Below are 54,639 nucleotides of genomic sequence, written 5' to 3'. Positions count from 1 at the left end.
TTCTATAACCCCAAGCGTCGACACAGCAGTGCTATGCAGCTGTCGCCAGTAGAGTATGAGAAACGCTATTTTCTGAGCTTGGAGAGTGTCTAGTAAACCAGGGGCGATTCAAAGCAACCGTTGGGACGCTTCCAGATAATGGTGACGTGCTTATGTTTTCTGGCCGTTGCAATTGATGGCATCGATCTTGGCCTGGCAGCATATATTGCACCATCAATTAGGGAAGAGTGGGGCCTCTCAGCGAGTGAACTCGCTCCCATTTTTGTTGCCGGCTTACTCGGAATGATGCTTGGATCGTTTCTGTTTGGGCAGCTGGCTGATCGCTATGGCCGACGCCCGATATTGATGGTGACGGTGGCGCTGTTTGGCGGGGCCACATTGCTGGCATTATTTGCCGACAACGTTCCTGAGCTATCGGTGTTGCGTTTCATTGCAGGTCTTGGAATTGGCGGTGCCACGCCAGCAGCGGCAACCCTTACCGCTGAATATGCACCCGCTCGCAGCCGCATTACCATGATCACCATCATGCTGTGCGGTAATTCGATGGGTTATGCACTGGGGGGCGTAATCGCGTCGCAGGTTATTGAACGCTTCGGGTGGCATGCCATGCTGATCGTTGCCGGCGTAGCGCCTCTGCTGTTGTTGCCTGCGCTTTGGTTGTGGCTGCCTGAGTCCATGCGCTATCTGGCGTTACGGCGTCCTAACGATCAGCAAGCTCTGCTCAAACTCGCGCGTCAATTCAACACAGACCACGCGATCGATACGATCAACTTCCATACGATCGAAAAGCCGAAATCTACCTCGCCAGTTAGGGAAATTCTGATTAAGCCGTATCTCCGAGGCACAGCGCTGATCTGGACAACCTCGTTCATGGCCCTATCGGTGATTTACCTGATGTCCAGCTGGCTTCCCGTCATCGTTACCAGCTCCGGCGGCTCAGTAAAGTCTGGGACGTTGTTGGCCGCTTTGTCCGCAATAGGTGCAACCACCGGGGGCGTGGTGCTAGGGCGTCTGATGCAATGGCGCCGGCCTAGCAGAGTCCTTGGGTTGGCATTCATGGCGGCGAGCGTGGCAATTTTCACAATCGGCCACACCATTGGCAGCATTGCTCTCGTCGCCCCCTTTATTTTCATAGCCGGGTTTTGCGTGAGCGGTACGATGGTGGGGGTTAATGGCTTGGCCGCGACCTATTATCCAACGCCAAGTCGAGCAACGGGCGTTTCCTGGGCCTCAGCCATCGGTCGAATTGGATCTATGTTGGGCTCCGCCGCGGGTGGGTATTTGCTTTCCTCCGGACTGGGTTATGCGACCTTGTTTATGTGTGTAGCACTTCCCGCTCTGATTGCCGGGTTTTGTATGCTAAGCATGCCATCGTCATCGACTTCGGCGGACTGTGCGCGTTCCACGCCTATGAAAACGGAGCGCTCAACAGCATAAAAGCCCTTAAGGATAAAAGCGGGTGTCGCTAGACGCCCGCTGATAAAGGTCGCAAATGCCTGCTAACGACTCGTAGCTGCCGTAGGACTCACCAGCATCTTTTGTGGGAGCGGGCTTGCCCGCGAAGCCGGCACCGCGATGGATGGCACCAGCTGTGCCGGTGTTCGCGGGCAAGCCCGCTCCCACAGAGTCAGCATCTCGCTTGCTGGTGACAGCTTGTGGCGAATGCCAGCTCAGTGTCTGCTTCGGGTCGTCAGTTGCCTTCATGAATGGCTGCTATCGACCCAAAGCGGCCATTCGTCAGGGCCGTTAATGGCTCAAAGGAGTGCCATTCCAATGCCTGTGACCTCGGGGTCATGATGTGGCTATGACCCCGACGCAGCTATGTACGCAATACCTGCTCACCAGCATTACCAGTCAGGCGGACAGCATCGACCAAAGCGACGCAAGCAATCAGGGCGATTCCAACAAGCGCCCAGTGAAAGTCACCTACCGTCAGCTCGCTTTCGCCCCCCCGCATTAACATCGACACTCTCAGCAGCAGAGCCGCAATCGCAACCCCGAGTGCCATTGCCAGTTGGAAGAACATGCTGAACAGCGTCGACGCCTCGCCCATCTGTGCCTTTGGAACCTCCGCAAAACCGACAGCGTTGTAGGTGGTGAACTGCATCGAACGAGACAGGCCGCCGATGAACAGCACCAGCACCATCCAGTACCACGGCATACCCTGCTGCAGGAGCAAACACGCGAGGATGCAACCGACGCCGATCAAGCCATTGACCAGCAGCACACGACGAAAGCCGTGGCGGCGCAGAAGCCCGGTGGTGAACGGTTTCATCGCTAGGTTGCCGGCGAAAATTGCCAGCACCAGCAGACCGGCATCCACCGGAGACAGGCCAAAGCCAATCTGAAGCAACAGCGGGATCAGGAACGGTAAAGCGCTGATCGACAGGCGGAACAGCGTGCCGCCAACGATGCTAGCCCGGAACGTGGCAATGTTCAGGGTCGCCAACGGTAGCAGCGGCGAGGCGTGACGCTGACAATGACGGATCGACAGCCAGGTCAGCAGTGCTCCCACGGCAACCAACACCGCACCCGCGTTGAGGCTGCCACCCGAGAGCGAGCCAAGCATCTCCAGCCCCAACAGCCACGCCGCGCAGGCTGAGGCGAGGAAAACAAAACCGAGCAGGTCGAAGCGCCGTGCCTCGCTTGCGCGTGTGTTGGGTATCAACCTCCATGCTGCCGCGATGGTCAGCACGCCAAGCGGAATGTTCAGGTAGAAGATCCATGGCCAGGAAAGATGAGTAACGATCAGCCCGCCAATCGGTGGGCCAAGCACTGGCGCTACTAGTCCTGGCCAGGTGATCACCGCGAGCATCTTCACTAAGTCCTGCTTTTCAGTTGTGCGCAGTACCACCAGTCGTCCGACCGGCACCATCAGCGCACCACCGATGCCCTGCAACACCCGTGCGACAACGAAGGTTTCCAGATTTGGGGCCAGGCCACAGAGCCACGAGGCAAAGGTAAACAGGCCGATGGCCCCGGCGAACACCTGCCGGGCACCAAAGCGGTCTGCCACCCAGCCGCTTAGCGGAATGAATACAGCCACCGCCAGCAGGTAGGCACTGATGCCGATGTTCAAGCTGACCGGGTTCTTGGCGAAGTCACGGGCCATCTGCGGTAGCGCGGTTGCGATGACGGTGGCGTCGAGGTTTTCCATGAAGAAGGTGACGGCGACTAGCAAGGCAATCCAGATGGCTTGGCGGGTGGTATGGGTGACTGCAGGATTGGCCAAGGTTACAAGTCCTTCTGACAGTGGAGGGTCTTCAATGAGCGCGCGGGCAGCCCCGCGAATCCAGGCAAAGTAATATCACGCTTTGAGGCGCCTGATTCGCGGAGGTCAGCTAACCCCGAAAGGGCAGAGACGAGCCTTTAGATCATCTTCATCGCCGCACGCAGCGCCAGCAGGTAAGTCTCGACACCAAACCCGCAGATCTGCCCGCGCACGACTTCGGCAAACACCGAGTGATGACGAAACGGCTCCCTGGCATGGATATTCGACATATGCACTTCAACCACCGGCACTTCGACGATGGCCAATGCGTCACGAATACCGTAGCTGTAGTGCGTCCATGCGCCAGCATTGATCAGCACGGCATCCACCCTATCTTCATAGGCTTGGTGAATGCGCTCGCACATGGAGCCTTCGAAGTTGGTTTGGAAGCTCTCGACCCGAGCTCCCAGTTCTTCGCCCAGCGATTGCAAGGCCTGGTCGATATCGCTGAGCGTTGCCGTGCCGTATTGGCGAGGGTCTCGCTTGCCGAACATGTTGTGGTTAATACCGTGCAGCATCAGGACATTGGCGACCATTGCTTACTCCAGAGGAATGGTCAGTCGATCAATTACGGTACGGGTTTCAGGCCGCACCCCTCGCCACCAGGCAAAAGCTTCAGCCGCCTGCTCGACTAACATGCCGACACCGTCGGCCAGGCGCGCCACACCTTGCGCTTGCGCCATACGAAGAAATGGCGTCAGGCCTTTGCCATAGGCCAGCTCATACGCCAGGCGCGTCTCGGCCAGAACGCCCATGGGCAGCGGCGGCAGTTCACCCGTCAGGCTGGCGGAGGTAGCGTTGACAACGATGTCGTAACTGAGCCCTTCCAGTTCTTCGTAACGACTGATGCGCAGCCTTGGGTGATTCAGTTCGTTGCGTAACGTTAATGCCTTGGCCATATCGCGGTTGGCAATCACCAACTCGCGAGGTCCGGCCTGCAGAAACGGCAGCAACGCTCCACGTACCGCGCCGCCAGCACCGAGCATGAGCACACGCGTGTTGCGCAGAGGTTCGCCGAGATTTTCTTCAATGTCCCGCAACAAACCGATGCCATCGAAGTTTTCCGCAAAGATACGACCATCCTCAAACTTCAGTGCATTGGCCGCCCGTGCCAATTGAGCCCGCTCGCTGCACCGATCAGCCAGTTCGAAGGCGCGCAACTTGAACGGGGCGGTGATGTTCATACCCAGTCCGCCGTCACGACGGAAACGCAGTACCTGGGTCTCGAAGTCATCAAGCGTGCCTTCGATGGCGCCATACTCCAGCGCCTGGCCGCTGGCCTCGGCGAACAGACCGTGAATCAAAGGGGACTTGGTGTGGTTGATCGGCCGGCCGATCACTGCGTAGCGGTCGCTCATCGTGCATCTCCGTGGGTGAACAGTACACCGTCTGCCTGCATGGCGGTTATTTCCTCAGGGCTGAAGCCAAGTGCTGCGGCCACTTCGGCGTTGTGCTGGCCAAGGTCCGGGGCCACCTGGTGAATCGTCGTGTCGCAGTCGGAAAAACGGAACGGCAGGTTGGGCAGGCGCAAGGTGCCGTAACGCGGGTGCTGCTGTTCGATGACCATGTTGCGCGCCTGGATCTGCGGGTCGGCCAGCACCTCGTCGATGCGCTGCACCTTAGCACTAGGGATGTCGATGCCGTCCAGCAGTTGCAGGATATCGGCCACCTGACGGGCGCCGACCCAGTCGCGGACCACAGCCAGAATCGCCTGACGGTGGGCATTGCGACCGTTGAGGCTGTGGTAGCGCTTGTCGCTGCCAAACCCGGGCGGGCCGCCATTGGCTTCGAGCATGGCAGCAAAGCGTTGCCAGGCATCGTCGACCTGGGCCGCGATCACCAGGTCGCCATCGGCAGCGCGGAACACGCCGTACAAGGTCGAGGTGGGCATGTCATGGCCAGTCTGCTCCGGCAGCACGGTGCCATCGGACAACGTGTAGCACTGCACCGCGTACTCATGCATCGACACCAGCGTGTCGTAGAGGGCCATGTCGATATGCTGCCCCCGGCCGCTGCTGACCCGGCCCAGCAGCGCCGCATTGATCGCGGCCACGGCATGGATGCCGGTGTACATGTCGCCCAGTGAGATCCGCAGCAGCGGCGGCGCTTCGCCCGGCACGCCAACCATCTGCATGATGCCGCTCTTGGCCTCGGCGATCAGCCCGAAGCCGGCGCGGTAGGCGTCCGGCCCGGTATGGCCGTAGGCTGAAATCGAGCAGTACACCAGGCGCGGGTTGCGAGCCGACAGCTCGGCGTAGCCCAATCCCAGCTTGTCCAGCGCACCTGGGCGGTAGTTCTCGATGAACACGTCGGCCGAATCGGTAAGGCGCTGCATGAACGTCTTCCCGCGCGGGTCCTTCATGTTGACGCTAACGCCCTGCTTGCCCATGTTCAGCTGCAGGAAATAGCCGCTCTGCTGGTCGTCCAGGGTGAACGCATGCTGGCGACCAGCATCGCCGCTACCCGGCCGTTCGACCTTGATCACCTCGGCGCCCAGCGCCGCCAGACAGCGCCCCACATAAGGCCCGGCGAGGAAATGGCTGTAGTCGATGACGCGAATACCCGCCAATGGCAATGCCTGGCTCATGCCTCTACCCTCCGCGGTACCATCAGCCGGTGCTCGCCACGCTGCACGACGTCGCCGTGCTGGTTGATCAGTTCCGATGGCAGTACCACGATGCCCCAACCCGGACGGCTGTTACTCGGGCGCATCGCACCGACGCGCATGCGCACATGGAGCACGTCGTTGACCTTGATCGGCAGTACGAAGTCCCATGTCCAGCCCAGCGACATGCCCGGCAAGAAGCGGTACTCGCACTGGGTTTTCAGGCCATCAGCAATCGACAAGCCGAACAGCCCGTGGGCAACCAGGCAGCCGAAGTGGCTGGCGTTGGCGTATTCCTCGTCGACATGCACCGGGGTGTGGTCACCGGTGAGGTCCGCGTAGGCCAAGATGCGTTCCCGGGTCACGGTGTAAGTGGGGCTGATGCATTCGTCGCCTTCGCGTGCATCGTCCCAGTATTTCTCCACCACCCTCATGCCTGCACCTCCGCCCGCGGATCGATGGCCAGTGCCTGAGCCACGCATTTGGCCGGCAGCGCCTGGATGAACTCCACTGCCAGGCCATCGGGTAGGCGCAACCAGTTGCGGCCCAGGGGCATTTCGCTGACGCCGAAGCGCTGGGCGGCGGCCAGCGCTGCTTCCAGGTCCTCGCACATTATGCCCAAGTGAGCCATGCGCCCTTCCGGCCCGGCGAAGTCCGGCTGATGAATGAACTGCAGGCCGCCGAGGGTCCAGTACTGTGCCGGTTGCTCGACGTCGCCCTGCACTTCACGCATGGTCATGCCGCACACCTCGCTGAAAAAGCGGATATGCCACTGGATGTCCTGCACCCAGAACGCCACATGTTCGAGGTAGGCTTTTGGCTGGCTCATGAGGTTTCCTTTTTCTGATGATCGGCCATGGCGCGCTCGATGCCCTTGATGCAGGCCACCAGGGTCGCGTTAACCGGCGTGGCCACGCCATAACGCTGGCCCCAGCGCACGACGGAACCGTTGATGAAGTCGATTTCGGTGATGGAGCCCTTTTCCAGGCTCTGCAGCATCGAGGTACGGAAGCTCGCCGGCAGGCCTTCAGCGGCCAACGTCCAGGCGGCGTCAGAACTGCTCAGACTGAGACGGATGCCAGCGCTCTGGGCCACGGTGATGGCTTCAGCCACAGCGGCCTTGGCAGTACCTTCCAGCAGCGGCTCGCTGTACAGCTGGCCATAGCTGAGCATGGTGATGCCGCTCAACGCGCCGGTGGCGACGTTGACCAGCAACTTGTCCCACATGGTGCCGAGAATATTGTCGCTGACAGTGGTGGCCAATCCAGCACTGTTGAAAACATCGGCGATGGCCTGCACGCGCGGTGACAGCTGGCCATCTAGTTCACCGATGAAGGTCTGCTTGCCGGCCACCCCAGCGCGGATCGAACCCGGCGCCAGCAGCACGCCACCGACATAGGTCTTGCCGGCCAGCACCCGCTCACGACCGACGGCGTCGGCCAGTATGTCCTCGTGGCCGAGGCCATTCTGCAGCGACAGCACCAGCGTCTGCGGCCCGATCAGCGCGGCGGCGCCGGCGATGGCCTCGGCGGTGTGGAACGACTTCACCAACACCACCACTAAGTCAGCCACACCGACATCTTCGGCTTCCATGGCAGCTTTGACTGGCACCTGCCGCTCGCCTCGTTCGTCGTGCACCCGCAACCCGTTCAGTTTCATCGCCTCGACGTGCGCACGGCCGCGGTTCAATAGCCAGGTTTCATGCCCCGCCTCGCTTAGGGCCGCACCAATGGCGCAGCCCAGGGCACCGGCGCCCAGAATGCAGATTTTCACGTCGCAGACCTCCTGTGGTTTGCGACTACCTTATGCAGCGAGGGTTATTTGGGCTATACAATGACCTCAATACAACTATTGAGATTCGCAATAATGAATGCCTTGGAGGCTCTGCCCGAACCCAAGCTGCTGCAACTGTTCGACGTGCTGTACCACTGTCGCAGTGTGACCCGAGCGGCCGAGCAGTTGGGGCAGAGCCAGCCGACTATCAGCATCTGGCTGGCGCGCCTGCGCGAGCAGTTGAACGACCCGTTGTTCGTGCGCACGCCTGGGGGCATGGCTCCTACGCCACGGGCCGATCAACTGATCGGCCCGTGCCGCGAGGTGCTGGAGTCATTGCGCAGGCTAACGGCATGGGAGCCGCAGTTCTTGCCAGCCACGGCGCAGCGGCGTTTTCGCCTATGTGTCAGTGATGCCAGCCATATCACCCTGCTGCCGAGCATCCTCAACCACCTGCGCAGCCATGCGCCGGGCATCCGACTGGAGGCGGCGCGGATCGATGGCAATACCGAGAGCGCACTGGAGTCGGGAGAGGCGGACCTGGCCATTGGCTTCGTGCCCTGGCTGGGTGGGGGGATATACCAGCAGATGCTGTTCGAGCAGGACTGGGTGTGCCTGAGCAACCCGCAGCATCCCCGCCTGGGCAAAGGCATGGGCTTAACGCGCTACCGCACCGAGGGGCATGTGCAGATTAGTTTCGGCACTGGGCAGAAGCTGCTGGAGGCAGGATTGGCACGCGCCGGGATCGAACGACGGATCATGCTGGAGCTGCCGGGGTTTCTCGGGTTGGGGATGATAATCGGGACGACGGATCTGCTGGCCACCTTGCCGCGACATATCGGACAGACGCTGGCTGACATGCATGGACTACGGATGCATAACTGCCCAGTTGAAGTGGAGGGGTTCACCGTCAAACAGCATTGGCATGCCCGATATCATCAGGACAGTGGGAATCGGTGGTTAAGGGAAGTCGTTCGCGGATTGTTCCATTCACCAAGCCAATGATGATGTAGTTTCGACTTAGATAGGAAATGTGATTTAAGCCGTCCGCTTTGGCCACAAGCCTATCATCGCGAAGGGCGGCTTTGGGTCGAAAGCGGTCGGGCGCGAGTGACAGCAAACGACCCCATGCAGACATTCAGATGTCCGGGCCGATACCGAGGCTAGAGCCTTTGAGGGATTAGTTTCGATAGTTGATAACAGCCCTACATTTGATAGGGAAGTTGACCGAGTTGGCAATGAAACACTCGTGGTGAGCATCGTCATGCAAGCGCATTGCAAGCGCCCTATCTGATTGACTACTAATGATGATCTGAGGTCTTAGCTCTGCTTCCTTGAAATGGCCCCTGCGCTGGCCATCGCCTTCGATCATACAGCCCACCGGGTGGTCGACGTATTCCAGCACGCACACGTTGTTAACGGCGCACAGATGAAGATACCAGAGCTTGTGGCAGGCCGAGATCGATGCCAGCAACATGTCTTCAGGGTTCCAGCATTCGGGATTACCACGAAAAGCAGGGTCGGCGGAACCATCGATAGGCGCTCGCCCTGGTGACTCGACAGTGAAGTCTCTCTGGTAAGCCGTATAGCTGGCGGTACCCTCACCGGTGTTGCCTATCCAATTGATGGTGACAGCATAATTGTGTTCTCTCATCGCCACTCCTGTGTTGAAAGATGCCCAGAAGATAATCCGCTCTTCTCGCGTTAGCACTGCAATCATGCGCGCTCAGTGTGGCTCCCAACCAGCTTCTCTTGTTTGCATTGACGCATGCGCTGGTTGTGCGAAGGCAATGAGCCGGTCAGCGAGGTAGCCTTGTGGCTGGCCTGACAGTGCTTGCTGGCGTGTTTTGATTTGGAGACGCTAACGAACTCCCGAATCAGCCCTTTGCCTTGAATGTCAGCCATGGGTCGAAAACGGTAGCGAATGCATATCCGCCGTCTTCCTACGCCCCTCATCAGCCAGCCACCGCCGCTCTGCACAGCGCCTTTCATCGATCTCACTGATGAGTACTATCAAGCCGGGCGCCTGTGTGGTTGCCCACCCCCGCCCGTATAATCGCCTCCAATTTTCCCCCCTCCTCTTCGTCTTTCAGGCGACTTCCCCCTTGGAACCCAGCACCATGCCAAGCGACAGCCAGGCCCCTAGCGGCCTTCCCGAACATAATCAACAAAGCGTCAAACAGCAGTGGCTGGCGATTCTATCGGTCGCGGTGGGTGCCTTTGCCCTGGTGACCAGCGAGTTTCTCCCGGTCGGCGTACTCAACGATGTCGCCAGCGACCTGGGCATCAGTGCCGGCCAGGCCGGGCTGATGGTTACCCTGCCCGGCATCATGGCCGCCCTCGCCGCCCCCTTGTTGTCTGTAGGCATTGGCGCCTTGGACCGTCGTTACCTGTTGATCGGCCTGACGCTGATCATGATCATCGCCAACGCGGTGGTGGCCTACGCCAGCGACTTCAACCTGCTGCTGTTCGGCCGTGTGCTGCTGGGCATCAGCATCGGCGGCTTCTGGGCGACGGCCATTGCCCTCAGCGGCCGCCTGGCGCCCAAGGGCGTGGGCGTTGCGCAGGCCACGTCGATCATCATGGTCGGTGTGACGTTGGCCACTGTCCTGGGGGTGCCCGTGGGCACCTGGTTGAGTGGCCTGATGGGCTGGCGCATGACGTTTCTGGTGACCGCGTTGGTGGGCGTGCCTGTGCTGCTGGCGCAGATCCTGCTGCTGCCGCGGCTTAACCCAGACAAGGCCATTCGCATCAGTGACCTGCCGGCGCTGTTTATCAATCCGCAGGCGCGGGTTGGCTTGATCGCGGTATTGCTGATTGGCCTGGCGCACTTTGCCGCCTACACCTATGTCGCGCCCTTCTTCAAGCAAAGCGCTGGCTTCGATGGGCCGACCATTGGTTCGCTGCTGCTGCTCTATGGCGTCGCGGGCGTCATCGGCAATATATTCGCCGGCTTCGCCGCCAACCGAAGCGTGCGTCATACCCTGATGCTGGTCGCCCTGATGATAGGCGTCAGCACCGCGCTGTTCCCCTACTTTGCCACCGGCATGACCGGCGCGGCGATGCTGATTGCACTGTGGGGCTTCGCCTTCGGCGCCTTCCCGGCGTGCGCCAGTATCTGGATGTTTGTCGTAGCGCCCAAGGATGTCGAACGCGGCATGCCACTGTTCGTCGCCATGTTCCAGGTGATCATTGCCTTGGGCTCGTTCTTCGGTGGGCAGATCGTCGACCAGTTGGGCACCGCAGTACTGTTGAGCTTGGCCACGGCACTGGTGGGTTGTGGTTTTGCGACGGTGCTGGTGCTGGGGCGTAACGTGAGTAACCGATTGGCGGTTCAACCCTGCTGATAGGGGCGCACTCGTATACAGGTCCTTTTTGGGCAGGCAGCAGACGCCGCAGCCGCAGGGCGACGGCGGTGCGTCGCTGGCGCCCTTCAATCATGAGGCAAAATAAAGTTCATCTCAAAAATAATGAGTTTGCCTCATATTCCTTCACGCCTGAAAATCCCCCTATCGTTTTTTGCGCCGGCTCGCAGGTTACCTGGCGAAGCCCACACTGCGTAAACGCACCGGAAAGCTCTGGTGCACTGAACAATTAAGGGATTAAGGCACCGCACCAACATGAACACCACGCTTGCTTTTGCTATCAAGAGCGTCTGTTTCGATGAGCACTACCAGCCCTCGAACAACACACGCATCACCACCAACTTTGCCAACCTGGCGAGAGGCACCAGCCGCCAAGCGAATTTACGCAACACCTTGAAGATGATCGACAATCACTTCAATGCACTGGCGCATTGGGACAACCCCACCGGCAATCGTTACACGGTAGCGCTGGAGATCATCTCCGTTGAGATGAACCTCGATGCTGAAAGCGGTGACCCGGCCCTGCCGCTGATCGAACTACTTAAAACGACCGTCATTGATAAAAAAACCAACACGCGTATCGATGGCATTGTCGGCAATAACTTCTCGTCCTACGTGCGCGATTATGATTTCAGCGTGCGCTTGCTGGCCCACAACAAAGGCCGGCCCACCTTCAGCACGCCAGAGGATTTCGGCGACCTGCATGGAAAACTGTTCCAGTGCTTCGTGAACTCGGCTGCCTACAAAGCGCATTTCAACAAGCCACCGGTTATTTGCCTGAGCGTTTCGAGCAGCAAAACCTATCAGCGCACTGAAAACCAGCACCCTGTACTGGGGGTCGAGTACCAGCAAGACGCGTATTCGCTGACGGATGAGTACTTCAAGAAAATGGGCTTGAAGGTTCGCTACTTCATGCCGCCAAACAGCGTTGCGCCGCTGGCTTTTTACTTCAACGGCGACCTGCTGGGTGATTACACCAACCTTGAACTCATCAGCACCATCAGCACGATGGACACCTTCCAGAAGATTTACCGCCCCGAGATTTACAACGCGAACGCGGTCGCTGGAAGGTCCTATCAGCCCAGCTTGCAGCACCAGGACTATTCATTGACGCGCATTGTCTATGATCGCGAAGAGCGCAGCCGACTGGCGATTGAACAAGGTCGGTTCGCCGAAGAGCACTTCATCAAACCCTACCACGCCGTACTTGAGCAGTGGTCCGCCAATTACGCTCATTGACGCTTCCCACGTTCAAGGTCTTTTACTATGAAAAAGCTGTTACCCACTTCAACCGCCGGCAGTTTGCCTAAACCGTCCTGGCTCGCACAACCTGAGACACTTTGGTCGCCTTGGAAGCTGCATGATGAGGCCCTGATCGAGGGCAAACACGATGCCTTGCGTTTGTCATTGCACGAACAGCAAGTTGCAGGCATTGACATTGTCAGTGATGGTGAGCAAACGCGACAGCACTTTGTCACGACGTTTATTGAGCACCTCAGCGGTGTCGATTTCGAGAAGCGTGAAACCGTTAGAATTCGCGATCGCTATGACGCCAGCGTGCCGACGGTTGTAGGGGCTGTGGCTCGCCAGAAACCGGTGTTTGTCGAGGACGCCAAGTTCTTGCGCCAGCAGACCAAGCAACCCATCAAATGGGCACTGCCAGGCCCCATGACCATGATTGATACGCTGTACGACAGCCACTATAAAAGCCGTGAAAAGCTGGCCTGGGAATTTGCCAAAATTCTCAACCAGGAGGCCAAGGAGTTGGAAGCTGCTGGGGTCGACATCATCCAGTTCGATGAGCCCGCATTCAACGTCTTCTTTGATGAGGTGAACGACTGGGGGGTGGCCACCCTGGAGAGGGCCATTGAAGGGCTTAAATGCGAAACGGCTGTGCATATCTGCTACGGGTATGGCATCAAGGCCAACACCGACTGGAAAAAAACCCTCGGGTCAGAGTGGCGGCAGTATGAAGAAGCCTTCCCCAAGCTGCAAAAATCCAGCATCGACATCGTCTCGCTGGAATGCCACAACTCCCGCGTGCCGATGGATCTCATTGAACTGATTCGCGGTAAAAAGGTGATGGTTGGCGCCATTGATGTGGCAACCCATACCATTGAAACCCCCGAGGAAGTCGCCAATACCCTGCGCAAGGCCCTTCAGTTCGTCGACATCGACAAGCTCTACCCGTGCACCAACTGCGGCATGGCGCCGTTACCACGCCACGTTGCCAGAGGGAAATTGAGTGCGTTGACTGCAGGCGCTGAAATCGTCCGCAACGAATACGCCAACGCGTAGATTTAAGTTCCTCCCTCTGTGTTCTTCCCAGCCTTGGCCAATCCCTCTACAATCGAGAGTGTTTCGTATTTGCATCCTCCGCCGGCTGGGAGAGGGAATGTCCACAATGCCCCCCGACGCAGTACCTCATGAGCATCTGCATGTGCTGTACCGTGACCACAACGTGTGGTTGCGTAGCTGGTTGCGCCATCGGCTGAACAACTCAGCGGATGCCGCGGACCTGGCCCAGGATACCTTTGTGCGCGTGCTGCTGGCCCGCACCGCCAGCAGCCTGAAGGAGCCGCGGCATTACCTGACGACCATCGCCCGTGGCCTGGTCATCGATTTGTACCGGCGGCGCAGCCTGGAACAGGCCTACCTCGAAGCCTTGCAACTGCGCCCCGAAGCCTATGCCCCTTCGGCAGAAACCCGTGCACAGATCCTGGATAGCCTGCTGGCCATCGATCGCCTGCTCGATGGCCTGGGCACGCGTACCCGGCAGATTTTCCTGGCGGTGCAACTGGATGGGCTGTCCTACGAGAAAGCCGCTGAACGCTGTGGGGTATCGGTAAGCACCGTGCGCAAGCACCTGGCCCGCGGCCTCATGCATTGCCTGCTGCTGGACGAGGCATGAAGCGCGCCCTGGCCCAGGCGGTGGACTGGTACGTGCGCCTTAACGAAAGCACGGTCAGCCCTGCCACCCACAGCCAGTGGCAAGCCTGGCTGGCGGCAGACCCGCAGCACGCACAAGCCTGGGCCCGGCTTGAGCATTTGCAGCAACGCTTGGCCCAAGCCCCTGCGGCGGTGGGTGCGGCGACCCTTGAACAAGCCCGGCAACAGCGCCGTGCGGCGGTCAAGATGCTGGCGCTGTTGCTCGGGGTCGGCGTGGTCGGTTGGCAGGGTTATCAGCTTTCGCCTTGGCAGGCGGACTACGCCACGCGCGTGGGGCAACGCCGCCACCTGACGCTGGCTGACGGCAGCCGCTTGGTGCTGGACACCGACACCCAAGTGAACCTGTATTTCGATGGCCAGCAGCGGCTGATCGTGCTGAAGCAGGGCGAAATTCTGGTGGAAACGGCCAAGGATACGCGCCCACTGAGCGTGCAGTCGGCCGAGGGCCGAATCCTCGCCCTCGGCACGCGCTTTGCCGTGCGCCAGGGGCACGGCAGCACCCGGGTCACGGTCGAGGCGCACGCCGTGGAGGTCCGGCCAAGGCTAGCGCAGGCTCAGGTGATGCGTGCCGAAGCTGGGCAAACCCTAACCTTTACCGCAGACCGAATCGGGCCACTGCACCCCGCCGCCGCGCAAAGTTCGGCCTGGGCGCGGGGCATGCTGGTGGTGGTCGACTGGCGCCTGGACGACGTGCTCGCCGAGCTTTCACGCTACCGCCCCGGCTACCTCGGTTGCGCGCCCGAGGTCGCCGGTTTGCGGCTGTCCGGCACCTTCCTGCTGGATGACAGCGAGGCGGTGCTGGCCAATCTGCAGGACTCACTGCCCGTGCACATCCGGCGCCTGACCCGTTACTGGGTGCGGATCGAGGCGGGTGCGGCATGAAGCAAAACTTTTTCGCGTGAGGGGTAACAGATTTCGATTTCTGCTTCGGCTCTAGCTGCACATGCGTAAAAAACGCAGCCACTGCCAACCCCAACAGGAAGTTGTTCATGTTCGTACCCCCCTCCCGACTCGCCTGCGGTATCCACCGCGCAGCGCTCACCCTGAGCCTGGCCGGCTCGCTGCTGGTGCTGCCCGCTGCCTGGGCGCAAGCACAGCGCTATGACATCCCAGCTGGCAGCCTGGCCGAGGCCCTCAGCCAATTCGCTGCCGCCAGCGGGGTCATGATCACCTTCAGCGCCGAAGATACCGCGGGCCTCGGCTCACCAGGCCTGCAGGGAGATTTCGAGCTGCACCAGGGGTTTGCCCGCTTGCTCCAGGGCAGCGGCCTGCGGCTCGTACAGGCGGGGAACAAACGGTACGTGCTGGCCAAGGCCGAGCGCGGCGCTGCCTTGGAACTGGGCGCCACCAGCATCAACGCCACAGGCCTGGGGGCCACCACCGAGGGCACTGGCTCGTACACCACAGGCCAGAGCAGCACGGCCACCAAACTGCCGTTGACCCTTCGCGAAACGCCGCAGTCGATCAGCGTGGTTACCCGTCAGCGTATGGATGACCAGGGGCTGAACGACATCACCGAGGTGTTGCAACAGACGCCGGGGTTGTCGGTGCAGAGCCTTGGCAGTGAGCGTTTCAACATTTATTCGCGTGGCTACTCGGTCGATAACTACCAGTTCGACGGCATCCCCACCACGCTGGATATCGCAACCCAGATGTCGGCGCAGAGCCTGGCCGACATGGCCATCTACGACCGTGTCGAAGTGCTGCGCGGTGCCACTGGGCTAATGACTGGCGCGGGCGACCCATCGGCCACGATCAACCTCGTGCGCAAACGCCCTACGGCCGAGTTCAAGGGCCACATCACGGCTGGCGTGGGTTCGTGGGACAAGTACCGTAGCGAAGTCGACCTGTCCGGCCCGTTGACGCCCACCGGCAACGTGCGTGGGCGCATGGTCGCGGCTTACCAGCAGAACAACAGCTTCATGGACCATTATTCCCAGGAAAAGCAGATTTTCTACGGGGTCCTGGAAGCCGACCTGACCGACACCACGTTGCTGACGGTGGGTGCCGACTACCAGAAAAACAACCCGCAAGGCTCGTCTTCGGTGGCGTTCCCGCTGTTCCACAGCAATGGCGAGCAAACGTCGTTCTCGCGCTCCACCAACAGCGCCGCGCGCTGGAGCCATAACCCGCAAGATGCCCTCAACACCTTCGCAAGCCTCGAGCAGAAACTGGCGTATGACTGGACCCTGAAGGCGTCGGTCAACCAGATGTACATCAAGCGTGACGACTACAAACTGGCCACCGCCAGTTGGGGCTTCCCCGACGAGAGCACCGGCGCAGGTGTACGCCTGTATGGTGGCGCAGGCAGCACCTGGCAGAAACAGACCGGCCTGGATGTGCAAGCCCAAGGCCCGTTCCAGCTGTTCGGCCGCCAGCATGAGTTGATCGTCGGCTACAACTATTCACGTTACGAAAACCGCCATACGCCGACCCGGGGTACCCGCATCGAAGGCACTTTCGTCAACGTCTACGACTGGGACAACTACACAGACAAACCGGTAATGGGTGGCGGCAAGCTCTATGATGGCGACACCGTCATTCACCAGACCGGCACCTACATTGCCACCCGCCTGCGCCCGACCGATGACCTGTCGGTTATCCTGGGTGCGCGAGTCAGCAAGTACGACTACGACTACGACCTGACCTACCCGGCGACGCCCCTCAGCAACCGCACGACCGACTACAAGGAAAACGGCGTTGTCACCCCTTACGCCGGTGTGGTCTATGACCTCAACGACATCCACTCGGTGTATGCCAGCTGGACCAGCATCTACAAACCACAGAGCCTGCGTGATGCCGACGGCTCGACCCTCGAGCCGCGTGAGGGCGACAACTACGAGGTGGGCCTGAAGAGTGAATTCTTCGACGGTCGCCTGAATACCAGCATCGCAGCCTATGAGGTCAAGCAGGACAACCTGGCCGTGCTCGACGAAGGCAAGACCGTCAACAATGATGGTATGACTGCCGCGTACAAAGCCGTGAGCGGCGCCACCACCCGTGGCTTTGAAGTCGAGGCCAACGGCGAGTTGATGCCCGGCTGGAACGTCTCGGCCAGCTATAACCACGGCATCACCAAGGACCGCGATGGCGAGCGCTTGAACACCGAAGCCCCGGCCAACATGGTGAAACTGTGGAGCACCTACCGACTACCGGGCGACTTCGACCGCCTGACCGTCGGCGGCGGTGCCAACTGGCAGAGCGGCACCCACATCACCGTCACGCCAAGCACCGCATTGGGCACGGTCAAAGCCAAGCAATCGCAGTTCACCGTGGTCAACCTGATGGCCCGCTATCAACTGACCGACCAACTTTCCACGACGCTCAACATCAACAATCTGTTCGACAAGAAATACATCAGTGCGTTGGATACCACCTTCTACAGCGGCTATTACGGCGAGCCACGCAACGTGATGTTAAATACCCGATACGATTTCTGAGCAGCCCCATGGCCTGAAATAAGGGGCCGCTGCGCGCCGAGTGTGTGATTTTTGCTGCTGAGCCTGCGTCTGAAACGCTACCCCTCGCTGTCGAATGGGGAGTGATAACAGGGCCTTCCATGCAAACGCTGTTGAACGAGATTCTCGACGAAGTGCGCCCCTTGATCGGCAAGGGCAAAGTGGCTGACTACATTCCTGCGCTGGCCGACGTGCCAGCGCAGCAATTGGGTATTGCAGTCTATGGCAACGATGGCAGTTATCACTGCGCGGGTGACGCCCTGGTGCCATTCTCGGTGCAGAGCATTTCCAAGGTATTCAGCCTGGTCCAGGCAATTGGCCATTCCGGTGAAGCCATTTGGGAGCGGCTTGGGCATGAGCCGTCAGGCCAGCCATTCAACTCGCTGGTGCAGCTGGAGTTCGAGCGCGGGCGCCCGCGCAATCCCTTTATCAACGCCGGTGCGTTGGTCATCTGTGATATCAACCAATCGCGCTTCGCAGCCCCCACGTTGTCGATGCGCGATTTCGTGCGACGGCTCTCGGCCAACCCCCATATTGCGATCGATACCCGCGTCGCGGATTCGGAGTATCAATTCCGCGCGCGCAACGCGGCCATGGCTTACCTCATGCAGTCCTTTGGCAACTTCCATAACGACGTCGAGACGGTGTTACGCAGTTACTTCAGTTATTGCGCGCTGCAGATGAGCTGCCTCGATCTGGCCCGCGCCTTCTGCTTTCTGGCCAACGACGGGTTCTGCAAGCACAGCGGCGAGCAAATCCTGAGCCGACGCCAGACCCAGCAGGTGAACTCGATCATGGCCACCAGCGGGTTGTATGACGAAGCCGGGAATTTCGCCTACCGCGTGGGGTTGCCAGGCAAGAGTGGCGTGGGTGGCGGGATTGTAGCAATCGTGCCGGGCCAATTTACCGTATGCGTGTGGTCGCCGGAGCTGAATGCCGCGGGCAACTCCTACGCGGGCATGGCGGCGCTCGAGTTGTTGAGTTCACGGATCGGGTGGTCGGTGTTCTGACGCATTACGTGGGAGCGGGCTTGCCCCGCGAACACCGGCGAAGCCGGTGCCATGCACCGCATAGCCCCATTCGCGGGGCAAGCCCGCTCCCACAGAACTATTCCGACAGAGCCTAGTGTGCGTGCGCCCAAGCACTGGGCCTGCGCGAAGACGTACCCGAACGCAATTTCTTGATGTCTCAAATCATGACTATATGCGTCGTTTAAGACATATCAATTTCTCTGCATCATGGCTCCACACCCAATCAACGGAGCTGGACCATGACTCAGGAATACAAAGGCACTGCCCTGATCACAGGCGCATCTTCCGGCATCGGCGCGATCTACGCCGAACGCCTGGCTCAACGTGGCTACGACCTGGTTCTGGTCGCCCGCAATCGTGATCGCCTCAATGCCCTCGCCAGCCGTATCACCAACGAGACCCAGCAGAGTGTGGAAGTCTTCCAGGCGGACCTGGGCAGCTCAGCGGACTTGGCCCGCGTCGAGCGCAAATTGCGCGAGGACGCCAGCATCAACCTGTTGGTTAATAACGCCGGCATCGGCACCCACACCAGCTTGATGGAAAGCGATGTCGAGCGCATGGCCGAGATGATCACGCTCAACGTCACCGCACTGACACGGCTCACCTACGCCGCTGCTCCGGGCTTCGTCGCTCGCAAACAGGGCGCAGTCATCAATATTTCCTCCATCGTCAGCCTGGCCCCCGAATTACTGAATGGTGTGTACGGCGCAAGCAAAGCCTACGTAACGGCCTTCACTCAGTCGCTGCACAAAGAGCTGGCAGAACATGGCGTCAGGGTTCAAGCGGTGCTGCCAGGCGCCACAGCGACCGACTTCTGGGAGATCGGGGGGCTGCCTGTCGAAAACCTTGATCCCAACATCGTGATGTCAGCCAGCGACCTGGTGGATGGCGCCCTTCAAGACTTCGACAACAGCGTCCTGATCTCCATCCCTTCCATGCACGACCTGCAGCATTTCGAACGCTACGAAAGCAGCCGCAAAGCGCTGTTCGGGCATCTTTCCAGCAACACACTCGCACCGCGTTACGGCGCTTGATCGATTGCGCCGGCGTAAAATACTTCGTCACCCACGTTGAACAGTGACACATCACTGCCCACTTCACGCACGATGCCAACAGTATCCCAACCAGCACCTGAACCGCTGATCAGCCATTCGCGCTGGTACGCCTTACCCAGGCGCCAACGCATTGATGAGGACGAAGGGTCTGCAGTGCCGCTTCGGCACGCACGTCAGTCGGTACTCGAGTAAGCTTGAAGCAGGTGCGGGGCCCCCTGCCCCGCTATTCGAACCTAGGCGCCTGCAGATCATCGATTCGTATGATTTCCTTCACTTTGACACGTCATTTATTCAACGATGCTGCGTCTCACGCACAAACTCGATCAGCGCCTTTAGCGCTGGCGGTACGTGACGCCGGCTTGAGTAGTAGATGAAAAACCTGCTTGGCAAGGCTCTCCAGTCTTCCAGCACTTCCTCCAATTGCCCCCGAGCCAAGTATTCCCTTGCCATCTCCTCATACACGTACGCGATCCCGGCGCCGTCTTTCGCCGCTTGAATCATCATGGTGTCATCTTCCAGTATTAACGGCCCTGCCACGGCCAGGCGCATAGGCTGCCCCTCGGCAAGATATTCCCACTTGTACAGTTTGCCGCTGGGAAAGCGTCGGCCAATGCAGGCGTGCTCAAGTAGCCTTTGCGGTGTGTCCGGTGTCCCGTGCCTACTGAGGTAACTGGGGGCAGCAACGGTGACAAACCCCTGGGGTGGGCCCACCGGGACGGCGATCATGTCACCCGCCAGGCTCTCGCCGAAGCGCACGCCGGCATCGAACCCTTTGCCGACGATGTCGCTCAACCCATCGTCGGCCACCAGCTCTACGTTGATGCGTGGGTAGGCTGCCGTGAATCGCGCCAGCAGCGGCGCAATAACAAGACGGGCAGCGGGCCGCGATACGTTCAATCGCAGCGTGCCGGTGGGGACTTCCTGTTTGAAGGTCAATTCATGCAACGCGTTGGCGACCTCCGTCAAGGCAGGGACCAACGTGGCGAGCAGTTGATTACCCGCTTCGGTAGGCGTGACGCTGCGCGTGGTGCGATTAAGGAGCCTGACCCCCAGCTTGCTTTCCAAGGCACGCATGGCGTGGCTCAGAGCTGACGCAGATACCCCTCGCTCGTCGGCGGCTTTGCGAAAGCTGTGATGGCGAGCTACGGCGGCGAAGGCGTCGAGTTCGGAAAGGTCGCAAGGGGATTTCATGAATACAGCTCAGCAGTTCAAACACGATTAGCTATCTTATCGTCGGCAACCTCTCAATGAATACTCTGCGCCTCAATCGACGAGAGGTTTGCATGCAAAAGAATCGACTAGGGACATCCGAGTTGTTGATTTCGCCAATTGGAATGGGCACGTGGGCCATTGCAGGACAAGGATGGGCGTTCAGCTGGGGGGCGCAAGATGATGGCGATAGCCTGGCAGCATTGGAGTATGCGGTAGAACGCGGCGTGAACTGGATCGACACAGCAGCGGTATATGGGCTCGGTCATGCCGAGACATTGACTGGGCAATTGCTGCGTCAGGTACCAGCTTCGCGTCGCCCGCTAGTATTCACCAAAGGCAGCCTGGTGTGGGACCGCACAACCCGTGAGATCTCTCATTCGCTCGCCCCCCAGTCATTGATGAAAGAAATCGAAGATAGCCTGCGTCGCTTACAGGTGAGTGTCATCGATCTCTATCAGATTCACTGGCCAGCGTTCCCGGCAGATGGAAACAGCGAAGGCATCGAGGAGGCTTTGGCGACCTTGGCCCAAGCCAAGACTCAAGGCAAGATAAGGGCGATTGGTGTATCAAACTTCGATGTTTCCCAGCTTGAGCGAGCCCGCTCCGTAACCGATATCGCCTCCCTTCAACCGCCATATTCAGCTTTGATGCGTGATGTCGAAGACCAGATCCTGCCGTATTGTGCAACAGCGCAGGTGGGCGTGATTGCCTACTCGACGTTGCAATCTGGTTTACTGACGGGAAGCATGACCCGCGAGCGGATTGCACAGCTGCCCGACGATGATTGGCGAAAATCGCGGAGCGCCGACTTCCAGGAACCTCGCCTGAGCAAAAACCTCGCGTTGGTAGAAGTCATGGCAACTATCGGTGCCAGGCATGGGGTCAAAGCGGCGGCCGTAGCCATCGCTTGGGTATTGCGTCACCGGGCAGTTTCCGGCGCTATCGTAGGCGCACGCCGCCCCGACCAGGTGAATGGATTGATAGACGCCTGCAGAATTCGTCTTAGCCACGCTGAAATAGAAGAGATACGCCCCTATTTACCTGAAGGTATGGGCACGAATGTACCCAGCAGTGGGGCTTGAGCATCGGATGCCCATTACGCTTCTCCGGTCAGTAAAACTCAATCAATTGGGATGCAATTTTTGCCTCCGGCATCATCTGCTGAAGTCCGCTGCTCAGCTCATCCCCAGCAGCCCTGAGGGCCTCTATGGGCATTTCAGGAAGGCTCTCCAGAATGAACCACATCCGCTTCGTGTTCGAATCAAGCCGGGTGCGGGTGCCCTGACGCCAGTTCCAGCGTCGGCAAGTCACACCGTGATCATCGCGCCAAATGACTTCGCCTTTTTCTGGCGACTCGTTTGCCGCACTGCCATCTTTGGTTGTGTCAAACAGCTCAGTGCCATCGGCGATGGTTAAACGTGGGCCACCTATGTAGGCATCAAAATTTTCTCCGCCAACGGGTATGGCGTACTTGATGCTGGTTGCGTTGTACAAATCGACAATGGGATCGATGCTGGGAAGGCTCCCTTCTCGCAGAACTCGCTTGCGCAATGCTTCGGCTGAGCACGGGGTGCGCTGTGGTTTAGCGCCGAACAGCCTGAATGCATTGGCCCATGCAGCCAAGTGGCTCTTAGCCCAAACCGGGGTGTCAGCGACCAACGACTCACAAGCCTTCTCAAGCGCGTCTGTAGAAACCTGGGGGTGTTCGATCTGCGAAGCTTCCACGCTGATACTCAGCGCTCGGAAACCTGGTGCAATCTCAGCCAGTTGGGGGTCAAGAACAGGAGCGACAAATGACATTGCTGGCCTCCACGGCTACTAACGCTGAAGGTTTCTCATGGTGTAGCTGCCCCATGCCGAGCACAGGGTATGGAGAGTGTGGACGAGCGACTTCAGTGTGCATGCTAATGTAGCTGTCTCCGCAGTGAAGGTGATCAATGCAGGGAGTTTTAAACCGTCCCCGCCATCAGATCTAATGATTTACCATCATGGCGCATAAGCTCTTCTTATTAGCCTAATCAACATCTGTAACCGGGGCCGCTTCGCGCCCCATCGCCGGCAAGCGCGGCTCCCACAGGTACAGCGCATGCCTGAAGGCTGGTGATATTCCGGTGGGAGCCGGCTTGCCGGCGATGAGGCCTGCACTGACAGCAGAGCGTTGGATCAGAGTACGCCTTGGGTCGATTGCGGCCAGTCATGACCGTCTGCTTACGACCCATTGCGGTCGTTCACGAGCGACGTGGGCTGCAGTTTCCGTTTCCCGGGCTGACAGTTCAGTTTGCGGCGTTGTTCAGCTGCTGAAGTTCAAGTTGCTTGGCAGCACTGGCCTCAAAGTTTGCACGCTCTTCATCCAGGTACCGATAAATGCTTTGGAGGTTGGCGATCTTCTGCTTGATCTCTGCCATCTTTTTTTCAATGAGCCTGGCGCCGTCAGCACAGTCAATCAGCTGGTTCCGCTGCGCATCCAGAATCTCGCCAATTTCCCCAAGGGAAAACCCCATGCTTTGCGCGCGCTGGATAAAGTCCAGATCGTGCAGCGTTTGCTCGGTGTAAACGCGATAGTTGTTGGTTTGCCGCAGCGGTGAGATCAGGCCAAGTTGCTCGTAGTAACGCAGCGTATGGCGGCTAGCGCCGCTGCGCGCCTCAAGTTCGCCGATTTTCATGACAATACCGCTTGACCCTAGAGTTGGGTCGATAGTTTACGCTGTGTTTCTCACCTTGAACAAGGAACAGGGAAATGAGCGTGGAGTGCTTTGTCACAGGCGGGACTGGCTTTGTTGGCCAACATTTGGTGGCGAACTTGAGTGCAAAAGGTCACACCATCAGGGTGTTGATGCGTCGCCCAGAGCAATTGTCTGCACTGCGCGAGCAAGTCGCTAATTTGGGAGGGTGCGCCAGCCGGGTGTTTGCCGTAGCGGGCGATTTGGAACGGGACAACCTCGGGCTGACTCCTGCTGACCGTGAAGTGCTAAGGCACGCCAGTGTCATATTCCATCTAGGCGCCCACTTCGCATGGGGGCTGTCAGTGGAGCATTCTCGTGCGGTAAATGTGGAAGGGGCAAAGCGCGTGGCGCTTCTGGCGGCAGAGCAAAAAAGCCGTTTAGTCATGATCGGCGGCTACATGCTGAAAAATCAGGAACATCTGCAACGCATCGGAATTGATCCTCGTCGTCCGGAGTTGACGAATTGGTCTGCCGTCTATCGACGTGTGGGTGGTTACGAGGGAAGCAAGCTGGAGGCGCATTTTGCAACCCTGGCGCTCATGTCTGCCAAAGGTGGGGAGATTACCGTTGTCCACCCTGCAACGGTCTGTGGCCACAGCCGCACGGGGCATATTCTTGAGGGGCAGCCACTGGTGGCGCTGATACGCAACCTTGTGCAGGGAAAGCTCACTGCTGTACCCGGTACCGCCAAGCACTGGCTGCCGCTGGTCACCGTCGATTATCTGGCGGAGCTGGTAGCAGTTTGTGCGTTTGACCCTGCCATGGTGGGCCAGGAATTGCTGGCACTTGATGACCACACTCCAAACTTGCGAGAACTCCTGATGCAGGTTGCACAACCGTTGGGCTTAACGTCTCCCAAGCATCACATTCCCCTCCGATTGCTGAAGCTGCTACTGGCTATTCCCCCCGTCGCGTCGTTCTTGCACACAAAACCCGAAGCCTTGGACTTTATCCAGACCACACGTTTTGATACAACGGCGGTCGAGCAATTTGCAAAACGGCACGAAATAGCCAAACCCGATATCCGTCAGTCTTTGCAGCACACGGCAGCGTTCGTCAATTCCTATTGCATCGCCAAAGGCTAGGTACCTGACTTCCCCTCCTCAACAATTATGCCGTCGATACTGGCGGAGCTCTATCGAACGACAACTCAGCGACAGGGATCGCCAGCAATGCAATCAACTTTCGGTAAAGGCGTCATATTTGCACTTTCCGCTGCAGCACTGAACGCAACGATCGGTGTACTCAGCAAAGTACTCATGAGTAATGGCTTCACGGCCAGCAGTGTCGCTGTGATCAAGACCGTACTGGGGTGCATGCTTCTTTCGATCTTACTGTTTTTCCTCAAGCGCCCTGCGGTGTCGACCCAATGGGCTCAGGCGGCTATCTGTGCATTCCTTGGCATCTTTGTGCTGTTCCATTTCGAAACGTCCGCCTATAGACACTACGCTGCGGCAGGTGTGGTAGTGGTGCTGATGGCCAGTGCCTCAATTTCGTCGATCATCCTAGGGCGCATTTTTCTCAAGGATGCCATCACTGCGAACGCTACCCTAGGCGCCGCATTGGCTATCGCTGGGATTTCGGTGATCTTCGGTGGCGACCTGCAGCAGGGCTTTAGCCTGCAAGGTGCTGCGCTGGCCTCCATTGCCGGCTCCGGCTATGGGGCTTTTTCGGTTGCCATGAAACGTATGGGAGTATCGGGAGGGCTGCACTTCACCCGTCAATTGTTGTTCTTTGGCAGCCTGTATCTGCTGATGCCGGCTGCCGCCGATGGTTTCGCGATCGGCGAGTTGTCGCCGCTGGCGATCACGGCGCTGCTGGCGCTGGCCACGCTGCCGACAATCCTCGGCTTCTTCTGCACCACCAAGGCCATCGAGTACCTGAAGCCATCCCAGGTGCAGGCACTGGAGCTCACGGAGCCACTGTTCGCCGCGCTGCTGGCATTCGTAGCGCTTAACGAAGTGCCGCCTCAAAGCCTATACGCGGGAGCGGCACTGATCATCGTCGGCCTGTGCTTCTCCAATGAGCTGATTCGCTTGGGCGGCAAAGCATCCGCCCCTTCCACTTAGTGAACTATTTCGGGCTGCTGATTACGTTAGTAGCGCGTGTGTCTTGAACCGCATGGCAATCGCCCAAAATGAAAAAGGGCCGCGTACCGCGTGCGGCCCGGAGGCACTCAGACGCTGCGTGTAAGGCCGCCATCGACCTTGATGTTCTGGCCGGTAATGTAGGCTGCCCCTTCGCTCGCCAGGAAGGCGACAGTGGCGGCAATCTCCTCACTGGTGCCATAGCGCTTAAGCGGCACACCTTCTCGACGCTGTTCGGTAGCAGGGAGACTGTCGATCCAACCAGGCAGCACGTTATTAATGCGAATGTTGTCAGCGGCGTATTTGTCCGCATAGATTTTGCTGAACGACGCCAAACCGGCACGGAACACTGCCGAGGTAGGGAAGAGTTCGCTTGGCTCGAATGCCCATGCAGTAGAAATGTTGATGATTGCACCACCTTTCTGGCGCTGCATGTACGGGGTCACCAGCCGCGCCGGGCGAATGACGTTGAGCAGGTAGGTCTCCATACCCTGGTGCCAGTCTTCGTCGCTGATCTCAAGAATCGGTGCCCGCGGACCATGGCCGGCGCTGTTAACCAGCACATCGATACGGCCCCATTTCTGAATGACTGCGTCGACTAGGCGCTGCAGATCTTCATTTGACTGGTTACTGCCGGTGACGCCAATACCGCCTAACGCTTGCGCCAGGGCCTCGCCTTTGCCAGATGAAGAGAGAATACCGACCTTGAAGCCGTCGGCAGCCAATCTGCGAGCTGCCGCCGCTCCCATGCCGCTACCACCGGCAGTGACTATTGCTACTTTTTCTACTGACATACATCCCCCTAAGTGAGGCCTGGACGGGTTGTTGGTGAAATGAGACTAGCACCGCTCAGCACGTCTCAGAGAGACAACAACCCTTCTTCCTGCCAGTAGATAATCTATAGCCTCGCCTGTTCAAGTAGCCACGTTCGGACGGTTTCCAGGGCCGCCGGCTGGTGAGCGTTTCGCGGCCAGACCAGATAATAGGCTTTGTCCAAGCTCATTTGATGCGCCATCGCCAGCGCTAACCTTCCTGCCTCTAGGTCTGCTTTGACGAAGTGGTAGCTGGCCAATGCCAGCCCTTGTCCTGCTGCTGCAGCCTCGATCGCAAGTACTGTCTGGTTGAACCGCACATTTTTAGAGGGCTGGCGGATGGGGCTCTGGAAGGCCTGATCTATGAACTCAGGCCAGAAACTGTGAGCGTCATGCAGCAAGGTGTATGCCTGCAGTTTTTCCACGCTCTCTGGCCGACCCAGTTGTTCAAGCAATACCGGGCTAGCCACCGCAACTATACGTTCAGTCAGAAAAAGCTCGGCATTGAGCATATTCTCGAAAGGTGCACGTCCGTAGCGGACAGCGATGTCAGCTCCACCAGGCCGAAATTGCGAAATGCGGTCAGTGGCAAGTACTTGCAGATCGATCTGAGGGTGCGCAACTGAGAACGAGGACAGCCGAGGGATTAGCCACTTCGCCGCAAAAGTAGGCGTGACGCTGACCGTCAGCTCCAGCCCCACTGGCTTGAGGGCTTGCGTGGCCGTAGTGATCAAGGCGAATGCCTCACGAACTGCCAAGCTGTAGCCCTTCCCGGGTTCCGTTAAGCGCAGCCCTCTAGGCAACCGTTCAAATAACTTCAACGCAAGGCTCGTCTCAAGCCCTCGTATCTGCTGTGCCACAGCGGCCTGAGTGACACCTAGCTCGTCGGCAGCCAGCCGAAAATTCAGATGACGGGCCACCACCTCGAAAACCCTGAGCGCGTTAAGGGGAGGCAACAAGGTATGTCCGTTCATAGTGTTTTTTCTACTGGCAAGCGAGGGATTAAATGCCGCTTTGGGAGGATGAAAGGCGATAGCCATTTCTACGGTTTGCGTGTAATCGCAGTTTTAGAGGCTACGTCGAAGCATCAGGAAAAGGAACCTGTGGCAGTGTAATTCACAGCCGCACTCTCCGTTGCCGGCACATTGGTTGGCATGCTGGCTGAATCGCTGTCGCAAACGAGCCCGGCGATCCAGTCAGCGAATGCGCTCACGGCTGGCGAAAGAAAGCGCTGATGCGGGTATAGCAGGTGCACAGGCACCGTGGCGGGCTGCCAGTCAGCAAGCACTTCGACCAACTGCCCTTCTCGCAGATGCTCCGAAACCACGCTCTCGCCCCTGTGGCCGTTTTACGGAGTCCGTCAGGCGAGTCTCGGCATGTTCGATAAGCCCCAGTATTTCCCGGCACTGCGCCAGATATTGTGGCTTGCGCCAACTGACGCCTTATTTATACGCGCGACTGCGCAGCCATGAGGTACAGAGCTGTTGTGGCCTGCCGAAGAACATTCGAGCGCCGCCAGCAGGCAAGCATGCAAACTGGCTTTGCGCTGCGCTCGATGAACGCCACCCGGTGCTAGTTCCCGGGCAAGAGGATCACGAAGTTCTTTTTCATGTTTTCCAGTACGGTCCATTTGCCCTTGGCGCCCGGTTCGATAATGAACGTGTCGCCAGCGGCCAGTGTGATGGGGGCGCAACCCTCAAGCTCGATGACGCACCGTCCACTCAGCACGTGGCAGAACTCCCAAACTTTGTAGTCGATGCGCCACGCTCCGGTGCTGGCTTCCCATTCTCCGGAAATGCGACCGTGCTGTTCATCGTGATAATACTTGGACGTCAGCGTATGCGGGCTGCCTTCCACGACCTCTTCAAAAAAAGGAAGGTCGCGCACCGGTTGGATATCCAGTTCGCGGAACACGGTCAGTTTCTTGTTCATGGTCTTTTCTCAAGCACGTTGTGGGTAGGGCGATACATCAAATAGGCTTCACCGGTTACGCTCAGCATCGGGTGCGGAACGATCTGGCAGGTTTTAACAATGTGAAAACCGTGACGTTCGTAGAAGCGGCGTGCACCGTGGTTTTCTGCATAATCGATCAGGCATAGCCCATCCAGGCCAGAGTCCTCAGCGCGTTGCTGAGCATGGCGAAGAAACTGGACACCCAGCCCTTGGCTGCGCCAGGCCTCATCCAGGGCCAGGCTGGATATGTATAAGGTGTCGGGTATTTCCATGTCGGCATAAGGCGCGAGAACCGGGTCTGTCTCGACAGGCCTGTCAGGGGTCTCGCGCAAGGCATAGCTATGCATCATGCCGATGACGCGCCCTTCGAAAATGGCCATCAGGCAGTTCTTATAGGAAAAGTCGCCCTGTTCCCTGGCATAGCGAGACGTACCGACACTCAGCAATGCTTGTCCTGGTGCGGCAAGCTTGCTCCATATGTAATCGGCCATGCCCTCCGATGTCAGTTGAAAGAAGCGTGCAATATCTTGTGCGTCTGAGGCTTGAGCGGGTCTGAAGTCGATAGGCATGTACAGCGCTCCCATGGAATCGGGTGGTTAGTTTTCAAGGATTACGCCTTTGAAAGGGAGGCAGGTTAGGCGGGTTCAACGGTTCCCATCATGCTCTGGGCGAACACTGTCAGCACGGCATGCGACGCTTCACATGCTCAAAGGCAGGTGGCCGTCTAATTGCTCAGGCCTTGGATTCGATCGTGGAATTGCCGGAGGTGGTGAGGCGAGAAGCGGGGCGACGTGTACTTCTATGAGGGATGGCCAGAATCAGAGCAGGTTGCCTCTGTATAGGGTCGTATTGCACGAATGGCAGCTACCGACCCAAAGCGGTCAACGGTTGCAAACCTTTTTGGTCAAATCACTTTTACCGCGCGCCCAATGAACTTCACCGGCCCCGTAGGCAGCCCGGTAGGCGAACCGCCAGATTTCTCCAGTGTCAGTTCGAACAATTGGTTGGCCTCTAGCGGTGGCAGGCTCTGTAGCGGAACACGATAGGGCTCCCCGGGTTTGACCAGGCCCAGTGAAACCGGTGCTTGCCACTGTTCGCCCTTGGTCCAGAACTGAAGGGCCATGCCTTCGGGGACAGCATCCTGGCCAAGCGGGATCAGCTCTATCATGCGGCTATCGCTGGTCTGCACCACCCAGCCGGCGGTTTGGCTGTTCGGCGCCACCAATACCACCACGAATTGGGTGGTCGGCGGGGGCGCAGTAAGCAATGTAAACGCCAGGACCGCGCTTGCAGCCAGCCCCGCAGCACTCAGCCCTTGCCACAGGCCGAGGCGTCGCCACCATTTAACTCGCTGTTGTGCGGCAGGTGCGGCCAGTTCATTCAGGCTGCGCTGGATGCGGCCCCACAGGCGGGCGCTTGGTGGTTGCGGCGCAGCCAGCGCGGTCAGCTCCAGCAAACGTGCTTCCCAGGCATTCACTGCGGCGCGCAAAGCCGAGTCGCTGACCAGGCGCTCGGTCACTGAGGCGTGTTGCTGTGGCGACAGGGTTCCCAGCACGAACTCGCCGGCGAGGCTGTCCAGTTCCTCGGCAGTATCCGGCTTCATTCCAGGCACTCCCGCAATGCCTTGAGGCTGCGCTTGATCCAGGCTTTGACGGTGCCCAATGGCGCCCCCAGCAGCCCGGCGATTTCGGCGTGGCTGCAGCCGTCCACATAGGCGTGCAGGATGCAACGCTGTGGTGCAGGCTGCAGTTTTTCAAGGCAACGGTAGATCTTCGCCGACCCTGACCAGAGGTCAACGTCATCGAATCCCCCCTGCAATGTGGGCGTCGTATCCATATCGGCTTCGTCCAGCACGGTTTCACGGCGTGAATCGCGGATCGAATTCAGTGCCAGGTGTCGGGTGATGCTGTAGATCCAGCCGCGCGCAGAGCCGCGTGCGGGGTCGAAGCTGGCGGAGCGGGTCCAGATACGGATAAAGGCATCGTGGACAATGTCTTCTGCGCTGGCGTCGTCACGCGCAATGCGCCGGGCAACGCCCAGCAGGCGCGCGCCTTCGTGGTCGTAAAGCGCCTGCAGGGCACGCCGGTCACCCTGTGCGCAGGCCTCCAGGCAGCGGTGGAAGTCGAAGGGGGCGACAGGCGAGTTCAACGTGTGCAGCTTCCTTGTGTCATGCAAGGTACCCCGGCCATCCAGCCGGGGGCTTGCCAACGAGCATAGATGAACGATTGCAAGGCGTCTGCTCAAGTGCGTCTTACTTGGCTGTCCAGAACACATAGTCGGCCTGGTACTTGACGACCTGCCTAGCACCTTTGTTCTGCGCCGTACAGTCGCTTGCCGGCGCCACGCCGCCGCGGGTGGCCAGGCGCTGAATGTAGCTGACGCTCTGCATGGCGCCTTTGCCTTCGGCCAGGTTGGCCTTGACCAGTTGATAAGGTATAGCGCCCTTGTCTGCAGGTGCCACCGCCACCTGGGTGCCGGTGACTTTTGATCCGTCCTTGGCCTGCCATGTGGCGGGTGGGCCGAAGTAGTCGCCCACCTGTCTGCCGGCACGGTCATTGAGCGCGGCCTTGGGGCCTACGAATGTCCATTCGGTCTGGCCGGGGGTGTTGGCCTTATCGCGGCACTCGTAGGTGATCTCGCCGACGCCGACGGTCTCGAGCAAGACGCGATGACCATCGGGGACCTTGACCGCATCTGGCAGCGCGGTTTGGGCGTGAGCGGGTTGCAGCGCCAGGGCGAGGCAGCAGGCGAGCAGGCAGACGGAGGGTTTGAGGCTCATGGGTAGTGCTCCTGACAGGTCATTTGGCTGGGCAGTCACAGGCCGCCCATAAGCAATACCCGCCAACGGCCGGACTGGATGCACTGAATGGGTAAAAAACTGGTTTCGCCCATCGGGACCGACAGCTAACGACCCAAAGCTGCCGTTGGCCCAGGTTGACTATCGGCCCAAAGCAGTCTGCAGCACGCAACTGGATTTTTTTATTGAGACTCAGGGTCTCGTAGTCTGTCTTTCGATGTGGTTACCCGAAAAGAACAATAACAGCGCCACTAAGCAAACCGACGTCTGAATAACGCCTAAGCTCGACACAGGCGGGTACTGCAGAATCGATACCAGCCAAGTTGTGATCGCTGCAGCACCCATGGTCATAAAGCCAAACAATGCCGACGCAAGCCCCGCCTGCTTGCCGAATGGCTCCATGGTGATGGCCGTACCCAGAGGGTTGGCCAGACCCATACCCCAGAGAAAACTCGCCATCGACAGCGAGTACCAACCAAGGCCTGGATCGCTCGGCCCGACCAGCAGAAGGCAGCCGGCTAGCATTGCGGTGGTCAGACCCAGGGTAGCGACCGTGCGGCTGCCAAAACGGCGTGCCAGGGGCGGCGCGGCCATGCCGGCAGCGAATACCACGAAGACTGTGACAGCGAAGTACAACCCTGCCTGCAAGGATGACAAACCCATACCGCTCATCAGAATCGCGGGTGCGGCTGCGAAGGATGCGAACAACCCACTCATAAGCAAGCTCACTGCAGTACCCGGAAGGATGAAGCGTTCATCAGCGATCAGCCGCCAGTAGGCGACCACTACCTGCGTTACCGATTGTGGGGTACGACGCTCAGGCGGCAGCGTTTCGCCAAGTCCACGTGCATAGAAAAACGCGATGACAACAGCAGCAACGCCAACCATCACGAAAATCGCTCGCCACCCCAGCGTTGTTGTCAGCAGGCTGCCGAGCAGCGGTGAGAAACCGGGGGCTGTCGCGGTGGCGATCATGGTCAGCGACAATGCTCGCGCCAGGGTTTGGCCTTCGAACAGGTCGCGTGCAATGGCGCGGGCCAGCACGGCGGCAGCGCAAGCGCCCAGCGCCTGGATGACTCGCCCGGCGATCAGCATATCCAGTGAGCCGGCAAAGCCTGCGACCAATGTGCCTGCTACGAAAAGCCAGAGACCGCCGAGCACGAGCCGCATGCGGCCGAAATGATCCGCCAGCGGCCCAACCACCAATTGCGCGAGCGCAAAGGTGATGAAGAAGCTGGAAAGCGTCAGGCCCAGCTCGCGGGACGATACGCCTAGCTGCTGGCCAATGTCCGGAAACGCAGGAAGGATGATGTTGGTGGACAAAATGCTGATCGCCGAAAGCGCAGCCAGTAAAGCCACGATTTTGCCGGTCAGCGGCGTGCTGGTCTCTGTAGGCATCACGCTGTCGCTCGCGGCCTGGTGCTGCCTGCTCACGGCGTTGCCTCCCAGCGGCGGAACAACACACTGGCATTCACGCCGCCAAAACCGAAACCATTGGAGAGCGCATGGGTGATCGACATTTTACGCGCGCTGAACGCAACCAGATCGAGACCCGCCGCTGCCTCGTCGGGGTTGTTCAGGTTCAGTGTCGGCGGCACGATCTGATCGCGCAGCGCCAGCACCGTGAAGATCGCTTCAATGCCGCCGGCAGCGCCAAGCAAGTGACCGGTGGCGGATTTGGTCGAGCTGATCGCCACGCCTGCGTCGGCGCCAAACAGCGCCTGAATAGCTGTCAGCTCGCCCTTGTCGCCAACCTGGGTAGAGGTAGCGTGGGCGTTGATGTGCTGCACATCACATGGGCTCAGGCCCGCCTGTCGCAGCGCTTGTTGCATGGCGCGCAGGGCACCGCTGCCGTCCTCGGGCCCGGCGGTGAGGTGATAGGCATCGGCACTGGTGCCATAGCCCACCAGTTCGGCCAGCGGTGTGGCGCCACGCGCTAGGGCGTGTTCCAGTGATTCGATCACCAGCAGCCCGGCACCTTCGGCCATCACGAAACCGTCACGGTCACGATCAAACGGGCGCGAGGCCTGCTGCGGGTTCTGGGCGAAACCGGTAGACAACGCGCGCGCCGCCGCAAAGCAGCCCAGGGTCACGCGGTCGATAGCCGCTTCCGTACCGCCGCAGATGGCGATATCGGCCTCACCGCTTCTGATAAGGCGCGCGGCATCGCCAATCGCCTGAACACCCGCGGCGCAGGCGGTAACGGGCGCGCCAAGCGGACCTTTGAAGCCATTGCGAATGGACACATGCCCTGCTGCCATGTTGGCCAGGAATGAGGGGGCGGTGAACGGCGACAGCCTGCGCGGCCCGCGTGAGTCGGTCGTGCGCACGGCCTCTGCCATGGCACCGAACCCGCCCACGCCGGACGCGATGACGGTTGCGGTTCGTGCCTGCTCGGCTTCGCTGCCCGGGTGCCAGCCTGCCTGCTCCAGCGCTTCATGAGCGGCAATCAGCGCAAACTCGATAAAGCGGTCCATTTTTTTGCGTTCTTTCGGCGCGATGATCTGTTCGGGTTGATAGCCCGCCAGCGCGTCTTCCTCGAGCGTGAGCACTTGTCCTCCCACCGTCACGCCTGTGCCTTCGGTGATGTGCGCAGGCAATGTGCGAATGCCCGAGCGCCCGGCCAGCAGGCGGCGCCACACTTCATTCACACCACAGCCCAGCGGCCCGACGATGCCAGTACCGGTTACCACAATGCGTCTCTGCTGCTGAACGTTACTCATTGGAACCTCTCTTTGTCGGTCGGCGTTCTCCCTGGCCGCAGGAGAACGCGTGGCCGGGAGCTGCGTCAGGCTTTCGCCGTGACGCTCGAATCATCGCCGAGGCGGCTGGGGCGGATCTTGAACCAGATGGAGTACATCGCCGGCAGAAACACCAGGGTCATGATGGTGCCGACAAAGGTGCCGCCGATGAGGGTATAAGCCAGGGTTCCCCAGAACACCGAGTGCGTCAGTGGAATGAAGGCGAGAATCGCTGCCAGTGCCGTCAGCAACACGGGGCGGGCGCGCTGTACGGTGGCTTCGACCACCGCATTGAATGGGGCCAGGCCCTCTTTCTCGTTGTGATGGATCTGCCCGATCAGGATCAGCGTGTTGCGCATCAGGATCCCTGACAGTGCAATCAGCCCGACCAGTGCGTTGATGCCAAACGGTTGATGGAACAGGAGAAGCACCGGCACCACGCCAATCAAACCCAGCGGCGAGGTGAAAAACACCATGAACATCGCCGAGATCGAGCGTACTTGCAGGATGATGATCAGCAGCGTCAGGGCGATCATGATCGGCAGTAGCGGCAGAATCGCCTGGCTGGCCTTACCCGATTCCTCGATAGAGCCGGCCATTTCGATGCGAAAGCCAGTTGGCAAGGTTTCGATGATCGGCTGCAGGTCTTTCCATACGGCTGCCGAGACGTCTGGCGGCTGCAGCGCTTCGGCAATATCACCCCGTACGGTGATGGTCGGTGTGCGGTCACGACGGCGCAGAATCGGATCTTCCATGCGCACATCGACCTCGCCGATCTGCGACAGCGGAATGCGCTGACCGGCTGAGCCAACCAGTGTGAAACCCTCGATCTTCGACGGATCGAGACGGATATCCCCCGCTGCCCGGCCGACCACCTGCACCGAGCGAATGTCTTCGCGCACCGTGGTGATCGGTACGCCGTTGAGCAGGAACTGCAGCTGCTGGGCGACTGCGTTAGAGGTCAGGCCTACGGCCTGCAGGCGATCCTGATCCAGCGAGAAATGCAGCGTTGGCACCTGAGGGCCCCAGTCGCTGTTCACGGTTCTCATCATCGGGCTGGCTTGCAAAACGCCCTGCACACGAGTGGCGATTTCGCGCAGTTGCATCGGGTCTGGCCCCATCACCCGATAGGCCACAGGATAAGGCGAGTACGGGCCGAAGACCAGTTGCGTGACGCGCACCTTGGCCTCGGGCGCCAGCCCTTCGGAGGCGGCCTCTCGTATACGCAGCTTGAGGGCCTCACGGGCCTCCTGGCTATCCGTCAGCACCACGATCTTGGCAAACGACGGATCGGGCAGCTCCGGCGCCATGGCCAGGAAGAAGCGGGGTGGGCCTTGCCCTACATAGGAGGTCACGATCTTCGCTTCTTCCTGCTCGCGCAGCCATGACTCAACCTTCACCGCCGTGGCGTTGGTCTGCTCGATGGAGGTGCCGTACGGCATTTGCACTTCGACCAGCACTTCGGGGCGGTCGGACGTCGGGAAGAACTGCTTCTTTACCAACCCCATACCCAGTACCGAAACCACGAACAAGGTGATGACCGTCCCAGCCACCAGCCATTTAAGGGCGATGACCCGCGCCAGCAACGCGCGAAAACGGTTGTAGTGGCGGGTGTTGTAGATGGCCGCATGGCCGCTCTCGACCTGCTTGATATCGGGCAACAACTTCACGCCCAGGTAGGGGGTAAACGCCACTGCCACCACCCATGAGGCGATCAGGGCAATGCCGACAATCCAGAACATGTTGCTGGTGTACTCCCCCGCCGTGGACTGGGCAAAGCCGTTGGGCATGAAGCCGATGGCGGTGACCAGCGTACCGGAGAGCATTGGCGCGGCGGTGTGGCTCCAGGCATAGGCCGATGCCTTGAAGCGGTCGTAGCCCTCCTCCATCTTCACCACCATCATTTCGATGGCGATGATGGCGTCGTCTACCAACAGGCCCAATGCGAGGATAAGCGAGCCCAGGGTAATACGGTCGAAGTTCTTGCCCGTGGCGGCCATCACCACAAAGACGATGGCCAGCGTCAGCGGCACGGCAGCGGCAACCACGACGCCGACGCGCCAGCCCATGCTGACAAAGCAGACCAGCATGACCACCAGCAACGCGACAAAGAACTTGATCATGAACTCATCAACGGACGAGGCGATATTGACGGCCTGATCGGTGACTTTGCTGAGCGTCATGCCTAGCGGCATGGCGTCGTTGATACTCGCGGTTTCTGCCTCTAGCGCCTCGCCGAGGTCAAGCCCGTTCCAGCCCTCGCGCATGATCACACCGAGCAGCAAAGCGGGCTCGCCATCGTTGCGTACCAGGAAGGTGGCCGGGTCCTCGTAGCCGCGCTCCACAGCTGCCACGTCAGCAAGCTTCAGCGTACGACCCTGTACGGCAATCGGTGTCTCGCGGATCTTTGCCAGTTTGTCGAAGGCACCATCCAGGCGCATGACGACCTGCGGTCCGTTGGTATCCACCGAACCGGCGGGCGTCAGGGCGTTCTGGCTATTGAGTGCAGCAAAAAGATCCTGCGGCGTCACACCCAGGGTTGCCAGCCGGTCATGGGAGAACGACACGAAGATGCGCTCGGCCTGTTCGCCGATGATGTTGACCTTCTTGACCCCTGGCACATGCAGCAGCCGCTGACGCAGCGATTCGGCGTCACGCACCAGCTGGCGCTGTGGTTCACCCTTGGCCTTCAGGGCATACACCGCGAAGGTCACATCGGAGAACTCGTCATTGATCATCGGCCCGATAACGCCGGCAGGCAACGTTTTGGCTTCATCACCCAGCTTCTTGCGGGCCTGGTAGAACTCTTCCTGGACCTGCGACGGCGGGGTGCTGTCGCGCAACGACACCACAGTGAATGCCAACCCCGCGCGAGTGTAAGTTTCGCTGCGGTCGTACCACTTCAGTTCCTGCATGCGCTTTTCCAACGGCTCGGCGACCTGATCCTGCATTTCCAGGGCGGTAGCGCCTGGCCATGCAGTGATAATGGTCATCTGCTTGACGGTAAACGGCGGATCCTCGGCACGACCCAACTGGAAGAACGCCAGCGTTCCGGCCACCGCGATCAGCAAAATCAAGAACAGTGTGATAGAGCGCTCGCGAACCGCGAGGGCGGACAGGTTGAAACGCCCCTTGCTCATCGCTGACTCCCGGCTACCGGTGTGACAGCCACTTGGGCAAGCCGTACTTCCTGACCATCACGCAACAGGTGGGGGCCTAGGGCCACTACTTGCTCGCCAGCCCTGAGCTTACCAGCGACACGCGCCGTATCATCACTGATACCTATTACCTGAACGGGGCGCCAAGAGACTTTCGCCGGCTCGCCAGCAATTGCCCACACCCCTGTGCCATTGCCTGGATCGTAGAGCGCGGCGATAGGTACCTGCAGCAGCTGAGTGGCGCTCTTGTCCTCTGCGATGTTCAGGGTAATGGTGGAGCCGAGCGGCGCGCTCGCCAACGCGCCGTCAAGCACATACCGGGCTTCGAAGGTTCGGGTGGTGGCATCGGCAGCCTCAGAGAGCAAGCGCAGCTTGGCTGCTACGGCAGCGCCGCTATTGCCATACAAGGTAGCTTGAGCTGTGGAGCCCGGCGTCGGGCGCAGGGTTTCAGGAAGGTGCACGACAGCTTCGCGCTGCCCCGCCCGCGCCAATCGGACCACCGGTTGGCCGGCACTGACCACTTGGCCGGGCTCTGCCAGAGTGTCCATCACCACCCCATTGGCGTCAGCCAACAACACCGCGTAGCCCATGGCATTGCGCGCCACATCAGCCTGAGCCTGGGCAGCGCTGAGCTGAGCCTTGGCGGAGTTGGCGGCGGCCTTGATCTGATCATAGCGCGACGCCGATACCGCGCCGGCGGCTACAAGCACGCGATAACGCGCCTCGTCATCAGCCGTCTGCTTGGCCAGCGCCCTAGCGGAAGCGACCGTCTCCTGCTGCGCACGCGCCTGTAGTTGCAGGTCGACGGGATCGAGGCGCATCAACGGCTGGCCGCGCGTGACCGTTTCCCCAGTGTCAACCAAACGCTCGAGGATCTTGCCCGATACCCGAAAGCCCAGATCACTCTGGGTACGTGCGACCACTACGCCAGTGAATGAACGGCCCGTCTCGGACGACTGCTGGACCGTGGCCGCCCTGATCAACGGCGGCTTGTTGCGGGGGTCTTGGTCGACTGACGACTCTCCACACGCCACCAGGACGGTAGGCAGTAAAAAGGCAAAGGTGGCGAGCTTGAGGCGCATGGGTTCCGTTACTCAAGAGCTAGATAGGAACCACATTCTTATTCTGGTGACCATTTCTGTCAATGGTCACAAGCCAATAACTAAGGTGCCAGGCTGCGCAATATTAGTGCCGGCAGAAGTACGACGGCCTCAGGTGCTGAATCGAGGTTGTACTGCAATTGAGCCGCGTTGACGTAGGGGCGCAGGATCAAAAAGATTGCATTGACGGCCTCATCCAGGGGTGTTTTGCGCTCGAACTCCCCAGACTGTCGGCCTTCGAGGACAATCTGTTGGATAAGCTCGCGGATACTCAGCTCATGAGTCTTGACCGACGGCCACAGGTCGCGCGAAGCGACGGCGGCGATGTCGTAAAGCTTGCGATCGTGGAAGAACAGATCGCTGCCAGCCTCGGAAATCGAGCGAAATAGGCGCCTTACTTTCTCGGATGCGGTCGGCGCCTCGGCAATGGCGGCTTCGACGATTTGCATGATCAGGGCCAGGCGATTGCTGCATATCACCCCGCCGATGGCCTGCTTGGAATCGAAGAATTTATAGATGTAGGCCTTGGAGAAACCGATCGCCTTGGCGAGGTCCGAGACGGTGGTCTTTTCGTAACCGTAATGGCCGAAATGCTGCGTCGCCGCGTTGATGATCTGGTCGCGGATCTCATGATCCAGCGGGCCACGTAGGGTCGAGGTGTTCATATCTTCATTCATGACCAAAGCTTAACTCCGTGGCGAACTGATTGACAGATTGTGACTAATATACATCATGGTCACTACCTGTATTAGCTCTAGAGATACGTCATGCCTGCGTCCCGTATTCTTGCTCTCGTGGTAAGCACAAGCCTGGTAGCGGGGTGGGCTTGATGTATCCGGCCTTTGCGATTTGAAGCCTTACCCGAATGGCCCAGATGTCTTTCAGTCGGAGCGGAGCTGTTTGCCCGACCAATTTTCCTTTGTTCCAAGGCTGATGGCTGCAGGTCGAGTTGTATTCATGGCTTGTCCTCCTTGTGAGGGAGGACAAGGATGGTCAGTTCGACGCAGAGGCGCTAACCGGACCATAGCTACCATTGCGAAAGTACTGCTATTGCTCATTTTCCGAGGCCGGCGCGAACCCTGTGTGCGGGGTTACCCCCAAAGCAGGCAACGCGAAGGATGGCACGGGCTTCGCACGTGTTCGCGGGTAAACCCGCTCCCACAAAGATCACCTCAGGCACGACTGGCAGCTTGGGGTCGATAACGGCCATTCACGATCGTCTGCTTTCGACTCCTAGCTGACAGCCGTAGCCGCTGCAGTCAAAAGCAGGGCTCAGTTCACCATCACTTCGTCCAGCGCCCGTTCAAGGGTGCTGACCGTGCGCTCGATATTGCGCAGTTTTTCGAGCCCGAACAGACCGATACGGAAGGTCTGGAAGTCGGCCGGTTCATCACATTGCAACGGCACTCCGGCGGCTATCTGTAGGCCGTGTTCTGCAAATTTCTTACCGTTCTTGATGTCGGGATCATCGGTGTAGCTCACCACTACACCCGGGGCCTGAAAGCCGGCTGCGGCCACGCTTTTGATGCCTCTGCCGGTCAACATGGCGCGGACTTGATCGCCCAGCGCCTGTTGTTCACCGCGCACCTTGTCGAAACCGTAGGCTTGCATCTCGTTCATCACGTCGTTGAATCGCGCGAGAGAATCGCTGGGCATGGTCGCGTGGTAAGCATGTCCGCCCTGTTCGTATGCCTGCATGATCTGAAGCCACTTTTTCAGGTCGCAGGCAAAGCTGCTGCTTTGCGTCTGCTCGATGCGTTCGAGGGCCAAAGCACTGAGCATCACCAGCGCGCAGCACGGGGAGGCGCTCCAACCTTTCTGCGGTGCGCTGATCAGCAGGTCGACTGCGCACTTGTCCATATCCACCCAAAGCGTGCCTGAGGCGATGCAGTCCAGTACGAACAGCCCCCCCACTGCATGCACAGCGTCGCCAATGGCCCGCAAGTAATCGTCGGGCAGGATAATCCCGGATGACGTTTCAACGTGTGGTGCAAAGACAAGCTGCGGCTTGTGCGCCTCAATGGTCGCCAACACTTCGTCCAGAGGCGGGGGCGCGTAGGCTGGCTGGCGACCCGAGTCGATCGGTCGGGCTTTGAGCACCGTGGTAGCCGCCGGAATGTTGCCCATCTCAAGGATCTGGCTCCAGCGATAACTGAACCAACCGTTGCGGATCACCAGGCACTGCTGGCCGGTGGCAAACTGTCGCGCGACCGATTCCATGCCGAATGTACCGCTACCCGGCACTACTGCAACAGCCTGGGCGTTATAGACCTGTTTCAGGGTGCTGGAAATGTTCTTCATCACGCCTTGAAATGCCTGCGACATATGATTGAGCGAGCGGTCGGTGTAGACCACCGAATACTCAACCAGCCCCTCAGGATCAATACTTGGATAGAGCTTTGACATGCGGTGACTCCTTTGGCAGAGATGTCATTGGTATGGACCCAGTCCTAAGCCTTGGCAAATGAGAAGATTGATCGGGGTAGCTCGGGGCAAACCTGGCTAAGTAACGCTTAGCCGTCGGCCAAACGGTCATGGCGAATCGCCTTGAGGGGGCTATCGTTGCATGTCTGGTCAACGACTACCGACCGAGGGCGGGGCCATGAACACCAGTGATCTTCTCGAACAGTTACTTCGGGCCGGGCAAGGCTCGCAAGCGCAACAAGGCAGCGGCGGCCTGTCATCACAAGATGGCCTGGGCGGTTTAGGCGGCTTGCTGGGTGGTCTGCTTAACGGCGGCAGCGCCGCGGGTGGCGGTGGTGGCCTTGGCGGTCTACTGGGCGGCCTGTTGCGGGGTGGCGGCAGCGCTGGCGGCGTTAGCCAGGGGCGCGCCACGGGTGGCACCAATTACGCGGCCCTGGCGTCGCTGGGCATGATGGCGTTCCAGGCCTATCAAAGCTGGCAGCGCAGCCAGGCAGCAGCCCCGCAACAGGCCGTGCGTACTGTCGATCAATTGTCCGGCCTCGAGGCCGAGGGCCACAGCCATGCAATCTTGCGCGCGCTGATTGCGGCAGCCAAGGCTGATGGGCGCATCGACGAGCAAGAAGAACAGTTGATCTACGCAGAAATCAAACGCCACACCGGCGACCCGCAACTGCAGCAATGGCTGGATGACGAAGTCAGCAAACCCCTCGACGCTGCCGAAGTGGCACAGTCGGCACAGGACCCGGCCATGGCCGCGGAGATGTACCTGGCCAGTGTGATGCTGGTGGATCACCAGCAGGCCGCAGAGCGGGCCTACCTTGATGAACTGGCCAGCGCTCTGCAAATCGACCCGACCTTGCAGGTGCACCTGGAACAACAGGCCAAGGGAGCCGCCTGACCGGGCTGAGATGCCTGCGCGATTTCATTAACCTGAAGCCCGCGCAGGTATGGTCCCGAGCGTAAACAGCCTGTGAGGTTGTGCTGTTTAGCTGTCACCTTCCTGCACACTGACCCTCACGCCCGTGCTAGCGATTTCGTACTCGGATTCCGATATCTGCCGCACCGCCCCACCGGATTGCATTTCAAAATGCACCGGACCTTCATGCCGAATCATTCCATTGGGCGAGCGCTCAACGGTCTCATCCTGATAAATGTTGATCACGTAGACCACATTATCCGTACCCACCCCGACTTTTTTCCCAACGTATTTATCCGCCATATCCGTTCGCCTTGAGTGAAACCTCACAGCGGCTGCACCTGGGATGCAGACCGTTAAAGCCTGTACGCAATGGCGCAAGCGGTCTGTGCGCTACCGTACAGACGCTTCGAATCAGATAGCCACCGCAGGCGAATTAGACAGGCTGGATGGTATCCTTCAGCGGTTTCAACCCGTTGGCGCTAGCGGACGGCGAACGACAAAAGGAAAATGTCATGCGTACACGCACCCTCCTCGCGGCATTCGGCGCCGCGTTCACGTTGCTGTCAGCCCCGGCATCGGCCACCCAGCCGGCACCTGTGACGCCCGCACAGGTGAACAAAGACCGCATTTCGGTAACGGTCGAAGGCAGCGGCCCAGATGTGATCTTGATCCCAGGTTTGGCGTCTTCCCGCGAGGTCTGGCGTGATCTGGCCACCCGCTTGCAGCGCAGCCACCGCCTTCATCTAGTACAGGTCGCAGGTTTCGCCGGCGCACCTGCGGTGTCCGACTCGCGTGGAGAAGTCGTGGCGCCGACGGCCGAGGCCATCGCTGACTACATCCGCACCCAGCACCTCAAGGCCCCGGTCATCATTGGTCACTCGTTGGGTGGTGAGGTGGCGCTGATGCTCGGCGCGCGTCACCCCGATCAGGTCGCGCGGCTGATGGTCGTCGACGCCCTGCCCTTCTACACACTGCTCATGAACCCTTTCGCAACCCGCGAGACAGCCGAACCGCAGGCGGCTGCATTCCGCGATTCGCTGCTGGCGTCAACGCCTGAGCAGGCTGAAGCCCTGCAGCGTGTATCCGTTGCCCGCCTGGTAAAAAGCGAAGCAGCCCGGCCTGCGCTGCTTGCGGCGGCGACAAGCTCGGATCGGCAGACCACGGCGCAAGCCACTTACGAACTGATGACCACCGACCTGCGCCCAGAGCTTGATCGCATCCAGGTGCCGGTCGAGGTCGTCTATGCCTATGACCCGGTGTACGGCATCCCCGCGGCCAATGTCGAGGCGACCTTTCGCAACGCCTATGCCAACACTCCGCACATCAACTTCACGCGCATTGACGATAGCTTCCACTTCGTCATGCTCGACCAGCCAGAAGCGTTCGCCAACGTGGTCACTGATTTCCTGCAGCCCTAGCGGGCGCTTGCCACCGCCGTTCAGCGCTTGAGCAGGGCAATGAAAAACAGCCCGCCAAGCGCCGCGGTCGCAATGCCGATCGGCAGGTCTTGCGGGGCGATCAGGGTGCGTGCAGCCACGTCTACCCAGACCAGGAAAATCCCCCCCAGCAGTGCGCTCATCGGCATCAGCCGGCGGTTTTCCGCACCCACCAGCGCCCGCGCCATGTGCGGCACCATCAAGCCGACGAAGCCGATGGCACCGGAGAGCGACACCAGTACACCGGTCAGCAACGAGGTGCAGGTGAACACCTGCAGGCGCAGGCGTCGGCCGCTGAAACCCAGGCTCACTGCGGTCTGCTCACCGCTCATCAGCGCATTCAGCCCGCGCCCCATGACCTGCAAGGCAACCAGCCCCAGCACCACGCAAAGCGCCGGCAACCAGAGGACATGCCAACGCGCCGCCCCCAAGCCTCCCAGCATCCAGAACACCACCGAGGCGGCGGCGTGCTGATCGCCCGTGTACAGCAGCAGGTTGACCACGGCCATCAACACGAACGACACGGCGACGCCCGCCAGCAGCAGGCGGTCGCTTTCCATGCGGCCATGGCGCCGCGCCACCGCGATCACCAGCAGCATGCTCGCCGCCGCGCCCATGAACGCCGCCAACGGCAGGCTGAAGGCGCCGATGAATTCGCCGAGGTAGAGCATCACCAACACCGCCCCCAACGCCGCGCCGGAGCTGACGCCCAGCAGGTGCGGGTCTGCCAGGGGGTTGCGGGTTACGGCCTGCAACGCCGTGCCGACCAGCGCCAAGCCTGCCCCCACCAAGGCCCCCAGTAAAACCCGGGGGGCGCGAATCAGCCAGACGATCTGCGCCTGGCTCTGGGACCACTCGCCTGACCCGGCGATGCCCAGTTGCTGGCCGACGATCCCGGCCACGTGGCCCAGCGGTACCGATGCGGGGCCGAATGCCAGGGCGATCAGGCACGACACCAGCAACAATGCTGTCAGCATCACGATCAACCACCGGTAGGCCACAGGGCTGTGCCCGACCCTCATTGAACGGCACCTTGGAACAGCTGCGGATGCAGGGCAGCAGCCAGCTTCTCGATGGCCCGGGCGTTCTCGACAGCGGGCGTTACCTCCAGGTAAGTCAGCACAATGAAGCGCTGCTCACGAATCGCCTGCACGTCTTTCAACGCCGGCTGGCGCAGCAAGAAATCGCGCTTCTGCTGCCAGGTGCTAGGGCCATAGTCGACGATCAGGATGACTTGCGGGTCGCGCTCCACCACACTCTCCCAGTTAACCTGGGTCCAACTGGCAGACACGTCTTCCATCACATTACGACCGCCTGCCGCCTCGATCAAAGCCTGGGGTACGCCCAGCCTTCCCGAGGTGGTCGGGCGGTCTTCGCCACTGTCGTACAGAAACACACGGGGTGCAGGCTGCGCGTGTTCGACCCGGCGCTGCACGTCACCGATGCGCGTGCGCATGTTCGCGATCAAGGCGTCGGCCTGGGGCTCGACGGAAAAAATCCGGCCTAGATTGCCCAGGTCGCGATAAACGTCATCCAGGCTGGCCCGTTGCTGGGCCATGACCCACGAACACGACTCGCTCAGCTCGTACACCGGGATACCGAACGGCGCGAGGGTGCTGGGCGTGACTGGCCCACCGACCTGCATGCCGTAGTTCCAGCCGGCAAAGAACAGGTCGGTTTCAGCCGCCAGCAAGGTTTCGATGGCGGGGTAACGGCTGGCCAGCGGTGGTACGCCCTGCAGCGCTGCATCCACCCACGGGTCGCGGTGCTTGCTGGCAGTGAAGCCGGTGTAGCCGATGATGTGCTCGCCCAGTCCCAGGTGCAGCAGCATGGCGGTCATGTTCACGTCGTGCACCACGACCCGCTGCGGTGGCTGGGTGAACGTTATGTTGCGGTCACAGCTGCGCACGCTCAGGGGGAAATCGCTGGCCATCGCCGGCAGCGCGGTCAGCAGTGCCAGCAGGCCAATCAGGTAGCGGACGGTCATGGTCGAGTGATCCAGGTAATGCGTGGGTAGGGATGCAGGGGATGCGGGTCGACCAGCGCCTCGACGCCGAATACCTGCAGCAGCAGCGCGGGGGTCAGCACCTGCTGTGGCGTACCACAGGCGACGATGCGCCCGCCGTCGATGACGTACAGCCGATCGCAAAACGCAGCCGCCAGGTTGAGGTCGTGGAGGCTGGCCAGAATGCTCAGGCCCAGGCCACGCAGGTGCTGAAGCAGCTCCAGCTGGTAGCGTGGGTCGAGGTGGTTGGTTGGCTCGTCGAGTAGCAGCAGCTGTGGCGTCTGCACCAGCGCCCGGGCCAGCAGCACGCGCTGTTTCTCGCCGCCAGACAGGCTGGCAAAGGCCCGTTCGCCCTCGCCGGCAAGGCCAACTTGCGCCAGTGCCTGGGCCACTTGCCGGGCGTCCTCGGCCGTGTCGCCGTCGAACAAGCCCTTGTGCGGTGCGCGCCCCATCGCAACGATGTCGCCAACGCTCAAGCCAAACGCGTCGGGAAACTCCTGCAGCACCACCGCGATGCGTTGTGCGCTCCAGCGTGCGCTGCGTTGCCAAAGGTCATCACCGCCAAGGCGCACACGGCCCTCGGCAGGTTCGTTGGCGCGGTAGGCGCACCGCAGCAGGCTGGTCTTGCCGCTGCCATTGGGGCCGATCAAGCCGACGAACTCGCCCTGTTCCACCCGCAGTTCCACTCCCTGCAGCAGCGGGCGCGGCGGCTGTCCCCGTTCAAGCAGGGCCCAGTCCAGGGCCTCGATGTGCAGTTGCGTCATGGGCATCACCTCCAGGAAGCACCGGCCAGGGGCCGGTGCGACAGGCTCAGAAGCTGTAGTCAGCCGTGACGAAGAACGAACGCGGTTCGCCCAGGTACCACTGCCGGCCGTTGTTACCCGTGGTGGTGACGTACTGGCGGTCGAACAGGTTGTTCAACTGCAGGCCCAGGGTCAGGTCCGGTTGCACGTGCCAGTCGATGTTGGCGTCAACCACGGTGTAGCTGGGCACCTCGACGGTGTTGGCGTTGTCGGCGTAGCGGCTGTCGACATAGCGCGCCCCGGCGCCGGCACTGAAGCGTTGGCCGAAGTCTTTGCTCAACCACAGGTTGGCGGAGCGGCGCGGCACGTTGATCGGCTGGTTGCCGGAGTAGTCGTTGGCGCCACTGGCAAACTCGTCATACTCCGCGCGCACCCAGGCGGCGTTGGCCGACAGCTGCACGTCGTATGGCAGGCGCAGTTCGAGGGTGGCCTCGATACCGTCCGACGACTGTTGGCCGACCTGCTGTTGCAGCGTGGGGTTGAGCGGGTCGGTGCTCAGCAGCTTTTTCTTGACGATGTGATACGCCGCCAGCGTCCACTCGCCTCGCCCGTCAGGCAGCCTGTGCTTGATGCCGGCTTCGGTCTGTTTGGCGGTGCTCAGGTCCCATTGCTGCTGCGCGGCGTTGAGGGTGAGCAGGTTGCTCACACCTTCGGTACTGGTGGCGTACTGGCCATAAACCGACAGGTCCTCGGTCAGCGCGAACACCAGGCCGGCGCGCCAGTTGTCGCCAGACAAGCTGCGATCGGTGCGGGTATCGGCATCCAGGTCGTCGCGGTTCAGGTGCACCTGGTCGCGGCGTGCACCGGTGATCAACGACAGGCGCTCGGTGAGTTGCGTGCGGTTTTCGGCGAACAGCGAGAATTGCTTGGCCTGGTTGGCCTCGCGCGAGCGGTAAGGGTCGTCGCTGATGTACTCGCCCCCACCGGAACCGGACAACGGCACGGTATCGGTCAGGGTGTTGCCGAAGTCGTGCTTGCGCACGAAACGGATCGTGTTGTAGTCGGCGCCCACCACGGTCTGGCTGTCCAGGCCGAACAGTGGGTGTTGCAGGGTGAACGACTGGCGATCGCCGAGCTGTTCCTGGGTCTGCTTGATGCTGATGAAGCTGCTGCGCCGCACCTGGTCGCCTGGCAGCCAGGTGTAGGTCTCGGCGTTGCGCCAGCGGCGCTGGGCCTTGAGGAAGTACAGCTGGTTGCTGGCGGTGAGGTTGTCGTTGATCACCCAGTCGGTGACCAGCCGCGTCGACTGGTCGTTGTAATGCACTTCGGCGTTGTCGACGTTGTAGTTGTGATCGCGCAGCGACTCGCGGTAATGCCCGTCCACCAACGGCGTCCCCATGTACTGCTGCGGGTCTTGGTCTCCGTAGTCGTGGCTGAGGGTGAAGCTCAGTTCATCGCTGGGCTGCCAGCGCAGCGCGCCGCTGATGGCGAGGCTCTGCGAATCGCCCCGATCGACCCAGCCGTTGCTGGCCAGCTTGTTGAGGTTCAGGCGGTAGCTCAAGGTGTCGGTCAGCGAGCCGCCGCTGTCCAGGGCCATCTGCCGACGGTCATCCGAGCCGTAGCCCAGGCGCAGGTGATTGCGGATTTCGCCTTCAAAGGGCTTCTTCGGCACGACGTTGACCACCGCACCGGTAGCGCCCTCCCCGTACAGCACCGAGGCCGGGCCGCGCAGCACATCGATGCGCTCGACCGACCAGGTATCGACCGGGAAGGTCACGGTGCCGGCGCCCACGTAAAGCCGGGTACCGTCGTACAACTGCATGGTCGAGCTGTGCCCGGTGAAGCCGCGGGCCGACAAGGCCGTGCCGCCGTTGCCAGGGGTGCCGATGAAGGTGATGCCGGGTGAACGGGTGACTGCGTCCTGCACCGTGGCATTGTTGCGCGTGAGGATTTGCTCGGCACTGATACTGGTCACGCTGGCCGGGGTTTCCAGCGGCGTCAGGCCAAGCCGCGAACCACTGGTGCCTGGGGTATGCAGGCCGGGCTGAGGGTTGTGCTCGGCCGTGCCGGTAATGTCCGTGGCCGGTAGCGCCAAGGCGTTGTCCGCCTCGGCGGCGTGGGCGGCAACAGAGAGAAACACACAGGGCACCAGGCTGGCGTGCAGCAGCGTACCTGGCAGAGAACTGAACAGCGAATAACGGGACATGTCGTTCCACTTGAAGCAGGAATGAAAGAATCCCGGAGGGAACAACGCAAAGAGGAATCGCGGACGAGCACGCCCACGGAAACCGGCCTGCGCCCGCCCACCGCGGGTTTGCCAAACGATGCTTCAGGCCGGTCTCCGGGCTCGCGAGGGTCATGAAGCCTTCACCTTCCCATGCCAGGGCACAGTGGTGTCTTGAATGCTTCGCTCGCATACCGTTGCGGGGGCAGCGCCGGACTGATCATCGAACGATGACGAACCGGCTTCCCGTTTCACCCCATGCACGGCGGCAGGGGGCACCTGAAACAGGCGCGCAGATGACCATCAAAAGGCCGCTGCGTCAACCGGCTTGTGGCAAACAGGTCGCCTGAGCTCGCCACTTCAGGCCCTGGGCGAACGCGTCACGGTTCAATCATCGCCAGGGCTTTCTACTGCCTTTTCTGGCGCGGCATTTTGTAACGTTCAGTAAGAAGTTTTTGCATGGACATCATTCCCACCACTCTTTAGCCTTACGCCTCCGTCGAAGTGGGGACCCCGTGTGAAGCAGCAGTCAGCTAAACGAAAGCCCGCCCTCTGGGGCATTCTCATGGTCGCCGCGAGCCTCTGCGCACACGCAGACAGCACACCCCAACAAAGCCCGACGCTGGTGTATTCCTGGCCCGTTAACGCAGGCCCACTCGACCCACGCGGCTACTCGCCCAATCAGATGTACGCCCAGGCCATGGTGTATGAACCGCTGGTGCGTTACAACTCGGCGGGCACTGTAGAGCCGTGGTTGGCACAGGCTTGGCAAGTCTCCGACGATGGCAAGACCTACACCTTCACCTTGCGAGATGGCGTGCGCTTCAGTGACGGCACGCCATTCGACGCTGCAGCTGCCAAGGCCAACCTGGATGCCGTCCTTGCCAATAGCCAACGCCATCGCTGGATGGAGCTGGTCACCACCCTCGACCACATCGAGGCCCCTGACCGGCTGACCTTGCGCCTGGTGCTCAAGCACCCGTACTACCCAACGCTGATGGAACTGGCCCAAGTGCGCCCGCTGCGCTTCGGGTCCCCACAGGCCAAACCTGGCGAACCCGCCGGCACCGGCCCATGGATGCGCGTCGAATCGCGCTTGGGCGAGTATGACCGCTTTGCCCGCAACCCCTTTTACTGGGGCACAAAGCCGGCCTATGGCGAGGTACTGGTAAACGTCATCCCTGATCCCAACAGCCGCGCGATGGCCCTGCAGGCCGGCGAGCTCGAGCTGATTCAAGGGGCCGCCGGCGAGATTACCGCCGGCACGTTCGTGCGCCTGCGCGACCAAGGCTTCGCCACCGCCCTCTCGGCACCGCTGGCTACCCGCACCCTGGCGATGAACACCGGGCATGGCGCCACCCGTGACCTGGCCGTGCGTCAAGCGATCAACCAAGCGGTGAACAAGCAGGCCATCATCGACAAGATTCTGTATGGCCTCGAGCCCCGTGCCGATACCCTGTTCGCCAGCAACATGCCCTATGCCGACATCGGCCTGAAACCCTACGCCTACGACCCTGCCCAAGCCGCCCGCGAACTTGACGCTGCCGGCTGGACCCTGACGGCAGGCGCAACGGTACGTAGCAAGGCCGGTGAACCGCTGTCGATCGAACTGGTGTTCCTCGGCACCAGCGCACTGCAGAAGAGCCTGGCCGAAGTGCTGCAAGGCGAGCTGGCTAACGTCGGCATGCGCATCGAATTGCGCGCGGTCGAAGAAGGTGGGCTGGTCCGGCGCCAGCGCGATGGCGACTTCGGCATGATCTTCGCCGACACCTGGGGAGCGCCCTACGACCCGCACTCTTTTGTCAGCTCCATGCGCTATGCCGGCCATGCCGACTACATGGCACAGCGCGGTTTGGCGATCAAGGACGAACTGGACCGACGCATTGGCCAGGTACTGGCAAGTACCGACGCGCAGCAACGCGCCGAACAGTACCGGTTCATCCTCACCTCCTTGCATGAGCAAGCCGTGTACCTGCCGATTTCCTACCTTACCGCCATCAGTGTTCGCCGCGACTCCGTTGCCCATGTGCAATTCGGCAGCACGCTGTTCGACGTGCCGTTCGAAGCCATGACACCGAAGCAGGGAGACTGACATGCTGCGCTATATCCTGCTGCGGCTGGCACTGCTGGTACCGGTAATGCTCGGGGTTTCACTGCTGGTCTTCGTGCTGCTGCACCTGGGCAGCACCGACCCGGCCCTGGACTACCTTCGCCTGTCGCACATCCCGCCGACTGACGCGGCCATTGCCGAAGTCCGCCATACCTTGGGCCTCGACCGGCCGTTGTTTGAGCAGTACCTGACCTGGCTCGGGAAGGCCGTGCAGCTGGACTTCGGTATTTCATACCTCACGGGGCGGCCGGTGCTCGACGATCTCCTTTACTACCTGCCCGCCACCTTGCAACTGGGCGGCCTGGCCCTGGCCTGCACCCTGCTGCTGTCGATTCCGCTTGGCCTGGTGGCTGCGCGCTGGCAAGGGCGCTGGCCCGATCACGCCGTCCGCGCGGTGACGTTCCTGGGTGTCTCGATGCCCAACTTCTGGTTGGCGTTTCTGCTGATTGCGCTGTTTTCCCTTTGGCTGGGCTGGCTACCGCCACTGGGACGCGGCAGTGCCGGGCATCTGGTGATGCCGGTACTGGCGATTGCCCTGATGTCGATGTCGATCAACGCCCGCCTGCTGCGGGCAAGCCTGCTGGAGGCCAGCGGCCAGCGTTATGTTACCTACGCCCGTGCCCGCGGGCTGCCCGAGCGCCGGGTATGGCGTGACCACGTGCTGCGCAACGCCTGGCTACCCTTCGTCACGGCCACCGGTATGCACATTGGGGAATTGATCGGCGGGGCACTGGTAATCGAGACCATCTTCGCCTGGCCCGGCGTCGGCCGCTTCGCGGTGTCGGCGGTGCTCAACCGCGACTTTCCGGTCATGCAGTGCTTCACCCTGCTGCTGACAGGCCTGCTGATGGTCTGCAATCTGGTGGTGGATGTCTGTTATGCCTGGCTCGACCCTCGCAGCCGTCTTGATGGGGTCGACGCATGAGTGTACTGGCCATCTTCCGTCGCGCTACGCTGGCCGGCCAGGCCAACCTGATTGCAGGGCTGGTACTGGTCAGCGTGCTCTGCATGTTGGCCGTGTTTGGCCAATGGCTTGCCCCGCACGACCCGGACCTGGTCGACCTCGGCCGACGCCTGATGCCACCGGACAGCAGCCACTGGCTGGGCACCGACCACCTTGGCCGCGACGTGCTGTCCCGGTTGATCGTCGGCACACGGCTGTCGCTGGGCAGCGTAGTGCTGACACTGGCGCTGGTGCTGTTTCTGGGCTTGCTGGTGGGCGGGGTGTCCGGGTTTGTCGGTGGCAAGGTCGACCTGCTGCTGATGCGCCTGTGCGACATGTTCATGACCTTCCCCACGCTGGTGCTGGCGTTTTTCTTCGTCACCCTGCTGGGTACTGGCCTGAGCAACGTGATCATTGCCATCGCCCTGTCGCACTGGGCATGGTATGCGCGCATGGTGCGCGGCATGGTCATCGCCCAACGCGGCCGCGAATACGTGATGGCATCACGCCTGGCCGGTGCCTCACGTTGGGCGCGGCTGCGCCAGCATGTGCTGCCGAACATTGCAGGCCCGTTGCTGGTGCTGGCCACGATGGACATCGGGCACATGATGCTGCATGTCTCGGGGCTGTCCTTCCTCGGCCTTGGCGTCACCCCGCCCAGTGCCGAATGGGGGGTGATGATCAACGATGCCAAGGAGTTCATCTGGACCCAGCCGCAACTGCTGCTGTTGCCCGGGATGATGATCTTCTTCTCGGTAATGGCGTTCAACCTGCTGGGCGATGCGTTGCGTGATCGCTTGGACCCAACCCAGGAGGCTCATTGAATGCCCGTGTCGACGTTACAGCTCAAAGGCCTGTGTATCGAAGGGCGTGCTGGCGTGTTGGTGGACGACGTAGACCTGCAACTGCGCCGCGGTGAAGTCTGTGCCCTGGTCGGTCACAGCGGATCGGGCAAATCGCTCAGTTGCCTGGGCTTGCTTGACGTACTGCCGCCAGGCCTGCGCCGTACACGCGGCCAGTTGCTGCACGATGGCAAGCCATTGGCGGCCGATCAGGTGCGTGGGCAACTTGCCAGCCTGATCCTGCAGAACCCACGCAGTGCATTCAACCCTGTGCGCAACATGGCTAGCCATGCCCAGGAAACCCTGAAACTGCGAGGGGTCGTCGGCAGCGCTGCACGTACGCGGATGGATGAATGCCTGGAGGCCGTGGGGTTGGATGACCGCAGTCGGGTCCTGCAGTCGTTCGCGTTCCAGCTCAGCGGTGGCATGTTGCAGCGTATGATGATCGCCCTTGCGCTCATGGCCGAAAGCCCCTTTCTGCTGGCGGACGAGCCCACCAGCGACCTCGACGCCGTGAGCCAGGCGCGCTTTCTCGACCTGCTCATGAAACTGGTGCAACAGCACAAGCTTGGCGTGCTGCTGGTGACCCATGACATGGGGGTGGTTGCCCGCTGCGCCGACCATGTCGCGGTGATGGAAGCGGGGCGCGTCGTCGAGCGGCAAACAGTGCATGGCCTGTTAGATCAACCAGCCAGCGCCACCGCCCGCACCCTGCTTGAAGCCCATCAGCTACTAAACGGGAGCCAGCCATGAGCCTGCTGCACGTTAACCAACTCGGGCATGGCTACCGTTCCGGAGGGCTACTGAGCAGACGCGGCTGGCTGCAGGTGCTCGACGGCATTGAGCTTGAGCTGCAGCCCGGTGAGTCGCTCGGCCTGCTCGGCAGCAGCGGCAGCGGCAAGAGCACGCTTGCCCGGTTACTGCTGGGCCTGGAGAAACCCGCGTGTGGCCAGGTGACATTTGCCGGCCAAGAGGTCAGCCGACTGCGCGGCGGTGAGGCCCGTGCTTTCTTGCGCGCCGTTCAGTTGGTACTCCAGGACGCGCCCAGCGCGTTCAACCCGCAACGCAGCATCGGCTGGAGCATTGCCGAGCCGTTGCGTCACCTGAGCGAGCTGGACGAAGCTGCACGCAACGCCCGTACCGTGGAGCTACTAGAGCACATGGGCCTGCGCAGCGAGCATGCCGAGCGCCTGCCGCACCAATTCAGTGGCGGCCAGCTGCAGCGCGCCAATATCGCCCGCGCGCTGGCCATCTCACCCAAACTGGTGATACTGGACGAGGCCTTGTCAAACCTGGACCGGGTGTTGCAACTGCAACTGCTGCAGCGCCTGGATGCACTTCGACGCGAGCACGGCACCGCGTTCTTGCTGATCACCCATGACCTGAGCCTGGTGCGCTACTTCTGCCAGCGGGTGGTCGTGTTGGACGCCGGGCGTATCATCGAGGAGCGTCAGATAGACGGTAGGCTTTCGTTCGATCACGCCGTTGGCAAGCAGCTACAGGCCGCAGTACTGCCGGTGCGGCCAACAATGCGCGAGCCTGAGGCAGGGTCGCCGGCCGCCTTGTCACCTGCGTCAGTTCGGGCGACGACTAGACTGAGTGTCTGACCCAGTCGGTGGCTAGCAAAGCTGCCTGCCTGCGCCAGCCCCAGAGCCCGACGCCGTGGAGGCACTGCGCACATGAGCTTCATCGTCTGGGTGGCCATGCTCGGCGCAGTCTTGTTGCTGCTGGCGTTGACCTCCTCTTACCTGCGCTGGATCCCGGTCACGACCTCGGTCGTGTGCCTGGCCCTGGGCGTCGCGCTGGGCCCCGGTGGCCTCGGCTTGCTGCAACTCGAGCTGCCCGATGCGCACGGCTGGATGGAGCACCTGACCGAGGTCGCCGTGCTGTTTTCGCTGTTCGTCAGCGGCCTCAAGCTGCGCCTGCCGCTGAGCAGCCGCAGCTGGCGGGTGGCGGTTTTCCTGGCTGGGCCGGTCATGCTGGCTTGCATCGCCGGGGTCAGCTTGGTGCTGCATTACGGCCTGAACCTGGGCTGGGGGGTGTCGGTGTTGATTGGCGCCATCCTTGCCCCGACCGATCCGGTGCTGGCCACCTTGGTCCAGGTCAATGACGCGCAGGACTACGACCGCGTGCGCTTCAGCCTGTCGGGTGAGGCAGGGCTCAACGATGGAGTCGCCTTTCCGTTCGTCATCCTGGGCTTGCTGCTTGTGCAGGGCGCAGCAGGCAGCCAATGGCTGACTGACTGGCTGTGGCAAGACGTGCTGTGGGCGGTGCCCGCCGGCTTGCTCAGTGGCTACTGGATGGGGCGCGGCCTAGGGCACCTGACCCTGTACCTGCGCACCCGGCACGAGGACAGCACCCTCTCGCCCAACGACTACCTGGCGCTGGCGCTGATCGCGATGGCTTATGTGGTCGCCGACCTGATCCATGGCTATGGGTTTCTCGCCGTGTTCGCTGCCGGGCTGGGCCTGCGACAGGCCGAAGTACACGCCAGCCCCACCCCACAAGCGCCTGCAGAACACCTTGTGCAGCCTGTGGTCGGCCACCAGCATGTCGCCCCGGAGCACGCGGTCAAAGGCGATATAGCCGCGCTGGAAGACACCCAGGTCGCAGCTGGCATCATGCTGGGCGACATGCTCTCGTTTGGTGGGCTTGTGGAGCGGGCGATGGAGGTGTTTCTGGTGACCTTGCTCGGTGTCGTGTTGATCGAGCACTGGGACTGGCGCGCACTGACCGTAGGCGCGGCGCTGTTCGTGTTCATTCGGCCATTGAGTACGCTGATCATCCCAGGGCGTGGCCTGCTGGACCTTCGCCAGCGCGGCATGCTGGGCTGGTTCGGCATACGTGGTATCGGCAGCCTTTACTACCTGTTCTACTCGGTAAACCACGGCCTGAGCGCCAGC

51 protein-coding genes, 1 pseudogene and 1 riboswitch (1 of these 53 only partly in view) are annotated in these 54,639 nt (G+C 60.7%); of the genes and pseudogenes, 21 read left to right on the top strand and 31 right to left on the bottom strand.

From position 1 onward, the window contains the following. Positions 1–120: 120 nt before the first annotated feature. Complete coding sequence (locus HU750_RS14350) at positions 121–1,437, top strand: MFS transporter (RefSeq protein WP_202883851.1); 1,317 nt, start codon at positions 121–123, stop codon at positions 1,435–1,437. Between the two features lie 382 nt (positions 1,438–1,819). Here HU750_RS14350 and HU750_RS14345 read toward each other — a convergent pair whose 3' ends face one another. The 7 genes from HU750_RS14345 to HU750_RS14315 all read right to left on the bottom strand — a co-directional run bounded on the left by HU750_RS14345 (position 1,820) and on the right by HU750_RS14315 (position 7,649). Continuing rightward, positions 1,820–3,232, bottom strand: a complete 1,413-nt coding sequence (locus HU750_RS14345) for an MFS transporter (protein ID WP_273029340.1) — start codon at positions 3,230–3,232, stop codon at positions 1,820–1,822. Positions 3,233–3,369: 137 nt separating this feature from the next. Continuing rightward, entirely contained in the window at positions 3,370–3,807 is a 438-nt protein-coding gene (aroQ, locus tag HU750_RS14340) for a type II 3-dehydroquinate dehydratase (protein WP_186680690.1), read from the bottom strand. A gap of 3 nt (positions 3,808–3,810) precedes the next feature. Further along, positions 3,811–4,629, bottom strand: coding sequence for a shikimate dehydrogenase (gene aroE / locus HU750_RS14335; RefSeq protein WP_186680687.1), 819 nt, complete (start codon positions 4,627–4,629; stop codon positions 3,811–3,813). Further along, positions 4,626–5,858, bottom strand: a complete 1,233-nt coding sequence (locus HU750_RS14330) for a CaiB/BaiF CoA transferase family protein (protein WP_186680685.1) — start codon at positions 5,856–5,858, stop codon at positions 4,626–4,628. Before HU750_RS14330 ends, aroE begins: the two co-directional genes overlap by 4 nt. Next, positions 5,855–6,310 carry a MaoC family dehydratase gene (locus HU750_RS14325; RefSeq protein WP_186680683.1) on the bottom strand — a complete coding sequence of 152 codons (456 nt, stop codon included), beginning with the start codon at positions 6,308–6,310 and terminating at the stop codon, positions 5,855–5,857. The genes HU750_RS14330 and HU750_RS14325 overlap by 4 nt, the downstream gene beginning before the upstream one ends. Next, the gene (locus tag HU750_RS14320; RefSeq protein ID WP_186680681.1) at positions 6,307–6,705 is read right to left on the bottom strand and encodes a VOC family protein; all 399 of its coding nucleotides are present in this window, start codon (positions 6,703–6,705) and stop codon (positions 6,307–6,309) included. The genes HU750_RS14325 and HU750_RS14320 overlap by 4 nt, the downstream gene beginning before the upstream one ends. Next, positions 6,702–7,649, bottom strand: a complete 948-nt coding sequence (locus HU750_RS14315; RefSeq protein WP_186680679.1) for a 2-dehydropantoate 2-reductase — start codon at positions 7,647–7,649, stop codon at positions 6,702–6,704. The genes HU750_RS14320 and HU750_RS14315 overlap by 4 nt, the downstream gene beginning before the upstream one ends. Before the next feature lie 93 nt (positions 7,650–7,742). Here HU750_RS14315 and HU750_RS14310 point away from each other — a divergent pair, with 93 nt between their 5' ends. Beyond that, a complete protein-coding gene (locus tag HU750_RS14310; protein ID WP_186680678.1) occupies positions 7,743–8,654 on the top strand; it encodes a LysR family transcriptional regulator in 912 nt (303 codons plus the stop codon). 175 nt (positions 8,655–8,829) lie between these two features. On the opposite strand, the gene HU750_RS14305 is transcribed toward HU750_RS14310, so the two are convergent. After that, positions 8,830–9,303, bottom strand: a complete 474-nt coding sequence (locus HU750_RS14305; protein WP_186680715.1) for an OsmC family protein — start codon at positions 9,301–9,303, stop codon at positions 8,830–8,832. Between the two features lie 466 nt (positions 9,304–9,769). Between HU750_RS14305 and HU750_RS14300 the strand changes: the two genes are divergently transcribed. From HU750_RS14300 to HU750_RS14265, 8 genes are all read left to right on the top strand, one after another. Continuing rightward, positions 9,770–10,996: an MFS transporter gene (locus HU750_RS14300; protein WP_027596311.1), complete on the top strand. Its 1,227-nt coding sequence runs from the start codon at positions 9,770–9,772 to the stop codon at positions 10,994–10,996. 273 nt (positions 10,997–11,269) lie between these two features. Further along, positions 11,270–12,253, top strand: coding sequence for a DUF1852 domain-containing protein (locus HU750_RS14295; protein WP_186680676.1), 984 nt, complete (start codon positions 11,270–11,272; stop codon positions 12,251–12,253). Positions 12,254–12,280: 27 nt separating this feature from the next. Next, on the top strand, positions 12,281–13,312 hold the full coding sequence (locus HU750_RS14290) for a methionine synthase (protein ID WP_186680673.1): 1,032 nt from the start codon (positions 12,281–12,283) through the stop codon (positions 13,310–13,312). A gap of 97 nt (positions 13,313–13,409) precedes the next feature. Next, positions 13,410–13,925, top strand: a complete 516-nt coding sequence (locus HU750_RS14285; RefSeq protein ID WP_186680671.1) for a sigma-70 family RNA polymerase sigma factor — start codon at positions 13,410–13,412, stop codon at positions 13,923–13,925. Beyond that, the gene (locus HU750_RS14280; protein ID WP_186680669.1) at positions 13,922–14,845 is read left to right on the top strand and encodes a FecR domain-containing protein; all 924 of its coding nucleotides are present in this window, start codon (positions 13,922–13,924) and stop codon (positions 14,843–14,845) included. The genes HU750_RS14285 and HU750_RS14280 overlap by 4 nt, the downstream gene beginning before the upstream one ends. Before the next feature lie 107 nt (positions 14,846–14,952). Then, the gene (locus HU750_RS14275) at positions 14,953–17,403 is read left to right on the top strand and encodes a TonB-dependent siderophore receptor (protein WP_186680667.1); all 2,451 of its coding nucleotides are present in this window, start codon (positions 14,953–14,955) and stop codon (positions 17,401–17,403) included. Positions 17,404–17,522: 119 nt separating this feature from the next. Then, complete coding sequence (gene glsB, locus HU750_RS14270) at positions 17,523–18,431, top strand: glutaminase B (protein WP_027596305.1); 909 nt, start codon at positions 17,523–17,525, stop codon at positions 18,429–18,431. Between the two features lie 260 nt (positions 18,432–18,691). Then, positions 18,692–19,486, top strand: coding sequence for an SDR family NAD(P)-dependent oxidoreductase (locus HU750_RS14265; protein WP_186680665.1), 795 nt, complete (start codon positions 18,692–18,694; stop codon positions 19,484–19,486). On the opposite strand, the pseudogene HU750_RS27580 reads toward HU750_RS14265, so the two are convergent. Together HU750_RS27580 and HU750_RS14255 are read right to left on the bottom strand one after the other, a co-directional pair. Next, positions 19,483–19,578, bottom strand: a pseudogene (locus HU750_RS27580) (alcohol dehydrogenase catalytic domain-containing protein); the annotation flags it as partial. The gene HU750_RS14265 and the pseudogene HU750_RS27580 overlap by 4 nt on opposite strands. A 220-nt stretch (positions 19,579–19,798) precedes the next feature. Further along, complete coding sequence (locus HU750_RS14255) at positions 19,799–20,698, bottom strand: LysR family transcriptional regulator (RefSeq protein WP_186680663.1); 900 nt, start codon at positions 20,696–20,698, stop codon at positions 19,799–19,801. 92 nt (positions 20,699–20,790) lie between these two features. On the opposite strand from HU750_RS14255, the gene HU750_RS14250 reads away from it, so the two are divergent. Further along, positions 20,791–21,801, top strand: a complete 1,011-nt coding sequence (locus HU750_RS14250) for an aldo/keto reductase (protein WP_186680661.1) — start codon at positions 20,791–20,793, stop codon at positions 21,799–21,801. Between the two features lie 28 nt (positions 21,802–21,829). Here HU750_RS14250 and HU750_RS14245 read toward each other — a convergent pair whose 3' ends face one another. Then, positions 21,830–22,519 carry a B3/B4 domain-containing protein gene (locus HU750_RS14245; protein ID WP_186680659.1) on the bottom strand — a complete coding sequence of 230 codons (690 nt, stop codon included), beginning with the start codon at positions 22,517–22,519 and terminating at the stop codon, positions 21,830–21,832. Between the two features lie 473 nt (positions 22,520–22,992). Next, the gene (locus HU750_RS14240; protein ID WP_099454510.1) at positions 22,993–23,382 is read right to left on the bottom strand and encodes a MerR family transcriptional regulator; all 390 of its coding nucleotides are present in this window, start codon (positions 23,380–23,382) and stop codon (positions 22,993–22,995) included. 74 nt (positions 23,383–23,456) lie between these two features. Between HU750_RS14240 and HU750_RS14235 the strand changes: the two genes are divergently transcribed. Together HU750_RS14235 and HU750_RS14230 are read left to right on the top strand one after the other, a co-directional pair. After that, a complete protein-coding gene (locus HU750_RS14235) occupies positions 23,457–24,527 on the top strand; it encodes an SDR family oxidoreductase (protein WP_186680656.1) in 1,071 nt (356 codons plus the stop codon). Between the two features lie 87 nt (positions 24,528–24,614). Further along, positions 24,615–25,511, top strand: a complete 897-nt coding sequence (locus HU750_RS14230) for a DMT family transporter (RefSeq protein ID WP_186680653.1) — start codon at positions 24,615–24,617, stop codon at positions 25,509–25,511. Between the two features lie 107 nt (positions 25,512–25,618). On the opposite strand, the gene HU750_RS14225 is transcribed toward HU750_RS14230, so the two are convergent. The 14 genes from HU750_RS14225 to HU750_RS14160 all read right to left on the bottom strand — a co-directional run bounded on the left by HU750_RS14225 (position 25,619) and on the right by HU750_RS14160 (position 40,496). After that, positions 25,619–26,323 carry an SDR family oxidoreductase gene (locus tag HU750_RS14225; protein ID WP_186680650.1) on the bottom strand — a complete coding sequence of 235 codons (705 nt, stop codon included), beginning with the start codon at positions 26,321–26,323 and terminating at the stop codon, positions 25,619–25,621. A gap of 104 nt (positions 26,324–26,427) precedes the next feature. Next, entirely contained in the window at positions 26,428–27,315 is an 888-nt protein-coding gene (locus HU750_RS14220; protein WP_186680712.1) for a LysR substrate-binding domain-containing protein, read from the bottom strand. A 113-nt stretch (positions 27,316–27,428) separates the two neighbouring features. Next, complete coding sequence (locus HU750_RS27575) at positions 27,429–27,629, bottom strand: hypothetical protein (protein WP_514132423.1); 201 nt, start codon at positions 27,627–27,629, stop codon at positions 27,429–27,431. Between the two features lie 284 nt (positions 27,630–27,913). Beyond that, positions 27,914–28,273, bottom strand: a complete 360-nt coding sequence (locus HU750_RS14210; RefSeq protein WP_186680647.1) for a cupin domain-containing protein — start codon at positions 28,271–28,273, stop codon at positions 27,914–27,916. Then, positions 28,270–28,863, bottom strand: a complete 594-nt coding sequence (locus tag HU750_RS14205) for a GNAT family N-acetyltransferase (protein ID WP_225874380.1) — start codon at positions 28,861–28,863, stop codon at positions 28,270–28,272. Before HU750_RS14205 ends, HU750_RS14210 begins: the two co-directional genes overlap by 4 nt. A 335-nt stretch (positions 28,864–29,198) precedes the next feature. After that, positions 29,199–29,897, bottom strand: a complete 699-nt coding sequence (locus HU750_RS14200) for an anti-sigma factor (RefSeq protein ID WP_186680644.1) — start codon at positions 29,895–29,897, stop codon at positions 29,199–29,201. Continuing rightward, the gene (locus tag HU750_RS14195) at positions 29,894–30,442 is read right to left on the bottom strand and encodes a sigma-70 family RNA polymerase sigma factor (protein ID WP_186680641.1); all 549 of its coding nucleotides are present in this window, start codon (positions 30,440–30,442) and stop codon (positions 29,894–29,896) included. The genes HU750_RS14200 and HU750_RS14195 overlap by 4 nt, the downstream gene beginning before the upstream one ends. A 103-nt stretch (positions 30,443–30,545) precedes the next feature. Then, positions 30,546–31,073, bottom strand: a complete 528-nt coding sequence (locus tag HU750_RS14190) for a DUF3455 domain-containing protein (RefSeq protein ID WP_186680638.1) — start codon at positions 31,071–31,073, stop codon at positions 30,546–30,548. Between the two features lie 210 nt (positions 31,074–31,283). Further along, positions 31,284–32,489: a Bcr/CflA family efflux MFS transporter gene (locus tag HU750_RS14185; RefSeq protein WP_186680710.1), complete on the bottom strand. Its 1,206-nt coding sequence runs from the start codon at positions 32,487–32,489 to the stop codon at positions 31,284–31,286. Between the two features lie 32 nt (positions 32,490–32,521). Further along, entirely contained in the window at positions 32,522–33,814 is a 1,293-nt protein-coding gene (gene fabF, locus HU750_RS14180; RefSeq protein ID WP_186680635.1) for a beta-ketoacyl-ACP synthase II, read from the bottom strand. Between the two features lie 65 nt (positions 33,815–33,879). Then, positions 33,880–36,972 (bottom strand): efflux RND transporter permease subunit, encoded by a 3,093-nt coding sequence (locus HU750_RS14175; protein WP_186680632.1) that lies wholly within the window; start codon positions 36,970–36,972, stop codon positions 33,880–33,882. Further along, positions 36,969–38,072 carry an efflux RND transporter periplasmic adaptor subunit gene (locus tag HU750_RS14170; RefSeq protein ID WP_186680630.1) on the bottom strand — a complete coding sequence of 368 codons (1,104 nt, stop codon included), beginning with the start codon at positions 38,070–38,072 and terminating at the stop codon, positions 36,969–36,971. The genes HU750_RS14175 and HU750_RS14170 overlap by 4 nt, the downstream gene beginning before the upstream one ends. Before the next feature lie 80 nt (positions 38,073–38,152). After that, the gene (locus HU750_RS14165; RefSeq protein ID WP_186680707.1) at positions 38,153–38,767 is read right to left on the bottom strand and encodes a TetR/AcrR family transcriptional regulator; all 615 of its coding nucleotides are present in this window, start codon (positions 38,765–38,767) and stop codon (positions 38,153–38,155) included. A 595-nt stretch (positions 38,768–39,362) separates the two neighbouring features. Beyond that, on the bottom strand, positions 39,363–40,496 hold the full coding sequence (locus HU750_RS14160; RefSeq protein WP_186680627.1) for an aminotransferase class V-fold PLP-dependent enzyme: 1,134 nt from the start codon (positions 40,494–40,496) through the stop codon (positions 39,363–39,365). A 196-nt stretch (positions 40,497–40,692) separates the two neighbouring features. Between HU750_RS14160 and HU750_RS14155 the strand changes: the two genes are divergently transcribed. Next, complete coding sequence (locus HU750_RS14155) at positions 40,693–41,412, top strand: tellurite resistance TerB family protein (RefSeq protein WP_186680624.1); 720 nt, start codon at positions 40,693–40,695, stop codon at positions 41,410–41,412. Between the two features lie 87 nt (positions 41,413–41,499). On the opposite strand, the gene HU750_RS14150 is transcribed toward HU750_RS14155, so the two are convergent. Next, the gene (locus HU750_RS14150) at positions 41,500–41,733 is read right to left on the bottom strand and encodes a hypothetical protein (RefSeq protein ID WP_186680621.1); all 234 of its coding nucleotides are present in this window, start codon (positions 41,731–41,733) and stop codon (positions 41,500–41,502) included. Between the two features lie 212 nt (positions 41,734–41,945). Here HU750_RS14150 and HU750_RS14145 point away from each other — a divergent pair, with 212 nt between their 5' ends. Continuing rightward, positions 41,946–42,851 (top strand): alpha/beta fold hydrolase, encoded by a 906-nt coding sequence (locus tag HU750_RS14145; RefSeq protein ID WP_186680618.1) that lies wholly within the window; start codon positions 41,946–41,948, stop codon positions 42,849–42,851. Positions 42,852–42,871: 20 nt separating this feature from the next. Here the strand turns inward: HU750_RS14145 and HU750_RS14140 are convergent, their stop codons facing one another. Genes HU750_RS14140 through HU750_RS14125 form a run of 4 tightly spaced genes read right to left on the bottom strand, consistent with a single transcriptional unit; the run spans position 42,872 to position 47,823 of the window. Next, positions 42,872–43,891 (bottom strand): FecCD family ABC transporter permease, encoded by a 1,020-nt coding sequence (locus HU750_RS14140; protein WP_186680616.1) that lies wholly within the window; start codon positions 43,889–43,891, stop codon positions 42,872–42,874. After that, positions 43,888–44,856 carry an ABC transporter substrate-binding protein gene (locus HU750_RS14135; protein WP_186680614.1) on the bottom strand — a complete coding sequence of 323 codons (969 nt, stop codon included), beginning with the start codon at positions 44,854–44,856 and terminating at the stop codon, positions 43,888–43,890. Before HU750_RS14135 ends, HU750_RS14140 begins: the two co-directional genes overlap by 4 nt. After that, positions 44,853–45,638 carry an ABC transporter ATP-binding protein gene (locus HU750_RS14130; protein WP_186680612.1) on the bottom strand — a complete coding sequence of 262 codons (786 nt, stop codon included), beginning with the start codon at positions 45,636–45,638 and terminating at the stop codon, positions 44,853–44,855. The genes HU750_RS14135 and HU750_RS14130 overlap by 4 nt, the downstream gene beginning before the upstream one ends. A gap of 46 nt (positions 45,639–45,684) precedes the next feature. After that, positions 45,685–47,823 carry a TonB-dependent receptor gene (locus HU750_RS14125; RefSeq protein WP_186680609.1) on the bottom strand — a complete coding sequence of 713 codons (2,139 nt, stop codon included), beginning with the start codon at positions 47,821–47,823 and terminating at the stop codon, positions 45,685–45,687. A gap of 109 nt (positions 47,824–47,932) precedes the next feature. Continuing rightward, positions 47,933–48,139: riboswitch (cobalamin riboswitch) on the bottom strand. Positions 48,140–48,358: 219 nt separating this feature from the next. On the opposite strand from HU750_RS14125, the gene nikA reads away from it, so the two are divergent. From nikA to HU750_RS14095, 6 genes are all read left to right on the top strand, one after another. Then, complete coding sequence (gene nikA, locus HU750_RS14120) at positions 48,359–49,933, top strand: nickel ABC transporter substrate-binding protein (protein ID WP_186680607.1); 1,575 nt, start codon at positions 48,359–48,361, stop codon at positions 49,931–49,933. 1 nt (position 49,934) lies between these two features. Beyond that, on the top strand, positions 49,935–50,876 hold the full coding sequence (gene nikB, locus HU750_RS14115) for a nickel ABC transporter permease subunit NikB (RefSeq protein WP_186680605.1): 942 nt from the start codon (positions 49,935–49,937) through the stop codon (positions 50,874–50,876). Further along, complete coding sequence (gene nikC / locus HU750_RS14110; protein WP_186680603.1) at positions 50,873–51,718, top strand: nickel ABC transporter permease subunit NikC; 846 nt, start codon at positions 50,873–50,875, stop codon at positions 51,716–51,718. Before nikB ends, nikC begins: the two co-directional genes overlap by 4 nt. Next, positions 51,719–52,489, top strand: a complete 771-nt coding sequence (nikD, locus tag HU750_RS14105; RefSeq protein WP_186680600.1) for a nickel import ATP-binding protein NikD — start codon at positions 51,719–51,721, stop codon at positions 52,487–52,489. Next, positions 52,486–53,343 (top strand): nickel import ATP-binding protein NikE, encoded by an 858-nt coding sequence (gene nikE, locus HU750_RS14100; RefSeq protein ID WP_186680596.1) that lies wholly within the window; start codon positions 52,486–52,488, stop codon positions 53,341–53,343. The genes nikD and nikE overlap by 4 nt, the downstream gene beginning before the upstream one ends. A 72-nt stretch (positions 53,344–53,415) precedes the next feature. Beyond that, a protein-coding gene (locus HU750_RS14095) for a cation:proton antiporter (protein ID WP_186680593.1) crosses the window boundary here: on the top strand, positions 53,416–54,639 show its 5' portion. It continues 123 nt past the right edge of the window; only the first 1,224 of its 1,347 coding nucleotides appear in the window; the start codon lies at positions 53,416–53,418; the stop codon falls past the right edge of the window.

Source organism: Pseudomonas sp. SWRI50 (genome assembly GCF_014269095.1).
Lineage (GTDB): Bacteria > Pseudomonadota > Gammaproteobacteria > Pseudomonadales > Pseudomonadaceae > Aquipseudomonas > Aquipseudomonas kermanshahensis.
This window is presented reverse-complemented; position numbering and strand designations above follow the sequence as displayed.

Coding starts and splice junctions, on each gene's coding strand:
- aroQ (WP_186680690.1), bottom strand. CDS start 3,807: ATGGTCGCCAATGTCCTGATGCTGCACGGTATTAACCACAACATGTTC.
- aroE (WP_186680687.1), bottom strand. CDS start 4,629: ATGAGCGACCGCTACGCAGTGATCGGCCGGCCGATCAACCACACCAAG.
- HU750_RS14330 (WP_186680685.1), bottom strand. CDS start 5,858: ATGAGCCAGGCATTGCCATTGGCGGGTATTCGCGTCATCGACTACAGC.
- HU750_RS14325 (WP_186680683.1), bottom strand. CDS start 6,310: ATGAGGGTGGTGGAGAAATACTGGGACGATGCACGCGAAGGCGACGAA.
- HU750_RS14320 (WP_186680681.1), bottom strand. CDS start 6,705: ATGAGCCAGCCAAAAGCCTACCTCGAACATGTGGCGTTCTGGGTGCAG.
- HU750_RS14310 (WP_186680678.1), top strand. CDS start 7,743: ATGAATGCCTTGGAGGCTCTGCCCGAACCCAAGCTGCTGCAACTGTTC.
- HU750_RS14305 (WP_186680715.1), bottom strand. CDS start 9,303: ATGAGAGAACACAATTATGCTGTCACCATCAATTGGATAGGCAACACC.
- HU750_RS14300 (WP_027596311.1), top strand. CDS start 9,770: ATGCCAAGCGACAGCCAGGCCCCTAGCGGCCTTCCCGAACATAATCAA.
- HU750_RS14295 (WP_186680676.1), top strand. CDS start 11,270: ATGAACACCACGCTTGCTTTTGCTATCAAGAGCGTCTGTTTCGATGAG.
- HU750_RS14290 (WP_186680673.1), top strand. CDS start 12,281: ATGAAAAAGCTGTTACCCACTTCAACCGCCGGCAGTTTGCCTAAACCG.
- HU750_RS14285 (WP_186680671.1), top strand. CDS start 13,410: ATGTCCACAATGCCCCCCGACGCAGTACCTCATGAGCATCTGCATGTG.
- HU750_RS14280 (WP_186680669.1), top strand. CDS start 13,922: ATGAAGCGCGCCCTGGCCCAGGCGGTGGACTGGTACGTGCGCCTTAAC.
- HU750_RS14275 (WP_186680667.1), top strand. CDS start 14,953: ATGTTCGTACCCCCCTCCCGACTCGCCTGCGGTATCCACCGCGCAGCG.
- glsB (WP_027596305.1), top strand. CDS start 17,523: ATGCAAACGCTGTTGAACGAGATTCTCGACGAAGTGCGCCCCTTGATC.
- HU750_RS14265 (WP_186680665.1), top strand. CDS start 18,692: ATGACTCAGGAATACAAAGGCACTGCCCTGATCACAGGCGCATCTTCC.
- HU750_RS14255 (WP_186680663.1), bottom strand. CDS start 20,698: ATGAAATCCCCTTGCGACCTTTCCGAACTCGACGCCTTCGCCGCCGTA.
- HU750_RS14250 (WP_186680661.1), top strand. CDS start 20,791: ATGCAAAAGAATCGACTAGGGACATCCGAGTTGTTGATTTCGCCAATT.
- HU750_RS14245 (WP_186680659.1), bottom strand. CDS start 22,519: ATGTCATTTGTCGCTCCTGTTCTTGACCCCCAACTGGCTGAGATTGCA.
- HU750_RS14240 (WP_099454510.1), bottom strand. CDS start 23,382: ATGAAAATCGGCGAACTTGAGGCGCGCAGCGGCGCTAGCCGCCATACG.
- HU750_RS14235 (WP_186680656.1), top strand. CDS start 23,457: ATGAGCGTGGAGTGCTTTGTCACAGGCGGGACTGGCTTTGTTGGCCAA.
- HU750_RS14230 (WP_186680653.1), top strand. CDS start 24,615: ATGCAATCAACTTTCGGTAAAGGCGTCATATTTGCACTTTCCGCTGCA.
- HU750_RS14225 (WP_186680650.1), bottom strand. CDS start 26,323: ATGTCAGTAGAAAAAGTAGCAATAGTCACTGCCGGTGGTAGCGGCATG.
- HU750_RS14220 (WP_186680712.1), bottom strand. CDS start 27,315: ATGAACGGACATACCTTGTTGCCTCCCCTTAACGCGCTCAGGGTTTTC.
- HU750_RS14210 (WP_186680647.1), bottom strand. CDS start 28,273: ATGAACAAGAAACTGACCGTGTTCCGCGAACTGGATATCCAACCGGTG.
- HU750_RS14205 (WP_225874380.1), bottom strand. CDS start 28,863: ATGCCTATCGACTTCAGACCCGCTCAAGCCTCAGACGCACAAGATATT.
- HU750_RS14200 (WP_186680644.1), bottom strand. CDS start 29,897: ATGAAGCCGGATACTGCCGAGGAACTGGACAGCCTCGCCGGCGAGTTC.
- HU750_RS14190 (WP_186680638.1), bottom strand. CDS start 31,073: ATGAGCCTCAAACCCTCCGTCTGCCTGCTCGCCTGCTGCCTCGCCCTG.
- HU750_RS14185 (WP_186680710.1), bottom strand. CDS start 32,489: ATGCCTACAGAGACCAGCACGCCGCTGACCGGCAAAATCGTGGCTTTA.
- fabF (WP_186680635.1), bottom strand. CDS start 33,814: ATGAGTAACGTTCAGCAGCAGAGACGCATTGTGGTAACCGGTACTGGC.
- HU750_RS14175 (WP_186680632.1), bottom strand. CDS start 36,972: ATGAGCAAGGGGCGTTTCAACCTGTCCGCCCTCGCGGTTCGCGAGCGC.
- HU750_RS14170 (WP_186680630.1), bottom strand. CDS start 38,072: ATGCGCCTCAAGCTCGCCACCTTTGCCTTTTTACTGCCTACCGTCCTG.
- HU750_RS14165 (WP_186680707.1), bottom strand. CDS start 38,767: ATGAATGAAGATATGAACACCTCGACCCTACGTGGCCCGCTGGATCAT.
- HU750_RS14160 (WP_186680627.1), bottom strand. CDS start 40,496: ATGTCAAAGCTCTATCCAAGTATTGATCCTGAGGGGCTGGTTGAGTAT.
- HU750_RS14155 (WP_186680624.1), top strand. CDS start 40,693: ATGAACACCAGTGATCTTCTCGAACAGTTACTTCGGGCCGGGCAAGGC.
- HU750_RS14150 (WP_186680621.1), bottom strand. CDS start 41,733: ATGGCGGATAAATACGTTGGGAAAAAAGTCGGGGTGGGTACGGATAAT.
- HU750_RS14145 (WP_186680618.1), top strand. CDS start 41,946: ATGCGTACACGCACCCTCCTCGCGGCATTCGGCGCCGCGTTCACGTTG.
- HU750_RS14140 (WP_186680616.1), bottom strand. CDS start 43,891: ATGAGGGTCGGGCACAGCCCTGTGGCCTACCGGTGGTTGATCGTGATG.
- HU750_RS14135 (WP_186680614.1), bottom strand. CDS start 44,856: ATGACCGTCCGCTACCTGATTGGCCTGCTGGCACTGCTGACCGCGCTG.
- HU750_RS14130 (WP_186680612.1), bottom strand. CDS start 45,638: ATGACGCAACTGCACATCGAGGCCCTGGACTGGGCCCTGCTTGAACGG.
- HU750_RS14125 (WP_186680609.1), bottom strand. CDS start 47,823: ATGTCCCGTTATTCGCTGTTCAGTTCTCTGCCAGGTACGCTGCTGCAC.
- nikB (WP_186680605.1), top strand. CDS start 49,935: ATGCTGCGCTATATCCTGCTGCGGCTGGCACTGCTGGTACCGGTAATG.
- nikC (WP_186680603.1), top strand. CDS start 50,873: ATGAGTGTACTGGCCATCTTCCGTCGCGCTACGCTGGCCGGCCAGGCC.
- nikD (WP_186680600.1), top strand. CDS start 51,719: ATGCCCGTGTCGACGTTACAGCTCAAAGGCCTGTGTATCGAAGGGCGT.
- nikE (WP_186680596.1), top strand. CDS start 52,486: ATGAGCCTGCTGCACGTTAACCAACTCGGGCATGGCTACCGTTCCGGA.